General features: G+C 73.8%; 46 protein-coding genes and 1 riboswitch (1 of these 47 only partly in view). Of the genes, 20 read left to right on the top strand and 26 right to left on the bottom strand.

What is annotated here, in order from left to right:
* Both ABZ172_RS02845 and ABZ172_RS02840 read right to left on the bottom strand, forming a co-directional pair.
* Positions 1 to 169: the 5' portion of a DUF6381 family protein gene (locus tag ABZ172_RS02845; RefSeq protein WP_356879482.1), read on the bottom strand. It extends 23 nt beyond the left edge of the window; 169 of the gene's 192 nt are visible here — the first part of the coding sequence; its start codon is at positions 167 to 169; its stop codon lies off the left edge, out of view.
* A 206-nt stretch (positions 170 to 375) separates the two neighbouring features.
* Entirely contained in the window at positions 376 to 591 is a 216-nt protein-coding gene (locus ABZ172_RS02840) for a dodecin (RefSeq protein ID WP_356879480.1), read from the bottom strand.
* Positions 592 to 816: 225 nt separating this feature from the next.
* Between ABZ172_RS02840 and ABZ172_RS02835 the strand changes: the two genes are divergently transcribed.
* The 3 genes from ABZ172_RS02835 (at position 817) to ABZ172_RS02825 (ending at position 3,890) form a co-directional block, all read left to right on the top strand.
* Positions 817 to 2,070 carry an extracellular solute-binding protein gene (locus ABZ172_RS02835; RefSeq protein WP_356879478.1) on the top strand — a complete coding sequence of 418 codons (1,254 nt, stop codon included), beginning with the start codon at positions 817 to 819 and terminating at the stop codon, positions 2,068 to 2,070.
* Between the two features lie 174 nt (positions 2,071 to 2,244).
* Positions 2,245 to 3,054: a GNAT family N-acyltransferase gene (locus ABZ172_RS02830; RefSeq protein ID WP_356879476.1), complete on the top strand. Its 810-nt coding sequence runs from the start codon at positions 2,245 to 2,247 to the stop codon at positions 3,052 to 3,054.
* On the top strand, positions 3,051 to 3,890 hold the full coding sequence (locus tag ABZ172_RS02825; RefSeq protein WP_356879474.1) for a lysophospholipid acyltransferase family protein: 840 nt from the start codon (positions 3,051 to 3,053) through the stop codon (positions 3,888 to 3,890). The genes ABZ172_RS02830 and ABZ172_RS02825 overlap by 4 nt, the downstream gene beginning before the upstream one ends.
* On the opposite strand, the gene egtD is transcribed toward ABZ172_RS02825, so the two are convergent.
* The 5 genes from egtD to ABZ172_RS02800 all read right to left on the bottom strand — a co-directional run bounded on the left by egtD (position 3,833) and on the right by ABZ172_RS02800 (position 8,977).
* On the bottom strand, positions 3,833 to 4,795 hold the full coding sequence (gene egtD / locus ABZ172_RS02820) for an L-histidine N(alpha)-methyltransferase (protein ID WP_356879472.1): 963 nt from the start codon (positions 4,793 to 4,795) through the stop codon (positions 3,833 to 3,835). The genes ABZ172_RS02825 and egtD overlap by 58 nt on opposite strands.
* Positions 4,792 to 5,547, bottom strand: coding sequence for an ergothioneine biosynthesis protein EgtC (gene egtC, locus ABZ172_RS02815; protein WP_356879470.1), 756 nt, complete (start codon positions 5,545 to 5,547; stop codon positions 4,792 to 4,794). Before egtC ends, egtD begins: the two co-directional genes overlap by 4 nt.
* Complete coding sequence (gene egtB / locus ABZ172_RS02810; RefSeq protein ID WP_356879468.1) at positions 5,547 to 6,884, bottom strand: ergothioneine biosynthesis protein EgtB; 1,338 nt, start codon at positions 6,882 to 6,884, stop codon at positions 5,547 to 5,549. Before egtB ends, egtC begins: the two co-directional genes overlap by 1 nt.
* A complete protein-coding gene (gene egtA, locus ABZ172_RS02805) occupies positions 6,881 to 8,179 on the bottom strand; it encodes an ergothioneine biosynthesis glutamate--cysteine ligase EgtA (RefSeq protein WP_356879466.1) in 1,299 nt (432 codons plus the stop codon). Before egtA ends, egtB begins: the two co-directional genes overlap by 4 nt.
* Positions 8,180 to 8,512: 333 nt before the next feature.
* A complete protein-coding gene (locus ABZ172_RS02800) occupies positions 8,513 to 8,977 on the bottom strand; it encodes a type II toxin-antitoxin system PemK/MazF family toxin (protein WP_356879464.1) in 465 nt (154 codons plus the stop codon).
* Between the two features lie 428 nt (positions 8,978 to 9,405).
* On the opposite strand from ABZ172_RS02800, the gene ABZ172_RS02795 reads away from it, so the two are divergent.
* Both ABZ172_RS02795 and ABZ172_RS02790 read left to right on the top strand, forming a co-directional pair.
* A complete protein-coding gene (locus tag ABZ172_RS02795) occupies positions 9,406 to 10,431 on the top strand; it encodes a LacI family DNA-binding transcriptional regulator (protein WP_356879462.1) in 1,026 nt (341 codons plus the stop codon).
* 60 nt (positions 10,432 to 10,491) lie between these two features.
* Positions 10,492 to 10,851, top strand: a complete 360-nt coding sequence (locus tag ABZ172_RS02790) for a hypothetical protein (protein ID WP_356879460.1) — start codon at positions 10,492 to 10,494, stop codon at positions 10,849 to 10,851.
* A 164-nt stretch (positions 10,852 to 11,015) separates the two neighbouring features.
* On the opposite strand, the gene trxA is transcribed toward ABZ172_RS02790, so the two are convergent.
* The gene (trxA, locus tag ABZ172_RS02785; RefSeq protein WP_356879458.1) at positions 11,016 to 11,405 is read right to left on the bottom strand and encodes a thioredoxin; all 390 of its coding nucleotides are present in this window, start codon (positions 11,403 to 11,405) and stop codon (positions 11,016 to 11,018) included.
* Between the two features lie 115 nt (positions 11,406 to 11,520).
* Here trxA and ABZ172_RS02780 point away from each other — a divergent pair, with 115 nt between their 5' ends.
* Entirely contained in the window at positions 11,521 to 12,966 is a 1,446-nt protein-coding gene (locus tag ABZ172_RS02780; protein ID WP_356879456.1) for an NAD(P)/FAD-dependent oxidoreductase, read from the top strand.
* 296 nt (positions 12,967 to 13,262) lie between these two features.
* Here the strand turns inward: ABZ172_RS02780 and ABZ172_RS02775 are convergent, their stop codons facing one another.
* The gene (locus tag ABZ172_RS02775; protein ID WP_356879454.1) at positions 13,263 to 14,441 is read right to left on the bottom strand and encodes a cytochrome P450; all 1,179 of its coding nucleotides are present in this window, start codon (positions 14,439 to 14,441) and stop codon (positions 13,263 to 13,265) included.
* 181 nt (positions 14,442 to 14,622) lie between these two features.
* On the bottom strand, positions 14,623 to 15,411 hold the full coding sequence (locus tag ABZ172_RS02770) for a class I SAM-dependent methyltransferase (RefSeq protein WP_356879452.1): 789 nt from the start codon (positions 15,409 to 15,411) through the stop codon (positions 14,623 to 14,625).
* A gap of 191 nt (positions 15,412 to 15,602) precedes the next feature.
* Positions 15,603 to 15,723, top strand: a riboswitch (cobalamin riboswitch).
* A 138-nt stretch (positions 15,724 to 15,861) separates the two neighbouring features.
* Between ABZ172_RS02770 and ABZ172_RS02765 the strand changes: the two genes are divergently transcribed.
* From ABZ172_RS02765 to ABZ172_RS02755, 3 genes are read left to right on the top strand one after another with little or no spacing between them, the layout of a single operon-like run.
* A complete protein-coding gene (locus ABZ172_RS02765; protein ID WP_356879450.1) occupies positions 15,862 to 17,391 on the top strand; it encodes an ABC transporter substrate-binding protein in 1,530 nt (509 codons plus the stop codon).
* Positions 17,392 to 17,405: 14 nt separating this feature from the next.
* A complete protein-coding gene (locus ABZ172_RS02760) occupies positions 17,406 to 18,437 on the top strand; it encodes an ABC transporter permease (protein WP_356879448.1) in 1,032 nt (343 codons plus the stop codon).
* Positions 18,434 to 20,842 carry an ATP-binding cassette domain-containing protein gene (locus tag ABZ172_RS02755; protein WP_356879446.1) on the top strand — a complete coding sequence of 803 codons (2,409 nt, stop codon included), beginning with the start codon at positions 18,434 to 18,436 and terminating at the stop codon, positions 20,840 to 20,842. Before ABZ172_RS02760 ends, ABZ172_RS02755 begins: the two co-directional genes overlap by 4 nt.
* A gap of 66 nt (positions 20,843 to 20,908) precedes the next feature.
* Here the strand turns inward: ABZ172_RS02755 and ABZ172_RS02750 are convergent, their stop codons facing one another.
* The 3 genes from ABZ172_RS02750 to ABZ172_RS02740 form a co-directional block, all read right to left on the bottom strand.
* Positions 20,909 to 21,355: a hypothetical protein gene (locus ABZ172_RS02750; protein ID WP_356879444.1), complete on the bottom strand. Its 447-nt coding sequence runs from the start codon at positions 21,353 to 21,355 to the stop codon at positions 20,909 to 20,911.
* Between the two features lie 235 nt (positions 21,356 to 21,590).
* Complete coding sequence (locus tag ABZ172_RS02745) at positions 21,591 to 23,009, bottom strand: endo-1,4-beta-xylanase (protein ID WP_356879442.1); 1,419 nt, start codon at positions 23,007 to 23,009, stop codon at positions 21,591 to 21,593.
* A 380-nt stretch (positions 23,010 to 23,389) separates the two neighbouring features.
* Positions 23,390 to 24,298, bottom strand: a complete 909-nt coding sequence (locus ABZ172_RS02740; protein WP_356879440.1) for a LysR family transcriptional regulator — start codon at positions 24,296 to 24,298, stop codon at positions 23,390 to 23,392.
* A gap of 138 nt (positions 24,299 to 24,436) precedes the next feature.
* Between ABZ172_RS02740 and ABZ172_RS02735 the strand changes: the two genes are divergently transcribed.
* The 3 genes from ABZ172_RS02735 (at position 24,437) to ABZ172_RS02725 (ending at position 27,307) form a co-directional block, all read left to right on the top strand.
* The gene (locus ABZ172_RS02735) at positions 24,437 to 25,255 is read left to right on the top strand and encodes an inositol monophosphatase family protein (RefSeq protein WP_356879438.1); all 819 of its coding nucleotides are present in this window, start codon (positions 24,437 to 24,439) and stop codon (positions 25,253 to 25,255) included.
* 41 nt (positions 25,256 to 25,296) lie between these two features.
* Positions 25,297 to 25,893, top strand: a complete 597-nt coding sequence (locus tag ABZ172_RS02730; protein ID WP_356879436.1) for an NAD(P)-binding domain-containing protein — start codon at positions 25,297 to 25,299, stop codon at positions 25,891 to 25,893.
* 214 nt (positions 25,894 to 26,107) lie between these two features.
* Positions 26,108 to 27,307 carry a PP2C family protein-serine/threonine phosphatase gene (locus tag ABZ172_RS02725; protein ID WP_356879434.1) on the top strand — a complete coding sequence of 400 codons (1,200 nt, stop codon included), beginning with the start codon at positions 26,108 to 26,110 and terminating at the stop codon, positions 27,305 to 27,307.
* A gap of 89 nt (positions 27,308 to 27,396) precedes the next feature.
* On the opposite strand, the gene ABZ172_RS02720 is transcribed toward ABZ172_RS02725, so the two are convergent.
* The 4 genes from ABZ172_RS02720 to ABZ172_RS02705 form a co-directional block, all read right to left on the bottom strand.
* Positions 27,397 to 28,749 carry a hypothetical protein gene (locus tag ABZ172_RS02720; RefSeq protein ID WP_356879432.1) on the bottom strand — a complete coding sequence of 451 codons (1,353 nt, stop codon included), beginning with the start codon at positions 28,747 to 28,749 and terminating at the stop codon, positions 27,397 to 27,399.
* Positions 28,750 to 28,929: 180 nt separating this feature from the next.
* Positions 28,930 to 30,945 carry a GxGYxYP domain-containing protein gene (locus ABZ172_RS02715; RefSeq protein ID WP_356879430.1) on the bottom strand — a complete coding sequence of 672 codons (2,016 nt, stop codon included), beginning with the start codon at positions 30,943 to 30,945 and terminating at the stop codon, positions 28,930 to 28,932.
* Positions 30,946 to 31,058: 113 nt separating this feature from the next.
* A complete protein-coding gene (manD, locus tag ABZ172_RS02710) occupies positions 31,059 to 32,273 on the bottom strand; it encodes a D-mannonate dehydratase ManD (RefSeq protein WP_356879428.1) in 1,215 nt (404 codons plus the stop codon).
* 64 nt (positions 32,274 to 32,337) lie between these two features.
* On the bottom strand, positions 32,338 to 33,300 hold the full coding sequence (locus ABZ172_RS02705; RefSeq protein ID WP_356879426.1) for a helix-turn-helix transcriptional regulator: 963 nt from the start codon (positions 33,298 to 33,300) through the stop codon (positions 32,338 to 32,340).
* Between the two features lie 167 nt (positions 33,301 to 33,467).
* On the opposite strand from ABZ172_RS02705, the gene ABZ172_RS02700 reads away from it, so the two are divergent.
* Entirely contained in the window at positions 33,468 to 34,508 is a 1,041-nt protein-coding gene (locus ABZ172_RS02700; protein ID WP_356879424.1) for an NAD(P)-dependent alcohol dehydrogenase, read from the top strand.
* A gap of 466 nt (positions 34,509 to 34,974) precedes the next feature.
* Positions 34,975 to 38,916 carry a glycoside hydrolase family 2 TIM barrel-domain containing protein gene (locus ABZ172_RS02695; protein ID WP_356879422.1) on the top strand — a complete coding sequence of 1,314 codons (3,942 nt, stop codon included), beginning with the start codon at positions 34,975 to 34,977 and terminating at the stop codon, positions 38,914 to 38,916.
* 43 nt (positions 38,917 to 38,959) lie between these two features.
* Here the strand turns inward: ABZ172_RS02695 and ABZ172_RS02690 are convergent, their stop codons facing one another.
* Entirely contained in the window at positions 38,960 to 39,781 is an 822-nt protein-coding gene (locus ABZ172_RS02690) for a response regulator (RefSeq protein WP_356879420.1), read from the bottom strand.
* Between the two features lie 105 nt (positions 39,782 to 39,886).
* Between ABZ172_RS02690 and ABZ172_RS02685 the strand changes: the two genes are divergently transcribed.
* On the top strand, positions 39,887 to 41,479 hold the full coding sequence (locus tag ABZ172_RS02685) for an ATP-binding protein (protein WP_356879418.1): 1,593 nt from the start codon (positions 39,887 to 39,889) through the stop codon (positions 41,477 to 41,479).
* Between the two features lie 31 nt (positions 41,480 to 41,510).
* On the opposite strand, the gene ABZ172_RS02680 is transcribed toward ABZ172_RS02685, so the two are convergent.
* Complete coding sequence (locus ABZ172_RS02680; RefSeq protein ID WP_356879416.1) at positions 41,511 to 42,236, bottom strand: hypothetical protein; 726 nt, start codon at positions 42,234 to 42,236, stop codon at positions 41,511 to 41,513.
* A 605-nt stretch (positions 42,237 to 42,841) separates the two neighbouring features.
* Here ABZ172_RS02680 and ABZ172_RS02675 point away from each other — a divergent pair.
* Positions 42,842 to 44,122, top strand: coding sequence for a lectin (locus ABZ172_RS02675; protein WP_356879414.1), 1,281 nt, complete (start codon positions 42,842 to 42,844; stop codon positions 44,120 to 44,122).
* Between the two features lie 54 nt (positions 44,123 to 44,176).
* On the opposite strand, the gene ABZ172_RS02670 is transcribed toward ABZ172_RS02675, so the two are convergent.
* From ABZ172_RS02670 to ABZ172_RS02655, 4 genes are all read right to left on the bottom strand, one after another.
* Positions 44,177 to 44,815 carry a DNA starvation/stationary phase protection protein gene (locus tag ABZ172_RS02670; RefSeq protein WP_356879412.1) on the bottom strand — a complete coding sequence of 213 codons (639 nt, stop codon included), beginning with the start codon at positions 44,813 to 44,815 and terminating at the stop codon, positions 44,177 to 44,179.
* 131 nt (positions 44,816 to 44,946) lie between these two features.
* Positions 44,947 to 45,837 (bottom strand): SDR family oxidoreductase, encoded by an 891-nt coding sequence (locus ABZ172_RS02665; protein WP_356879410.1) that lies wholly within the window; start codon positions 45,835 to 45,837, stop codon positions 44,947 to 44,949.
* A gap of 198 nt (positions 45,838 to 46,035) precedes the next feature.
* Positions 46,036 to 47,388, bottom strand: a complete 1,353-nt coding sequence (locus ABZ172_RS02660) for an aromatic acid/H+ symport family MFS transporter (protein WP_356879408.1) — start codon at positions 47,386 to 47,388, stop codon at positions 46,036 to 46,038.
* Positions 47,389 to 47,583: 195 nt separating this feature from the next.
* Entirely contained in the window at positions 47,584 to 48,756 is a 1,173-nt protein-coding gene (locus ABZ172_RS02655) for a 4-hydroxybenzoate 3-monooxygenase (protein ID WP_356879406.1), read from the bottom strand.
* 457 nt (positions 48,757 to 49,213) lie between these two features.
* On the opposite strand from ABZ172_RS02655, the gene ABZ172_RS02650 reads away from it, so the two are divergent.
* Positions 49,214 to 50,506, top strand: a complete 1,293-nt coding sequence (locus tag ABZ172_RS02650; RefSeq protein WP_356879404.1) for a YeeE/YedE family protein — start codon at positions 49,214 to 49,216, stop codon at positions 50,504 to 50,506.
* An 87-nt stretch (positions 50,507 to 50,593) separates the two neighbouring features.
* Here ABZ172_RS02650 and ABZ172_RS02645 read toward each other — a convergent pair whose 3' ends face one another.
* The 3 genes from ABZ172_RS02645 to ABZ172_RS02635 form a co-directional block, all read right to left on the bottom strand.
* The gene (locus tag ABZ172_RS02645; RefSeq protein WP_356879402.1) at positions 50,594 to 51,766 is read right to left on the bottom strand and encodes an oxygenase MpaB family protein; all 1,173 of its coding nucleotides are present in this window, start codon (positions 51,764 to 51,766) and stop codon (positions 50,594 to 50,596) included.
* 143 nt (positions 51,767 to 51,909) lie between these two features.
* A complete protein-coding gene (locus ABZ172_RS02640; RefSeq protein ID WP_356879400.1) occupies positions 51,910 to 52,965 on the bottom strand; it encodes a polyprenyl synthetase family protein in 1,056 nt (351 codons plus the stop codon).
* Complete coding sequence (locus tag ABZ172_RS02635; RefSeq protein ID WP_356879398.1) at positions 52,955 to 53,233, bottom strand: polyprenyl synthetase; 279 nt, start codon at positions 53,231 to 53,233, stop codon at positions 52,955 to 52,957. Before ABZ172_RS02635 ends, ABZ172_RS02640 begins: the two co-directional genes overlap by 11 nt.
* 254 nt (positions 53,234 to 53,487) lie before the next feature.
* Here ABZ172_RS02635 and ABZ172_RS02630 point away from each other — a divergent pair, with 254 nt between their 5' ends.
* The 3 genes from ABZ172_RS02630 (at position 53,488) to ABZ172_RS02620 (ending at position 56,718) form a co-directional block, all read left to right on the top strand.
* Complete coding sequence (locus ABZ172_RS02630; RefSeq protein WP_356879396.1) at positions 53,488 to 54,213, top strand: response regulator transcription factor; 726 nt, start codon at positions 53,488 to 53,490, stop codon at positions 54,211 to 54,213.
* Between the two features lie 16 nt (positions 54,214 to 54,229).
* Positions 54,230 to 56,230 (top strand): HAMP domain-containing sensor histidine kinase, encoded by a 2,001-nt coding sequence (locus tag ABZ172_RS02625; protein ID WP_356879811.1) that lies wholly within the window; start codon positions 54,230 to 54,232, stop codon positions 56,228 to 56,230.
* Positions 56,231 to 56,331: 101 nt separating this feature from the next.
* On the top strand, positions 56,332 to 56,718 hold the full coding sequence (locus ABZ172_RS02620) for a hypothetical protein (protein ID WP_356879394.1): 387 nt from the start codon (positions 56,332 to 56,334) through the stop codon (positions 56,716 to 56,718).
* Positions 56,719 to 56,835: the final 117 nt, after the last annotated feature.

Raw genomic sequence — 56,835 nt, 5'->3', positions numbered from 1 at the left:
GGTCCGTCAGGGAGCTCTCCTGCTCGCTCTGCTCCCGCAGCCGGCGGGCCTTGTCCTGGAGCCGCTGACGCTGCTCCGGATCGGCGGCGCGCTCCGCCGCCTCGTTCAGTTCCTGGGCCTTGGCACGCAGCTGGCGGACCCGGCCGCCGGACTCACCTGCATCGCTCATGATCACTCCTGCGTCTGTGGGGGAGCGGACCCCCTCAGCGAAGCAGCGCGGCGGCCCGCCTGCATCTCGGACGGCCACGCTCCGCGACGGGCACCCGGCACGGCACCGCGCCGCCGGGCCCCGCCGCCGGGACCGGCCCGCGGCGCGGGCGCGACCGGCTTTCCGGGAGGGGCCGGCGCGGCCCCCGAGGAGACAGCCGAACGCCGTCAGGCCGTCTCGTCCAGGCGGAAGCCGACCTTGAGCCCCACCTGGTAGTGGGCGACCCGGCCGTCCTCGATGTGGCCGCGGATCTGGGTCATCTCGAACCAGTCGAGGTGGTGCAGCGTCTCGGCGGCCCGGGCGACGCCGTTCCGGATGGCCGCGTCGAGGCCCTCCTCGGAGGTGCCGACGATCTCGGTGACCCGATAGGTGTGATTCGACATGGAAGGTCCCCTTTCGTGCTTCCACGGTGCCCCACTCCGGGGCCGCGCGCGAGGTGCCGGCCCGCCGGTGCGGTGCCGGGCCGGTGATCCGGGACGCCGCGAGGTCTTGACCCGCCGATTGGTACATACCAAACTTCCCGTCCATACGCCCGTGCGAGCGCCGCCCGCAGTCCCCCCACCCGGGTCCTGTCGTTCCGTCGTGCCGTTCCGCAGAAGGTGGCCCTCGTGAAGATCCGCATACTGGCCGGAGCCGTCGCGCTCGTCTCCTCCCTCGCACTGAGCGGCTGCGGCCTCCTCCCGGGCGCGGACGCCGACCGCAGCACGGTCACGGTCTGGCTGATGAAGGGCAGCGCGTCCCAGGGCTTCCTCGACCGGTTCACGGCGTCCTACGAGGCCGAGCACCCCACCGTCCGGCTGGAGTTCGTCCTCCAGGAGTGGGGCGGCATCGGCCCCAAGGTGCTGAAGGCGCTCGACAGCGACGACGCGCCCGCCGTCATCGAGGTCGGGAACACCCAGGTCGCCCAGTACGCGGAGAGCGGCGGACTGCGCGACCTCACCCTGGAGTCGCTGCGCGACCTCGGGGGAGAGGACTGGCTCCCCGGGCTCGCCGAACCGGGCAGGATCAACGGCGCGCAGTACGGGATCCCCTGGTACGCGGCCAACCGTGTCGTGATCTACCACAAGGACCTCTTCGCGCAGGCCGGGATCACCGAGATCCCCACGACGCGTGACGCCTGGTTGGACACCACGGAGCGCCTCGACACCGCCGGCCGGCAGGGCATCTACCTCGCCGGGCAGAACTGGTACGTGCTCGCCGGGTTCATCTGGGACGAGGGCGGCGAACTGGCCGAAGACCGGGGAGGCGACTGGCGCGGCGCGCTCCACTCGCCCGCCGCGCTGCGCGGCATGGACTTCTACCGGACGCTCCAGGGCCTCGGCGACGGCCCCAAGGACGCCGACGAGCAGACGCCTCCGGAGACCGACGTCTTCGCCGGAGGTTCGGTCGCCCAGATCATCTCCGTACCCGGCAGTGCCGCTCTCATCGAACAGCAGAACCCCGAACTCCGCGGAAAACTGGGTTACTTCCCCATCCCCGGCAAGAGCGCCCGGAAGCCCGGTGCGGTCTTCACCGGAGGGTCCGACCTCATCGTGCCGGAGGGCGCGGAACGGCGGAGCGAGGGCGTCGAGATCGTCAAGGCGCTCGCGGGGACGAAGTGGCAGACGGAGCTCGCCCGCGCCATGAGCTACGTGCCGAACAAACCCGCACTCGCGGGGGTCGTCGAGGGGCAGGAAGGGACCTCCGCGATGGCGGCGGGCGCCACCCAGGGCCGCGCGACCCCCGGTTCCCCCTCCTGGCCGGCCGTCGAGGCGGACAACCCGATCAAGCCGTACATGACCGCGGTGCTGGAGGGCGGCGATCCCGCGGAGGAGGCGAAGAAGGCCTCCGACCGCATCAGCGCGAAGCTCGGCACCGGCTGACACCGGACGGGGCGGGCCGCGCACCCCGCGAGCCGGGGATTCAGCCGTCGCACACCCCCTCGCTCCACAGCGGTCACGTCGAATCCAGCCGGTCGCGGAAGAAGTAGGGGGACCGGGCCGTCGCCCTACCACGGCAGCCCGGCAGCCGCCGCCGATCCGTCCCCGGAGACCGCCATGACCGTGCTGCCCCTCGCCTCCCCCGCCCCCGTTCCCGCCGGTGTCCCCGCACCACGGCAGACCGCCGCCCCCTCCCGCTACCGGGTCGCCCTGGCCACCTGCCAGGACGACGTACGCGCCGCGCAGCGGCTGCGCCACCTGGTCTTCGCCGGGGAGCTCGGCGCCCGGCTCGACAGCACCGAACCCGGCCTTGACGCCGACGCGTTCGACGCCCACTGCGATCACCTGCTGGTCCGCGAGAGCGCCACCGGCGAGGTCGTCGCGACCTACCGGCTGCTGCCGCCCGCGGGGGCCGCGCGCGCGGGCGGCCTCTACGCGGAGAGCGAGTTCGACCTCGCACGGCTCGCCCCGATCCGGGACGACCTCGTCGAGGTGGGGAGGTCCTGCGTCCACCCGGCCCACCGGGACGGCGCCGTCATCGCCCTGATCTGGGCCGGACTCGCCCGCTACATGGAGCGCACCGGCCACACCTGGCTGGCCGGCTGCTGCTCCGTCCCCCTCGCCGACGGCGGGGCGCTGGCCGCCAGGAGCTGGGACACCGTACGGGCCCACCACCTGGCACCCGAGGAGTACTGGGTCACCCCCCACCGCCTCTGGGACACCACCGGCCACCCCGGCGGCGGCGCGGGCGGACGCGCCGGGCTGCCGCCGCTGCTGCGCGGCTACCTGCGCCTGGGCGCCTGGGTCTGCGGAGCCCCCGCCCACGACCCCGACTTCGGCGTGGCGGACCTCTACGTCCTGCTCTCCATGCGCCGCACCGACCCGCGCTACCTGCGCCACTTCCTCTCGCTGGCCCCGCTGCGATGAGCGCCTGGCTGCCCGTCGCCCCCTGCACCCCGCGCGCCTGCGCGCGCCACGAGGGGGCCAGGCGCGCCCCGCTGCCCGCACTGGCCCTGCTGCTCGCCGGCTGCGCGCTCACCCTCCTCGGGGTGCTGTCCGTGCCCGCGGTGCTGCTGCTGGCCCCCGCCCGGAGGGACCGGCTGATCCGCCGGTGGGCCCGTGCGGTGGTCCGCGCCTTCGGCGTACGCCTGCGGGTCACCGGGGAGCCGGTGGACCCGGCACGGCCGCGGACCGGTGAGCTCGTCGTGGCCGACCACGTGTCCTGGCTGGACATCCCCCTCGTGGCCGCCGTGCTGCCCGCCCGGATGGTCGCCAAGAGCGAGATACGGCGCTGGCCGCTGCTCGGACCGTTCGCCGCGCTCGGCGGCACGCTCTTCATCGACCGGGACCGGCTGCGCGCACTGCCGGCCGCGGTGCGGAGCCTCGCCGCGGCACTGGAGTCCGGATCACGGGTCGCGGTGTTCCCGCAGGGCAGCACCTGGTGCGGGCGCGGGGCGGGCGGCCGGTTCCGGCCCGCCGCCTTCCAGGCCGCGGTCGACGCCGGGGCCGCCGTCCGGCCGGTCCGCATCAGCTACCGGACGGCCGGGACCGGCACGGCGGGCGCCGTGGCGTTCGTCGGCGACGACCCGCTCGCCGCCTCGCTGTGGCGGGTGGTGACCGCCGCCGGACTCGTCGCCGAGGTGCGGATCCTGCCGCCGGTGCCCGCCGGCCCCGGGTCCGGCCGGCGGGCACTGGCGCGGGCGGCTCAGTCGGCCGTCGCCCACGACAGCGCGAACCTGCCCGCCGCGTCCGTCCACCACTGATCCAGCCGCAGGCCCGCGGCGGCCAGTTCCTCCCGCACCCCCGGCTCGCGGAACTTCGCCGAGACCTCGGTGCGGAGCTCCTCGCCCTCCTCGAACTGCACCACGAGGTCCAGCTCCCGGATCTTGACCGTCAGTGCCCGCCGGGCCCGCAGCCGCATCTCCATCCACTCGCTGTCCGGGTCCCACACGGCCACATGCGCGAAGTCGTCGGGCGGGAAGTCCGCCCCCAGCTCGCGGTTCACCACCGCGAGCACGTTCTTGTTGAACGCGGCCGTGACCCCGGCCGCGTCGTCGTAGGCCGCGACGAGGGTCGCCTCGTCCTTGACCAGGTCCGTGCCGAGCAGCAGCCCGTCCCCGGGCGCGAGCCGCGCCCGCACGGACCGCAGGAACGCGGCACGCTCCGCCGGGAGCAGATTGCCCAGCGTCCCGCCGAGGAAGGCCACCAGCCGGGGGCCCGGCGTCTCCGGCAGCTCCAGGGCCTGGGTGAAGTCGGCGACGAGCGCGTGCACGGAGAGCCCCGGACGCTCCGCGAGCAGGGCCTCGGCGGCGCCCGCGAGGGCGCTCTCACTGACGTCCACCGGTACGTACGTGTGCAGCTCCGGCAGGGCGTCGAGCAGGTGCCTGGTCTTCTCCGAGGAACCCGAGCCCAGCTCGATCAGGGTCCGGGCGCCGGACGCCGCCGCGATCTCACCGGCACGGTCGATCAGGATCTCCCGTTCGGCACGCGTCGGGTAGTACTCGTCCAGCCGGGTGATCTCCTCGAAGAGGTCGCTGCCGCGCGCGTCGTAGAACCACTTCGGCGGCAGCGTCTTCGGCCGCCGCGTCAGACCGTTCAGGACGTCGGCGCGCAGCGCCCCGTCCGTCGCGTCCGCAGGCAGGGTGCGGGTCAGCAGGAAGGGACTCACGCGGTGGGCTCCTTGAGCGGGGTCAGCAGGACATCCGTACGCGTCGCGGCCAGCAGCGTGCGGTCCGGGACCTCGCGCCAGCTCGGATCGTCGTCGTACGGCTCGGAGGCCACCACCGTGCGGCGGCCGGGGTCGTGGAGATACCAGAGGGAGTCGCCCCAGGCCGTCGCCACGACGGTGGCACCGTCCGTGAGCAGCAGGTTGAGGCGGGAGCCCGGGGCGGCGGCGGCGACGTCGAGGACCGTGCCGGCGGCCGCCCGCGCTATGTCCTCACCCGCCGCCGCGCGGTGCAGCAGCAGTGCCCAGAGCAGGGCCGAGTCGCTCCGTGCCGCCAGGGTGAGGAGCCTCTCGGGCGGCAGCGCCGCGGCCGGTGCCGCCAGCGAGCCGGGCCAGCCCTCGACCGCGCCGTTGTGGCTGAACAGCAGACGCCCCTCGGCGAACGGGGCGGCGGCGGCCTCCCCGTCCGCCCCGGCGAAGGTCGCGTCCCGGACGGCGGCCAGCAGCGCCGTGCTGCGCACCACGCGGGACAGGTCGGCGAAGGTCTCGTCGCCCCACACCGGCCCGGCCCTGCGGTAGCGGCCGGGGACGGGATCCCCCTCCGCGTACCAGCCGACGCCGAACCCGTCGGCGTTGACCGTGCCGTTCCGCTGGCGCCGGGGCTCCCAGGACTGGCGCACCAGCCCGTGCGAGGGCGAGACCAGCAGCTCGCCCAGGGGCACGGACGGACCGAGGTAGGCCAGATGGCGGCACATCAGGCGTCCCTCGCCGTACGGAAACCGGAGAAGATCTGGCGGCGGACCGGAAGGTCCCAGTTCCGGAACGTGCCGCGGCAGGCGACGGCGTCCACGGCGAAGGACCCGCCGCGCAGCACCTTGTGCCCGGGGCCGAAGAACACCTCCGAGTACTCCCGGTACGGGAACGCCACGAAGCCGGGATAGGGCAGGAAGTCGCTCGACGTCCATTCCCACACGTCGCCGATCAACTGCCCCGCGCCGGCCGGCGACCGTCCCTCCGGGTACGCCCCCGCGGCGGCGGGCCGCAGGTGGCGCTGGCCCAGATTGGCGTGTGCGGGCGTCGGGTCCGCGTCGCCCCACGGATAGCGCAGGGAGCGCCCCGAGCCGGGGTCGTGACGGGCCGCCTTCTCCCACTCCGGCTCGGTCGGCAGACGCCGGCCCGCCCAGCGGGCGTACGCGTCCGCCTCGTACCAGCTGACGTGGAGCACCGGTTCGTCGGCCCGCACCGGCTCGGTCACCCCGAACCGCCGCCGCAGCCACTGGCCGGCGTCCCGGTGCCAGAACCGGGGTGCCGTCAGGTCGTCCTCCCGGACCATCGCCCAGCCCTCGGCAGCCCACCAGCGGGGGTCGGCGTAGCCGCCGTCCTCGATGAAGTCCCGGTAGGCGCCGCAGGTGACCGGAGCGGTGTCGATGTGGAAGGCCGCGACCTCGCGCCGGTGCGCGGGCCGCTCGTTGTCCAGTGCCCAGGGCTCCGTGGAGGTGCCCATGGTGAAGGGGCCCCCGGGGACGAGCACCTCGGCGGGGAGCGTGCCGCCGGCGGGCCCGGGCGGCTCCGGGGCCCCGAGCACCGCCTCGCCCGCGCGGAGCTGATGGGTGATCAGCATCGTCTCGTCGTGCTGCTGCTCGTGCTGGGCGACCATCCCGAAGGCGAAGCCCGCACGCTCCAGCGGGCGCCCCCCACCGTGCAGGGGAGCGCCGCCGAGGACGTCCAGGGCCCGCCCGCGCACGTCGGCGGCGTACGTCCGCGCCTCGGCGGGCGCCAGCAGGGGCAGCGAGGGCCGGCTGGCCCGGGAGTGCTCGAAGGCGTCGTACAGCCCGTCGATCTCCGGGCGCATCGCCTCACGGCCGCCGACCGCCCGCAGCAGCCACAGCTCCTCCTGGTTGCCGATGTGCGCCAGGTCCCAGACCAGGGGCGACATCAGAGGGGAGTGCTGTGCGGTGAGCTCGTGGTCGTCGACGCAGTCGGTCAGCAGCGCGGTGCGCGCGCGGGCGGTCAGGAGCGCGGCCAGGGCGCGCTCGCGCAGAGCCTCCGCGTCGGCTTCCTCGCCGGTGTGCGGAGCGGGAGTGTCAGTCATCGGACCAAGCCCTTTCCATGGAACCCCGGTGCCGGGTCGGGAAGATCGTCCGCCGGACACCGGCCCCGGGCGACATAGCGCTCGTGGAAGGCGGCGACCGTCCCGATGACGTGCTCGCTCGCCCCGATCCGGGGCAGCGCCTCCAGGGCGGCCGTGAAGCAGGCCGCTGCCGCCGCCGCCAGCTCCGGGTCGCGCAGCCCGTCACGGGCGGCGGCGGTCCAGAGCGGGTTGCGCGGTGCGGGAGCCGGGCCCGCGGTCTCGGCCAGCGGCTTCACGGCGCGGTACACGCTCTCCGCCGCCTCCGGGTCGTCGAACATCGCGGTGGTGACCGCCAGGGGCACCAGCCAGCCGTCCGGGCCCGACTGGGCGTCGATCATGCGCAGTTCCAGGTGGCCGCGGGGGCGCACCGGCGGGAACAGGGTCGTGAGGTGGTAGTCGAGGTCGGCCCTGACCGGGGGGCGCGGCCCGCCGCCGCGGATCCAGTCCCGGAAGGTGAGCGCCTCCGGCACGTGCCACGGGCCGTCGGCCGTGCGGACGCACATCACGGGGGTGTCGAGCACATGGGACGCCCACGCGTCCCGGGGCGCGAGCCGGCCCTGCGGCGCGAGGGTCCTGGCCGGGTCGAGATCGGCCCACAGCGACTGCCGTGTCGACCGCCAGCCGGTGCGCCGTCCCTGCCGGAACGGCGAATTGGCGAACGCGGCGACCAGCACCGCGCCCAGCAGGTGCCCGAGCTGCCAGCGCCGTCCGTAGCCCAGCGGGCCCGGCTCCTCCTCACCGGCGTCCAGACAGACCTGGACGGACGCGGAGGTGCACATCATGGCGCGGCCCGCGGAGCCGGACCGGTCGAGGGCCGCCTCCATGGCGTCGTAGCGCGGCTCCTGCAGCACACGCCGGGGAGGATTCCACGGGTCCACGCCGAGCCCGGCCAGGGCCAGCCCGGACCGGCCGAGGGTGTCGCGCACCGCGACCAGATCGGCGGCGGTCGCGTCCACGCAGGCCATCAGGGAGTCCTTGGGCCGGGAACTCAGCTCCAGCTGGCCGCCCGGCTCGAAGGTCAGCGCGGCGTCGAGCGGGGTCGCGCGCACCGCGTCCGCCGCGTCGCGCAGAAGGTCGTGCGGAACGGCGACCTCCGGGTGCTCACGGTCGTGCAGGAGCCATTCCAGCTCCACGCCGACCGTCCGGGGCGGTCCCGTCTTGAAACATATGCCGCGGAGCAGATCCTCCGCCTCCTGCACGCCGAGCGGTGCCGCGTCGACGGGCGGGCCGTGCTGACCGAGTGTGTCCGGGCGCATGCCGGGCCTCCTCCAGGGGTGTGCCTGCCTCCCACCCAAACCCTTACCGGGAGTTCGCACAAGGGTGCCCCCGGGCGACGTGAAACCGTTCGCGTCCATGCCGCCGGGCCCTTCAGCATGCCCCGTATGCACCACACCACGGGGGCGCGCCCACCGGCGCACGGCGGGTCCCGTGGTGCGGCCGCGCGCGCCCTCTGTGCGGCGCGGGCGGGGAGGCCGCCGCCGCGGCCGTGCCCGCCCGCCGTGCGCCGGGTGCACCTCCCCGGCCCGCCGGACCGCGCTCCGGGCGCTCTCCCGCCGCCCGTTCCACGGCTCCGACGGGACTTCCGGCGGTCAGCTCCAGCCGTAGCGCTCCCGCAGCCGCTCGACGACCAGGTCGTACCGGTCCCGGTCCAGCGCACACGCCTCGCGCCGCATCCCGTCCTCGTGCACCCGCAGCACCCGGTCCAGATCCACCCAGGACGGGCGGCCGGAGCTGTCCCACGGGCCGGCGCCCAGGGCCACCCACTCGTGGTCCCCGTCGTGCTGCCTGCTGGACAGCTGCACGGCGAGAAGCGTGCCCCCGTCCTCCCGTGCCACCACCAGGACCGGCCGGTCCTTGCCCCGCCCGTCGTTCTCCTCGTACGGCACCCAGGTCCAGACGATCTCGCCGGGATCCGGGTCACCGTCGCGGTCGGGCGCGTACGAGGTGCGGACGGCGCCCACCTCGTGCGGTGCGGCCTCCTCGGTGGCCGCCGGACCGCTGCGGCCGGGGAAGTCGGTCGTGCTGTCGCTGCTGTGGTTGTGCTGGAGCGTCATCGCAACACCGTAGAACCTGCGCGGCCCGGACCGTGGAGCGGGTCGCCGGAACGCACCGCCGCCCCGCGCATGTGACGCTCCGTCCGATGTCCGGCCTCCGGCCCGCACGGCCGGCCGGTACCCGGCAGCTCCGGCCGACCGCCCCGCCGGCCCCGGTTCCTGGTGCGGCGTCAGCGCGCCCGCCGGCCCTCCCCGGAGCCGCCGCGGACCCCGGCGGGCGGGATCCAGGACGCGCGGTCCCACGCGTCCCGCCCACCGGCCCGGGCACGCCGACGCGGTCCCGGCGGAGCCGCACCGCCCCGGGCGTGTCGCCCGGCTCCCGCGCCGCCTCCGGCAGCCCGTGGTCCACCCGCCGCGACGGCACCGGGGCGGGTACGGTGCCCCGGCACACCCGGCGCACGCACGGGTCTGGAAGACTGCCGGACGCCATGAGCCATTTACCCGATCAGCCCGCCATCTCCGTCCCGACCAGCGCAGACGTGGCGCGGCTCGCAGGAGTGTCCCGGGCCACCGTGTCCTACGTACTGAACAACAACGAGACGGTCCGGATCAGCGATCCCACCCGCCGCCGAGTCAGGGAAGCCGCCGCGGAACTCGGCTACGTCCCGCACGCGGCGGCCCGCAGTCTGCGGGCCGGGCATTCCAGGACGGTGCTGCTGCCCGACGCCCAGGCCCCGGCCGGCCCCCCGTACCAGCGCTTCCTGGCCGAGCTGGAGTCCGGTCTGCGCCGCCTCGACTACACCGTGGTCCGGTACGGCGGCGCCGGCCGGGACGCGGACGAGGCGGCCAGGGCCTGGGCGGAGCTCCGCCCCGTCGCCGTCGTGTCACCCGGCGGCCTCACCCTCACGCCGTACGGCATCGGCGTCCTGACCCGCTCCGGAGCCAAGGCGGTGATCACCCTCGGCCCCCAGCCGGTGGACGGCGCACACGCCCTGGTGGTGGACCAGCGGGAGGTCGGCGCCCGCGCGGTGCGGCACCTGCTCGCGCGGGGCCGGCGCAGCATCGGGGTGGTCGTCCCGGAGGAGTCCGTGCACGCCCCGTGCGCCCGGTCCCGCCTGGCCGGAGCCGTGCGGGCGGTGGAGGATTCGGGCACGGACGCCGGTGTCAGGCCACTGCCCCTGCGGTACGAGGAAGGACCGGCCGAGGAACTCGCCTCCCGGTGGCGCTCGCTCGGCCTGGACGCCGTGTTCGCCTACAACGACGAGTACGCGATGCTGCTGATGCGGGCCCTCCAGGACGCGGGTGTCGGCATACCCGGGGACACGGCCGTGATGGGCGCCGACGACCTGATGCTCGGCAGGCTCCTCCGGCCCCGCCTCAGCACCGTCGCCATGGACCTGACGTTCGAACAGTCGCCGGCCGAGCTGATCGACCGGCTGGTGCGGAACCCCGGTGGCGCACCGGAGCGCCACCGCCTCCTGAGACCCACCGTGGTGGCCCGAGAATCCAGCTGACCGGTACCGCCCCGGTGCCACGACGTGCGGGGCCGCGCCCGGATGTCTAGCGTCGTCGGCATGAGCCATCCGCAGAGCTACGAGATCCTGCTGCTCCCGGAACCGGAGGAGCCCGACGACGGACCGCCCGACCCCGGCACCGCCCTCCGCTCCGCCGTCGTGGCGGCCACCGGGGCGACCGGGTCGTCGGGATACCCGCGCTACGAGGGCGGAGGCATGGAGGCCGACATCGACCCCGCCACGCACACCGTGGAGGCACTCCTCGTGGACGGCTCCGAGATCGACTACGGGCTCACGGTCCGCCTCGCGGAACGCGTCCGCGGGACGGGCGGAGCCGAGGAGCCCGAGGACGGCGACGGACCGCCGGAGCGGCCGGAAGGGGGCGGCGCCACCGTCGCCGGCGGGCCCGGGAGCCGCTGAGCATTCGGGGCCCCGCCGCTGTACGAGTCCCGGCCCCGTGCCAGGACGGCACCGTCCCGGCGCCGCACGCGGGCCCTGGCCTCCTGTGGCGCGGTGCCCCGGCATGACGAAGGCCCGGCCGATCCGGCCGGGCCCTCCTCACGTCTGCCGCGCTCGTGCAGGGACTACTGCGGCTCCTGCGGCGCCTGCTGGGCCTGCTTCTGCTCCTCGACGGACTTGCGCACCTCGTCCATGTCCAGGTTGCGCGCCTGGCCGATGACGTCCTCCAGCGCCGACTCCGGGAGCGCGCCGGGCTGGGAGAACACCGCCACGTTGTCACGGACGATCATCAGCGTGGGGATCGACCGGATCTCGAAGGCCGCCGCCAGCTCCTGCTGCGCCTCCGTGTCGACCTTGGCGAAGACCAGGTCCGGGTGCCGCTCCGACGCCGAGTCGTAGACCGGGGCGAACTGCCGGCACGGACCGCACCAGGAAGCCCAGAAGTCGATCAGCAGGAATTCGTTGTCGCTCACGACCTGATCGAAGTTTTCCTTGGTGAGCTCTACGGTGCTCATACTCTCTTACCTCTTCCTGGGACCGGTCGGACCTGTCCGGGACAACGGTGACGTCTCTTGCGGTATTCCGCCTGCCCATGTGGCCGCCGCGCACACCCCCGAGGACACTGTTGCCATGACAGATGCTGAGGGTGTGCGGAACAGTGAGTACGACGTCGTGGTCATCGGGGCCGGCCCGGTGGGGGAGAACGTCGCGGACCGTGCCAGGGCCGCCGGGCTCAGTACGGCGGTGATCGAGTCCGAACTCATCGGCGGCGAGTGCTCGTACTGGGCGTGCATGCCCAGCAAGGCGCTGCTGCGCCCGGTCGTGGCACGGGCCGACGCGCGCCGCGTCCCCGGGCTGAGCGGCGCGGTGCAGGGGCCGCTCGACGCCGACGCCGTGTTCGCCCACCGGGACTACGAGACCTCCCACTGGAAGGACGACGGCCAGGTCGGCTGGCTGGAGAGCATCGGCGCGGACATCTACCGCGGGCAGGGGCGGCTGACCGGGGTGCGGCAGGTGTCCGTGACGGGCCCCGACGGCACGCGGCACCGGCTCACGGCGCGGCACGCCGTCGCCGTCTGCACCGGCAGCCGTGCCGTGGTCCCGGACCTCCCCGGCATCGCGGACGTCCGGCCCTGGACCAGCCGGGAGGCGACCAGCGCCAAGGAGGTCCCCGGCCGGCTCGTCGTCGTCGGCGGGGGAGTGGTGGGCGTGGAGATGGCCACCGTGTGGCAGGGGCTCGGCTCCGAGGTGACGATGCTGATCCGGGGCGGGCGGCTCCTGCCCAAGATGGAACCCTTCGCCGGTGAGCTCGTCGCCGAGGCACTGACCGAGGCCGGCGCGCGCATCCTGACCGGGGTCTCGGCGACCGCGGTCAGCAGGGCCGGTCACGACGGGCCGGTCACCGTCGAACTGGACAACGGGGAACGGCTGGAGACCGACGAGATCCTCTTCGCCACCGGCCGGGCCCCGCGCACCGACGACCTCGGCCTCGACACGGTCGGGCACGAACCCGGGTCCTGGCTCGGCGTCGACGACAGCTGCCGCGTCGAGGGCAGCGACTGGCTGTACGCCGTCGGCGACGTCAACCACCGCGCCCTCCTGACCCATCAGGGCAAGTACCAGGCCCGCATCGCGGGAGCCGCGATCGCGGCCCGCGCCCAGGAGACCCCGCTGCTGGAGACGGACCCGTGGGGCGCGCACGCGGCGACCGCCGACCACGCGGCCGTCCCCCAGGTCGTCTTCACCGACCCCGAGGCGGCCTCGGTCGGCCTCACCCTGGCCGAGGCGGAAGCGGCGGGCCACCGGGTCCGCGCCGTCGACCACGACCTGGCCGCGGTAGCCGGTTCCGGACTGTACGCCCAGGGCTACCGGGGCCGCGCCAGGATGGTCGTCGACCTCGACCGCGAGATCCTGCTCGGCGTCACCTTCGTGGGGCCCGGCATCGGGGAACTGCTCCACTCGGCCACGATCGCCGTCGCCGGGGAGGTCCCCCTCGAACGCCTCTGGCACGCGGTCCCGGCCTACCCGACGATCAGTGAGATCTGGCTGAGGCTGCTGGAGGCCTACCGCGGCTGAGCACCGACGGCGAAGGGCCGGGACCGTCCCCTGGGCCCCCGGCGGCCGGCCGGTCCGGGGCCGCCGGGATCGGGCCGGCCGGTCCGGTCCCGCGCTGCGGGGAGCGGCGCGGTCACCGGGGCCGAGCGGACCGGTGGCCGGCGCGGCGGCGGGCGCGCGCCCGGTGTCCGTCACCCCGGGCAGCCCCGGCGTGGTCGCCACCCGGCGGGGACGGAGGCGGCGGTCACCGGTCCGCCGGGTGAGCGCCGCCCCCGACCGGCCCACGGGCTCCGGTCGACCGCTCGACCGGACGGCCCTCATACGAGGACGGGAAGCGCCGCGAGTCCGCGGACGAGCCGGGTGTGCCGCCGCTCCAGCCCCTCGGGCGGTGCCGCGAGGCGGATCCCGGGGAACCGGGTCAGGACCGCTCGCAGGGCGATCTCCGCCTCGGCCCGGGCGAGAGGAGCGCCCACACAGCGGTGGATGCCGTGGCCGAAGCTGAGATGAGCGGCGGCGTCCCGGTCCAGGTCGAGCACGTCAGGAGAGGGGAACCGCTCCGGATCGCGGTTGGCGGCTCCCAGCGCGACCAGCACGGGGACGCCGGCCGGGATCTCGGTGGCACCGAGTGTGACGGCCTCCGTGGTGAACCGGAAGGTGGCCGTGCTGACGGGGGAGTCGAAGCGCAGCAACTCGTCCAGCGCGGCGGGGACCTCGTCCGCGTTCCTCCGGAGGCGGTCCAGCTGTGCCGGCTGCCGGAGCAGCGCCAGGAGGGCGTTACCGAGGAGGCCGGTGGTGGTCTCGTGCCCGGCCACGAACAGCAGCACCGCGAAAGAGACGAGTTCTTCCTCGCTCAGACGATCGTCTCCGTCCCGGGCCGCGACGAGCCGGTCGAGCAGAGAGTGACCGGGGGACAGGCGCTTGGCGGCGATGAGACGCGTCATGTGGCCGGCCAGCGCATGCGAGGCCGCGTCGGCGAGGCCGGGCCTCCCCGACGCGAACAACTCGCCGGACCAGCGCCGGACATCGGAGCGGTGGTCCTCCGGCACTCCGAGCAGCTCACAGATCACGAGGACCGGCAGGGGAACCGCGAGGGCGTCCATGAAGTCCAACCGCTCACCGACGGGCCACCGGTCCAGCAGCTCCCCGGTGACCCGGGCGATGAAGGGACGGAGCTCCGTGACGGCTCCGGTCGTGAACGCCGCGGTCACCAGCCTGCGCAGCCGAGTGTGCCGGGGCGGATCGGCGGCCAGCATGGTGTGCGCCACCGCGGGATGCAGCCGACGCGGTGACTCCTTGCCGCTGAAGAACACCCCGGTGTCCTTCGAGAGCCCGGGGTGGGCGAGGGCTTCCCGGGCTTCCGCGTAGCCGGTGACCAGGTAGCCGGTACGCCCACCGGAGCCTGTGGCCACGGACTGCACCGGACAGGCGGACCGCATGGCCGCGTACGTCGGATACGGGTCCTGGAGGAAGCGGGGATCCTGCGTCGGGTCGGTCATGCTCCCAGGCTCCGGTCCGTCCGTGTCGGGCGTCGTCTCCGACACGCCCGACACGGACGACGCAGGCACGAGTGACCGGGAGAGGCCGCTCCGTGGCCGACTGCAAGCCCTCCGCAGGGCCGTCTCCGGCCTCGGCGGGGCGGCCCGTCCTCGTCGCTCCCTCCCTGTGCGGGACGGCTGTTCAGCGCAGCGCCGCCACCAGCGCGTCGCCCGCCGAGCACCAGATCTGCCGTGCCTCGGTGAAGCCCTGTTCCCGCAGAGTGGTGAGGTGCCAGTCGGTGGCCGTGGGGCGGTCGCGCTCCACCGGCGAGGGCCGGCGCTCGCGCGGGTCGCCCAGCAGGGCGAAGCGGCGCGACGCATGCGCGGCGAGAGTGGGGTCGTCGGCCACCCGGCTCCACCAGTCGGCCCAGTCGAGGGCGCCCTCGCTCCGCTGCCGTTCCTGCCGCCGGGTCAGCAGGGTGCCCAGAGCGGCGTTGAGGCGTGGCGCCGACGCGTCGTCCATGTGGTCCGCGTTGAGGAACACGCCGCCGTCCCGCAGGAGTCCGGCGAGAGTGCCGTAGAGGCGGCGCAGGGGTTCGGTGTCCAGCCAGTGCAGGGCGGTGGCGGTCACCACGGCGTCGAACGACCCGTGGGGGAGGCGTGCGGTCCAGTCGGGGTCGGTGAGATCGGCCTCGGCGAAGGCGACGCGCTCGTCACCGGCGAAGTGCCCGCGGGCGATGGCCAGCAGAGCCGGGTCGATGTCGACGCACACGGTGCGCGCTCCCGGGAGTGCGCGCAACACCCGGTCGGAGATGCTGCCGGTGCCGCAGGCGAGGTCGAGAACGAGCGGGGTGCGGCCCGCGACCGCCTCGACGGCGTCGGTCATGACGCGGAACCGCTCCTCCCGGTCCGGCATGTACCACTCCTGCTGTCGATCCCAACTCGTCTGCCAGTGCTGCCAGTCGGTCGTGCCCGAGGCGCTGGTGGTCATGGGGGAGGGGTTCCTTTCGCCGAATCCGGACGGGGCTGGTTCGCGGGTCTCCTTCGGACGATCGCCCAGAACCATGGGCTACGCATCGAACAAGTAGGTGCAAGGTATGCGCAAGAGGGCCGAGTGTGCAGTTGGCCACCCGGGCGGCACCGCCGTCGGGCATAATGCGCGGCGTACACAGGAGCGACGGGAACCAGGAAGCCGGTGCGAGTCCGGCGCGGTCCCGCCACTGTGACCGGGGAGCGAACCCCACACGCCACGGCCGTCCGGCCGGAAGGCGGGGTGAGTGCCGATCCGGCAGCCAGGAGACTGGCCCGTCGCTCTCACCGACCGTCCGGGGCGTGGACTCCCCAGGAGGAGGCTCGTCATGTACGTCGCGGACCGGCGTACGGCCGGCGCGCCGACCGGCCCTGGGCCACGTCCGGCGACCAGGGGAAGGTCCCGCACACCATGACATCCTCCTTCGCGCGCCGCCGTCTGCTCACCGCGGCGGGCGGCCTCGGCGCCGGCGCCGTCCTCGCGGGCTGCTCCTCCGGCGGCGGTGACGGACCGTCGGACACCCGCCGGCTGCGGGCCGCCTTCAGCGCGGGCGGATCGCAGGAGACCCTCGACCCGCACCGGGCCCCGCTCTTCGTCGACCAGGCCCGTGCCAAGGCGCTGTACGACAGCGTGCTGACGTACACGGATGACATGTCCGTGCAGGCCCGGCTCGCCGAGAGCTGGGAGAGCGACCGGTCCGGCAGCCGGTGGACCGTGCGGCTCCGCTCCGACGCCCGCTTCCACGACGGCGGTCGGGTCACCGCGGCGGACGTCCTGTGGAACTACCGCCGCATCGCCGACCCCGCCACCGGCGCCGCCGCCCAGCAGCTCTTCTCCGGCGTCGACTTCGGGGCGAGCGCGGCGAAGGGACGCGACCTCACCCTGGTCCTCCGGGAACCCGACTTCGAGTTCCCCGCGGCCCTCGGAGCCCCCGGCACCGAGATAGTCCCGAAGGGCACCGAGGACTTCGGCGCCCCCGTCGGCTCCGGCCCCTTCCGGTACCGCTCGTTCGAGCCGGGCGGCAACGCCCTGTTCAGCGCCTGGGCCGACCACTGGGACGGCGGCCCGCGGATCGAGGAACTGGAGTTCGTGCCCGTCAACGACGAACGGGCCCGGCTCAACGCCCTGTTGTCCGGCCAGGTGCACTACGCCCACGATCTCACCGCGGCCTCCGCGAGCCGGGTGGCCGGCCGTGACGGGCTCGCCGTGCTGCGCAGCAGGCTCAGCACGATGCAGGCGATCCTGCTGCGGCTGTCCCGCGCCCCGTTCGACGACGCCCGGCTTGTGCAGGCGTTCACGCTCGGGCTCGACCGGGACCGCCTCGTCGAGGTCGCTCTCTCCGGACACGGCACCCCGGGCAGCGACCTCTTCGGGATGGGGCTGCGCGCCTACCCCGACGGCCTGCCCGCCCGGGAACGCGATGTCGACCGGGCCCGGTCCCTGGTCGAGGCGGCGGGGGCGGGCGGGCTCGCCGTCGCGCTGGAGACCAGCGACGCCGACCCCACCTGGAGCAACGCCTCCACCCTCATCGCCGACCAGCTGAACGACATCGGCCTGAAGGTCGCCCCGCACGTGCGTTCGGCCGCCACCTACTTCGGTGAGGTGAAGACCAAGGGCGTCGCCCTCCACAGCCGCACAGCCACCTTGCCCATCGTCACCCACCTGCGGTCCCGGCTGCGTGGCGGAGCCGCCAACAACCTCACGGGATACGAGGACGCCGCCTTCGACCGCCTGCTCGCCCAGGCCACCGCCACCCGTGACGAGAAGACACGCCTCGAACTCCTGGACCGCGCCCAGCGCCGCGCCCGGGACCGCGACGGCCAGCTCGTATGGGCCTTCAGCGACTGGAACATCGGCCACCGCGACACCGTCACCGGCCTCCGGGCCGCTCCGCCCAACTCCTGCGACTGGGCCCGGTTCGACCGGGTCCGGCTGAGCTGACGGGCCCCTCGCAGGTGACTCCGCACGAAGACCGGTGGCGAGGGAAGCCGGTCGTCGACCCGCCCTCGCGGCCCGCGCCGACGCGGCGGCTCCCGGGGACCGCCCGGTACGCGCTGATCAGGATCGCGACGGCACTGCTCCAGACGGCCTTCGTCCTGGTCGCGGTGTTCACGCTGACCTCACTGCTGCCGGGGGACAGCGTGGACGCCGTCCTCGGGGAGCAGGGGACCCCCGAACAGCAGCGCCTGGCCCGTGCCGACCTCGGGCTGGACGAACCCGTCGGGACCCGCTTCGTGCACTGGGTCACCGACGTGGGCCGGGCGGACCTGGGGACGTCCTCGGTCACCGGCCTGCCCGTCACCGACGAGATCGCCGGCCGGTTCGCCGCGACCGCGGTCCTGGCGGGCGCGGCGCTGGCGATCCTCGTCCCCCTCGCGCTCGCGCTGGGCGTCCTGACGGGGCTGCGGGAGGGCTCCGTCGGCGACCGCGTGCTCAACGCCTCGGCCCTCGCGCTGCACGCCGTACCGGAGTTCGTCCTCGGCCTGCTGCTGACCGCCTGGCTCAGTGTGGGCCTCGGACTGCTCCCCGCCACCTCCGCAGGGCTGCGCGGCGCCGAGATCCTCACCGACCCCGCCGCCCTCGTCCTGCCGGTGGGGGTGCTCATCGCGCGTCAACTGTGCGATCTCGCGCGGCAGATACGCATCGGCGTGGCCGCGCAGGTGGCGGGCCCGGCCGTCCGGCACCTGCGTCTGCTCGGCCTCCCCGAGCGCACCGTCGTCCTGCGACACGTCCTGCCCGGCTGTCTCGCTCCCGCCGTGCAGCAACTGGCGCGCTGCGTCGACGGACTTCTCGGCGGCACCGTCATCGTCGAATCGCTGTTCGCCGTCGGCGGCCTCGGCACTGGATTCGTCGAGTCCGTGCAGGACCGCGACATTCCGGCCGTCCAGGGGTACGCCCTGCTCTTCGCCGTGACCGCGCTGACCGTCAGTCTTCTCGCCGACCTGGCCGTGGCCCGGCTGACACCCCAGCGGGAGGGACGCGCGTGACCCACCCCTCGTCCGGCACCGGCAGCCGCTCCCGCCTCTTCGACGGCATCCGCCGGAGCGTTCCCGTCCTGCTGCTCGGACTGCCTGTGGCACTCGCCCTCGGCGGGCCGTACGTCGCCGGCTCCACCCGGCCCGACTCCGCCGCGCTGCTGCCCCCCGGCGGAGAACACCTCCTGGGCACCGACGTCCTGGGCCGTGACGTCCTCGCACTCGTGCTCAGCGGCGGACGGTCCGTGCTGATCATGACCTCGGCCGCACTCCTGACCGCCGGTGTGCTCGGGCTGCTGCTCGGCCTGTTCGCCGCCGGCAGCCGCCGCGCCGCCGACGAGACGGTCATGCGGGGCCTGGACGTGCTGCTCGCCTTCCCCGCGCTGCTGCTGGTGATGACGCTGGCCGCGTCCGGGCACCAGGACGCCACCACCCTGGTGCTCGCCGCCGCCGCCGTGCAGATCCCGCCCGTCACCCGGTTGGTGCGCACCACGGCCCTGGCACCCGGATGCCGCACGGCGGTGGAGGCGATGCGGATGCAGGGCGCGCCGTGGCACCGCATCCAGGGCCGCTACGTGCTGCGGCGGGTGACTGAACCGCTCGTCACCGACGCGGGGAACCGGGGCGCCACGATTCTCGCCCTGCTCGCCTCGGCCAACTTCCTCGGCCTCGGCCTGCCCACCGACGCCCCCGACTGGGCCGTCCTCATCGAGCGCAACGCCGACGCGCTTCTCCTCCAGCCCTCCGCGGTCCTGGCCCCGGCCCTGCTGCTCACCTCCCTCGCCGTCGGCGGCAACCTCGTCGCGGACCGCCTGCTGGGCAGAGCCCGCCGTACCACGGCCCCGCCCGGCGAGCCGCCGGCCGTACCGCCGCGCGGGCCCGTCGGCCCGGAGTGCGAGCCGTTCAGCCGGAGCACCCCGCCCACGCTGCTGACCTGTCGCGGACTCACGGCCCGGACCCCGGCCGGCGACACCCTCCTGGACGGGGTCGACCTGGACCTGCGACCGGGGCGCGTCCTCGCCGTCGTGGGCCCGTCGGGAAGCGGCAAGACCACACTCGGCCTGGCCGCCCTCGCCCTCGGCGGGCCCGGCGTCGTCCTCACCGGCACGGTCCTCCTGGAGGGCGCCGACCTCCTCGCCCTGCCGCCACGTGCCCTGCGGGCCGCCCGGGCCGGGACCGCCGCCCACCTGCCTCAGGACCCCGCCTCCGTGCTCGATCCGGCCCGACGCGTCGGCGCGGTCCTGCGGGAACTCGCGGCGCTGAACCACCGACGTGCCGTGCCGGCCGGTCGTACCGGGCGAGGCCACCGCCGGGCCGCTCTCGCGCAGGACGTCCGGTGGGCGCTGCGCGCGGCCGGGCTCCCCGAGGACGGACCGCTCCCGCGCCGCCACCCCCACCGCCTCTCCGGCGGGCAGCAGCAGCGCATGGCCCTGGCCACCGCGCTCGTCACCCGCCCCCGCCTGCTCGTGCTCGACGAACCCACCAGTGGCCTCGACGAGGAGACCACCGCCGTCCTCACCCGCCGCCTGCGGGACCTGGTCCGCGGTGGGACGGCCCTGCTGCTCATCACCCACGACGCACGCCTGGCCGCCGGACTCGCCGACGAGACGGTCGTACTGGAACGTGGCCGCGTCGTCCGCCGCGAGACGCCCGGACCGCTCCCGGCCCCCGACACCGCGGAGCCCCCGCCCGTACCGCCCCCGTCGTGCCGGGCCGACGGCGTCCCGGGCGCGGTGCGGACAGAGGGGCTGACCGTCGCCGGAGAGGATCCGGGCCGTCCCAGGCTGGCCGCCACCGGCCTCACCTTCGTGCCCGGCAGCCGCACCCTCGTCACCGGAACGTCGGGCGCGGGCAAGACCACCCTGGCCCGCGCCCTCGCCGGCCTCGGCCCGGCCGTCTCCGGCCGGATCGAGCACGACGGCAGAGTGCTGCCGCCGGCCGTGGAGCGCCGGGACCGCCGTGCGTTGCGCGCCGTCCAGTACGTGCACCAGGACGCGCGGGCCTCGTTCGACGAGTACCGCCCGGTCATGGGTCAGCTCACCCTGACCGCCCGGTTGTTGCGCGGCCTGTCGCCCGACCGGGCGCTCAGGGAAGCGGCCGGGCTCGTCGGCCGGCTGGGTCTGGACCCGGACGACCTGGCCCGCCGCCCCCCGGCACTCTCGGGAGGCCAGCTGCAGCGTGCCGCGCTCGCCCGTGCGCTGATGGCGCGTCCTGCTCTGCTGGTCTGCGACGAGCCGACGTCGGCCCTCGACCCGGCCGCCGCCGGTGCGACGGTCCGTCTCCTGGTGGAGCAGGGCGAACGGCACGGGACGGCCGTCCTCGTCGTCACCCATGACATCGCGCTCTTCGCCCCGGTGGCCCACCGGCGGCTCCGGGTGACCGACGGACGGGTCGAGGAGTGCGGAACGCCCCGCTGAGCGGGTGCGGACCTCGCGGAGCACGGGGCCGCTCCGAACACCACCCCAGCTGCCTCGGTTCCGGGGTCAGTACGGAGACCGGAGGACCCGGTCCGGTTCCCGTGCGGCCTGCTCGACGAACTCGACGAAGGAGATGTTGTCGATGAACCGCTGCAGGTGCACCTCCTGGACCGCTGCGGGCTCCAGCCGGAACGTGTCCTCACCCGGCACCCGGTCCTCGGTGTCGAGGTCGACCGCCAGCAGGGCGAAATACGGGTGGCGGAGGGCGGTGGAGTCGACGAGGAAGACGGTCCGGTCCGCTGCGCGCGCCGCCGCCCGCACCTCCTCCACCGTCGCACCGGACCAGTCCGGATCGTCGACGATGCGCACCACGGCCTCGTGCTCGTCGTCCTCGCCCCACGGCTGCCGCAGCTCCTTCACCACGGCCCGCCAGATGGGTTCGTCCCCGTAGCCGGTCCGTATCACCAGGGCGGCGTCCAGTTCGAGGTCGCCGACGATCGGTCGTTCCTTCACCCCTGTCCTCCTTTCCGATCGAGGTGAGCAGCAGGGCACCGTCCGGCCGCCCCCACGCGTGACAGTGCCGCGCGGGTGCTCCGACAACGTCCGGGCGGGCGGCTGAGATCCCGAGACGTGCGTCGTCGCCTGTTCTCCGGTTGTGCCCGTGCCCCAGGATCCGTCGGACCTCGCCCCTGCCCGGGTGGCGGCGTTTCCGGATCACCTCGCCGCTGACGTGCGGCGTGTTGTCCTCTCAGGCACGGGCCCAGCGTTGGTTGCTGCCGTTCGAGCAGGAGTAGAGCTGGATCGGAGTGCCGTTGGAGGTACCGGCTGCGGCGGCGTCGAGGCAGAGGCCGGACTGGACCCCGACGATGGATCCGTCGGAGTTGAGGCGCCATTTCTGGTTGTCACCGCCCCAGCAGCTGTAGGTCTGTACTTTGGCGCCGTTGCCGGTGCCGGCGGCGTCCAGGCATGTGTCGCCGAAGATCCTGAGTTCGCCCGTGCCGGTGTAGGTCCACTGCTGGTTGGTGCCGTTGTGGCAGTCCCACAGCTGGATCTGGGCGCCGTCGGCGCTGCCGGTGCCGGGCACGTCGAGGCAGCGGCCCGAACCGACGCCCCTGACCGGTCCGGAATCCGAAGGGGGCGTGGTCGAGCCCCCGTTGAGTGCGTTGAGGACGGCGGTGTAGGCGGCCTTCTTGCTGCCGTCGCCGTTGAAGAGCAGCGGTGTGTCCTGCGCTCGCCAGGAGTCGGTGTCGCGCACACCCCAGACGGTGATGCCGAGGCAGCGCGGGACGGCCAGACAGTCGTTGGTCACCTGGCCGTAGGTGGTGGCCGGGGCGCCCTGGACGTCGAGCTCGGTGATGGCCACGTCGACGCCGAGTGCGGCGAAACTCTGGAGCGTGGTGCGGAAGTTGCTGTTGTAGGGGCTTCCGCTGTTGAAGTGGGACTGGAATCCGACACAGTCGATCGGTACGCCGCGCTGCTTGAAGTCGCGGACCATGGAGTACATGGCCTGGGTCTTCGCCCAGGTCCAGTTCTCTACGTTGTAGTCGTTGTAGCAGAGCTTGGCCGCCGGATCGGCGGCGCGTGCGGTGCGGAACGCGACCTCGATCCAGTCATTGCCGGTGCGCTGCAGGTTGGAGTCCCGTCGGGCTCCCGAGCCCCCGTCGGCGAAGGCCTCGTTCACGACGTCCCACTGGGCGATCTTCCCCTTGTAGTGGCCCATGACGCCGTTGATGTGATCGGTCATCGCCTGGCGCAGCGCGCTGCCGCTGAGGTTCTGCATCCAGCCGGGCTGCTGGGAGTGCCAGGCCAGGGTGTGGCCGCGCACCTGCTTGCCGTTCTGCACGGCCCAGTTGTGGACGCGGTCGGCGGCGCTGAAGTTGAACTGGCCGCGTTGCGGTTCGGTGGCGTCGATCTTCATTTCGTTCTCGGCCGTCACCGAGTCGAACTCACGGCTCGCGACCGTCGTGTAGGTGGAGTCGCCCAGCTTTCCGGAGGCGATGGCGGCGCCGAAGTAGCGGCCGCTCTGTGCCGCTGCTGCTCCGAGCGTGTTCTCGGCGGCGTGTGCGGCCGGTGCGGCGCCGATACCGACGGCGCCGACGACCATCGCCAGCAGGAGGGTGCGGATCCGTTGGCGGACATCGGGTCTCCCATGGGTGTGCGAGCGCATGGCTGTGCCTCCAGAGCAGAGATCGCGGACGTACGGGGATGAAGTCGCCTTGCCGTGCGAGGGCGGAGAGCGGGGCGCACCAGGTCCACGGCTCGGCCCGCCTCCCGCGGCACGGAGAACCAGGAGAGGCCGGTGCCGGTCCCAGGTGCGGAACGGAGTGGTGCAGGGCGGTGTACGAGTGCGGAGCTGCGGTGCGTGGAGCAGGCGCGCAGTGCGGAACTCTCCGCGCCGATGGGGTTCGGCATGCCGAGCGGTGAGCGGTCCCTCAGACAGAAAGGATCGATGCTTGACGATGCATCGTCAATATTTTCTGCGCGAAAATTTCTGTCGCGTTTCCGAAACTTTCGAAGCCGGGTCGATCCGCTGATCGACTGCGCCGGTTACGACGACGCCCCGCACCGGGTCAGCGCGCTCCGGGCCAGCCCGCGCAGCCAGGCATGTGCGTGGTCGGTGTCGTACCGCTGGTGCCACGACAGGTGGACCGGTGCCGAGGGCAGTTCCAGCGGGAGGGGGAGGACGGCCAGGCCGTGGTCGGCGTCCGCCGGCCGTGTGGTGACCTCGGGGACGCAGATCAGGAGGTCGGAGCCGCGCGCGAACTCCAGCGCGGCCGCCTCCGTGGGTACGGTCGCCACCACGCGGCGGGTGAGGCCGAGCCGGGCGAGGGCCTCGTCGACGGCGTTGCCGAGGTTCCCGCGCCGCGAGACGGTGACGTGCTCGGCGGCGGCGTACTGCTCTGCGGAGACGGTCCCGAGGCGGGTGAGGGGGTGCCCCTTCCGCAGGGCGATGACGAGGCGGGTCCCGCCCACGCTCTCGGTGCGGATGTCCGATGCGCCCGGCGGGCCGGCGTTCGCCTCCAGGTCCACTTCGCCGCGCCGCAGCTCGGGTGTGTCACTGCTCGATTCCGCGAGGAAGCGCAGTCGCACGCCCGGTGCCTCCGCGCGCACGGCCGAGAGCAGCGCGGGTCCGCTCAGGGCGACCAGGGAGTCGTGCCAGCGGAGGGTGAAGGTGCGCTCCAGTGTCGCCAGATCGAGTGCACGGCTCGGTGCCAGCACCCCCTGGACCTGGTGCAGCAGCTCGTGGACCTGTTCCCGGACGGCGACCGCGTACGGCGTCGGGGTCATCGTGCGGCCGGTGCGCACCAGGATCTGATCCCCGGTCGAGCGCCGGATCCGCCCCAGACTGCGGCTCATCGCCGGAGCGGTGACATGCAGGCGCGCGGCGGCCCCGTTCACGCTGCCCTCCTCCAGCAGGGCGTCGAACGCGGAGAGCAGATTCAGATCCAATTGCATGAGAGTAATCCTAGCCGTGCTTCACATGCATTTGATGTTAATCCAGGGCCTGGATACCTTCGGGACGAGCGCGCAGGACGGGACGCACCGCTCGTCCCGGACCGCCTCGAACACCCCTCCTCGCACCGGAGCACCGCCATGTCCGAAACACCACAGACCACCGAGCCCGCCCTCTCCGACGCCGAGCTGCTCAGCCGGACCGCGACCGCCGTGCGCGCAGCCGGTGCGGCGCTGCGTGAGCGCTTCGGCGAGGTGGTCCGCCACCGGACCCGCGACGAACTGATGCGCGCGCTCGCCGCCAACGACGACACCGTCCTCGACCTCCTGCGCCCCCGCCTCACGAGCCTGCGCCCGGGCGTCGGCTGGGTGGAGGACGAGCTGGACGGCGGGGCGCTGCCGCCCGGCGAATGGTGGGTGGTGGATCCGGCGGAGGGCAACGTCAACCACCTGCACGCCCTGCCGGAGTGGGCCGTGACCGCCACCCTCGTGCGGGAGAACCAGCCGGTGCTCACCGTGGTCCACCTGCCGTTGACCGGCGAGACCTGCACCGCGCTCAGCGGCGCGGGCGCCCACCTCGACGGCCGGCCGCTGTGCGTCTCCCGGACCACGGACCTCGGCCTGAGCATCGTCGCCACCAGTCAGGCCCGGCCGGACGAGCACGAGGACGTCGTGCGGCGGATCGGCTCCTCGATCACCGCGATGCTCCTCGACGCGCTCGTCGTCCGCACCTCCGTGCCCGCGACCCTGCACCTGCTGAACGTGGCCGCCGGCCGGATCGACGCCTTCTGGCAGTTCGCCGGCGCCCGCGCGGACCTGCTGCCCGGGGCGCTGCTCGTCACCGAGGCCGGCGGCCGGATCTCCGACGCCGGGGGCGGCCCCTGGACCCCGCGGAGCGGGAGCCTCGTGGCCGCCGCACCCGGCGTCCACGCCGCGGTCGTCGCCACGCTCTCACGCTGACCGCCCGTACCACCCCGCACACACGGAAGGACCACCCCGTCATGACCACGATCGCAGTGCTCGGAAACGGCCGCGTCGGCGGCAGCCTGGCCGCAGCCCTCACCCGCGCGGGACACGAGGTGACGGTGGCCGGCCGCGCGCCGGGCGCCGCCGCCGACGCCGCCCGGACCGCCCGGATCGTCATCAACGCCACCCCGGGAGCGGGTTCGCTGGACCGGCTCGCCGCCCTGCGCGGGGAGCTGCGGGACACGATCCTCGTCGACGTCTCCAACGCCACCGTCGACGGCCCCGACGGACTGCCCGCCGATCTGATCCACCCCGGTTCGAGCCTTGCCGAACAACTCCAGGAGGCGCTTCCCGAAACCCGTGTCGTCAAGACCCTCAACACCATGCTCCACCCGGTGATGACCGCCCCGGCCCTGCTGACCCGGGCACCCGACGCCTTCCTCTCCGGCGACGACGCGCAGGCCAAGCAGACGGTCAGGGAACTGCTGCTCGACCTCGGCTGGCACACGGAGTGGATCACCGACCTCGGCGGGATCCGCACCGCCCGCGCCACCGAGGCCGCGGTGCTGTTCGTGCCGCACGTGATCCGGTCCAGCGGCTTCGCCCCTTTCGCGCTCTCGATAGCCCGCTGATCCGTCGGGGAGACGCCGTGAGCGGCGCAGGCCCCGGAGGCCGTGCCACCGCCGGGTCCGGGCCCGGTCCACGCCCGTGCGGACCGGGCCCGCCCGCACCCGTTTTCCGGAGGATGCCCGGAGGCGGGCGGTACCCCACCGTGTGACTAATTCCTCGGTGAGGCGCATACCGACGCGTCGCAGGGAAGGAGCAACCCAACTAGGGGAGGTTGCTATGCGGGATCGGATCGGGCTCGCCGAAGTTCTGGCGGCTGCCGAAGAAGCGGCACCGGTGGACTCGCTCGACGTGGTCGCACGGAATCTCCGCGACCGCTTCGGCGCGAACGACGTGTCGTTCCTGTTCGTCGACACCGTCGGGCGGGGACTGGTACGGGTCAACGACACGGCCCGGACGTCACAGAGGCACCGCACGGAGCAGGTCACCCTGGCCGGCAGCGGCCTCTACGACAAGGTCCTGCGCTCCCAGGTACCGGTGCACGCGGGACAGGGGGAGAAGGGGCACCGGGTGCTCGCGCCGGTCACCAACCGCGGGGACGCCATCGGCGTGCTGGAGCTGTTCCTCCCCACCGTCACCGAGGAGGTGCTGGAGCAGGTCGAGGAGGTCGCGCACGCGCTGGCCTACATCATCGTCACCGACCGGCGCTTCACCGACCTCTACCACTCGGGCAACCGCACCACCCCGGTCAGCCTCGCGGCGGAGATCCAGCGCCAGCTGCTCCCCTCCGCCCCCTCCTGCGAGGCCCCGCAGTTCGCCCTGGCCGGCGCGCTGGTCCCGGCCTCGGACATCGCCGGGGACTCGTACGACTTCAGCCTCGACAACGACGCGCTGCACATGTCCGTCACCGACGCCATGGGGCACGACGTCGAGGCCTCCCTCATCGCGACTCTGGTGGTCAACGCCTCCCGTCGCGCGCGCCGGGGCGGAGCGGACCTCGGCGAGCAGGCCCGTCAGACGCACCAGGCCCTGCTGGAGCACGGACGGAAGACCTTCGCCACCGGCCAGCTGGTGCGCATCGCCCTGGACGGGAGCAGCGCCCAGCTGGTGAACGCCGGCCACCCCTGGCCGCTCCGGCTGCGCGACGGCGTGGTCCAGGAGATCCCCCTGGAGGTCAACCTGCCCTTCGGCGTCCCCCGGCAGGACGACCACCGGGTGCAGGACATCGACCTGCGCCCCGGCGACCGCCTGCTGTTCCACACCGACGGCATGCAGGAACGCGAGGCCGGCGCGGTCGACCTGCGCGGCCTCCTCCACGACAGCGCCGCCGAGCACCCGCGCGAGGTCGTGCGCACGCTGGTCACCGCCGTCACCGAGGCGTTCCAGGGCGAAGCGCCCCGGGACGACGCCACGGTGCTGTGCCTGGACTGGTACGGCCCCCGGGACACGTACCGTCGGCCGGGCGGCGCCGTCGCGTGACCCCTGCCGGGTACCCCACGACCGGTCCGGGGCTCCCCGGGCGTTCGGCCGTCCGGGGAGCCGGAGCTCGGGGCGGCCCCGCCGGGCGGTCAGCTCCCGCCGGGCGTGTCGTGCAGGAACTCCAGACGCTGCTGCGCCACCCTCAGATGCCGGTGATCGAGTGAGGGAAGCGCCCGCAGCAGGCTGATCAGCTCGGGGCCGCACTCCCGCGCCCTGGCCGCGTCCTTCAACTGGGTCCAGCAGTAGTGGGCGCTGCGGGCCGCCGCGAGGACTTCCGGGGCGTCCGGCGACTGGTGCACGAGCCTGGTCCGCCCGGCGCCGACCCAGAGCTGCGTGGCGAGCAGGAAGTTCCCGGACATCTTGGCGAGGTCGGCCCGGATCTCCACCCACTCCGTGGCCTTCGGCGAGTCGAACCCCTCGGTCTGGAGGATGTACTGCTCCCACATCTGCGCCATCTGGGCGGCCTCGGTGTGCCGGCCCGACTGTGCGAGTGCGTGGATGTGCGGGCGGGGGTCCCGCGCCCCGAAGGCCGGCTGCTCGGGCAGGGGCGCGGGCACCGAAGCGGCGACGGCCGGCGCGGCGACCGCGGTGCCCGCCCGGACCGCGGGGCCGGCCGCCGGGGCAGCGGCGGTGGGCGCCCCCACCACGGCGCCGGACGCAGGACGCCCACCCGCCCCGCCGCCGGACGGGGGAGCGGCCGGCCGCGGAACCGACGCCACCGCGGGACCCCGGGTGTCGGGCGCCGGGCTCGGGACGCCGTACCCCGGCGCCGTGATCTCGCGGACCCCCGGGAGGATCAACGCCCCCGGGGGCAGGGCGGCGGCGGCCACGGTCAGGGCGTGCAGCCGGGAGTTGGCCGGCCGCTCCGGAGCCCGGCGCAGCTGATCGATCCAGTGCCGGGTGTACGTGCTCACCCCCTCGTCCCCCGCGAAGCCGGGCGGGGTGACGACGCCGTACACCTCCGCGGCCGTCGAAGCGGGCAGCGTGCCGTACTCCTGGAGGAGGGGCCAGGTGGCCTTGTCCGCCGCGAGGTCGAAGACCACGGTGGTGAAACCCTGGGGGCGGGTCCGCAGTTCCGTGCCCAGCCACTCCCAGGGGAGCGCGGTGTAACGCGCCGTGGACGTAGTGGTCCTGGAGAGGGCGAGGTAGAGCTGCTGTCCCCGGCGGTCGGTGGTGAGGCGCCCGGAGAGGTAGACGAGGAGCGGGCCCGGCGTGGCGGCGGCCGTGCGCAGCCGTACCTGCAGGGCGTTCTGGTCGTGGATGCCGTCGAGATAGGTGGTGTCGCTCGGCACACCGCTGTCCAGCAGGGCGGACACGGGGACCATGGACAGCGCCGCGAGGTTCTTCGACGGGAGCACCTGGACCGTGCGGCGACGGGTCGCGCTGTCTCCCGCGATCAGGAGTACGTGTCCCCGTTGCTGGTGCTCCCCGTTGATCTGCATGGACAGCACGGTACCCATAGAGCGGCCTGCCGCTTCGGGCGCTCCGCCGGGCCGAGGGCTGAGGGACGGTCAAATGTCCGTATCGAGACGCTTTTCCGTCGTCCCTGCGCCCCGGGGGCCCGGCACTCCGGTGCCCTCGTCCGGTGCGGTCGGAAGCGGTCCGGGCCGACGCGACCGGGGTCAGGAGGGCCGGTGCTTCTCCGCCAGGGCCATCAGGTCGAAGAAGGTGTCGCCCCGCACCACCTCGAAGGGATCTCCGAGCAGGCCGGCAAGCTCCGCGATGTCACCGGGCGTCCAGCTCCAGGCGTTGACCGCGCCGGCGACGAACAGCGGAGCGGAGCCGTCCCAGCCCTCGATGTGCCGCAGCAGACCGTCCCGGTACGCCGCGGCCTTCCCCGGCGGGAAGAAGTTGCCGATCACCGGCAGCCCCGCCGGGCTCGCCCGCAGGTCGCCGGTCTCCCAGGACTGGATGACGCCGCGGACCGGGGTGTTCCTCCGGTAGGACCGGGCCACGCGCTCGTCGAAGGGGATCCACCCGTCGCCCGCCGCGGTGCGGGGGTTGTAGGCGTAGACGAGGTCCATGCCGGTCCTGCGCAGCAGGCGCCCGGTCAGCTCGGTGTAGGCGTCCAGGGCGTCCTCGGGCCAGGAGCCGGGGTAGGTGTAGCCGGCGCCGGAGGGACCCGCGATCAGCAGGTCGTTGTCGGTGGCGGTGCTCCGGTAGTACGCCAGCAGCGCCGGACCGATGTCCGCGAGCAGCGGGCTGACGGTCCAGTTGACGGGGACGAGCCCCCTCTTCGGATCGTCCCAGAGGTGGCGCATGCGGCGCTGGCAGTACTGGACGTTGTCGCCCTCGCCGACGGTCAGGGTCAGATAGACGCGGTTGCGGAGCGTCGTCCTCGGCCTCGGCGGGACCGTGCCGGAGAGCTCCGCAGGGACGCCCGCGTGCACGGTGCCGTTCATGTAGAAGTCCGCCGGCACCACCTCGACACCGTGCCGGGAGGCCCGGTCGACGCCGCCCCACTCTCCCGCCACGTCGTCGGAGAACCAGCCGGCGTAGGGAGTGGTCGGCTCGACCCGGGAGAAGACCTCGTCGAGGAGTTCTCCGGTGTCACCGGACGGGGGCAGCCAGAGCACCATGGCCCGGCTCGCGACGGTGTAGTCGCGGAAGTAGGGGAACGGCTCGACCCTGGTGGGCGCGGTGGTGGTGACGGATACGAGGAACTGGTTCCACAGGTCGACCTCGACCGAGAGCCGCCGTGTGCCGGCCTCCGGTGCGAAGCGGTAGACGAAGTACCCCGCGCCGTCGCAGAACCGGTTGCCCTCCGCCCCGAGGGAGGAACCGGAGCCGTCGAAGAGGTACGGCGCCTCGCCGGGCGTGCCGGGGGCGAAGGAGGCGAGCACCCGGCCGTCGTCGGTCCTCACCTCGACCGACCCGACCGACGAACCCCAGCCGTCGTCGCCGAGCGCGTCCTCGAAGCGCAGGTAGACACCGTCCCCACCGGCGAGTTCCGGGCTCAGGTCGAAGGTGCGCAGCCGCCGGTTCGACGCGTCGCGGATGCGCCGGGTCTCCCGGGTGATCTCGCGCCACCGCACGTCCTCGGTCCGCACGGTCCGGGTGGGCGGGAGTCCCGCCAGCAGGGTCGGGGTGCAGCGTGGGAACAGGTGGTCCAGCTGCCAGCGGTAGGTGGCGAGCACGTCGTCCCGGTCGAACCGGCCCCGCAGATCGGCGACGGTGTCCAGCCGGTGCGCGCGTGCCTGCTCCGCCGTCGCGACGACGGCGTCCTCCAGTCCGGCGAGCGTGGTCGCCACGTTCACCGAGTCCGGGACGGCGGGGTCGTGCAGGACCGCGCCCCGGATCTCGCCGCGGTGGCGGGCGACGAGGTCGAGTGCGTTGCCGTGGCGCGTGACCGCGGCGCCGGTCCCGGGCAGCCACTTGAGATCGACCTCACCGGCGTCGAAGTTGAAGTAGAGCCGTGGACGGCGCCGGTTGACCACCCCCTGAAGCGTGGTCAGCAGCAGCTGGTCGGCCCCGTCCAGCCGGCTGACGTCGGCCACGTCCAGGTGCGTGGGCCGGCCGAACGACGGCAGCAGCCGCGCCGCGGGGGCCGCCCCGGCCCCGTCCGGCAGGGAGATTCCCAGCCCGCCGGCCGCGAGGGCCGCTCCGCCTGCGTGCAGAAGGGTTCTCCGGGACACCATCGGCGATCACTGCTCCTTGGGAGAGGCGTCGTGACATCGTTGTCGAACCATCGGAGAACGTAACGGCAGGAGCGGCGTGTTGTCCATGGTGCGGGCAGCAGACCCCGGGCCGGTCACCAGTCGTGGACCGACCCGTCCTGCAGCCGGTTGACCGGAAGGTAGGCCGCCGCGTAGGGGTGCGCGGCCGCCAGCGCCTCGTCGAAGTCCACCCCGATGCCCGGTGCCTCGCCCGGGTGCAGCCAGCCGTCCTCGAAGGTGTACGCGTGCGGGAACACCTCCTCGGTGAGCGGGGTGTGACCCGAGTACTCCTGGATCCCGAAGTTGTGCACGGCCAGGTCCAGATGGACCGCGGCCGCCATCCCCACCGGGGAGATGTCCTCCGGCCCGTGGATCGCGCTCTTGATCTGGTACTGCGCGGCGAAGTCGATCAGCTTGCGCAGGGGGGTGACGCCGCCGAAGTGGGTCACGGCCGAGCGCACGTAGTCGATCAGCTGCTCGGTGATCAGGCCCTGGTAGTCGTGGACCGTGTTGAAGACCTCGCCGACGGCCAGCGGTGTCGTGGTGTGGCGGCGTACCGTGCGCAGGGCCTCCTGGTTCTCCGCCGGGGTGCAGTCCTCCAGCCAGAACAGCCGGTACGGCTCCAGGTCCTTGCCGAGCCGGGCCGCCTGGAGGGGGGTGAGCCGGTGGTGGACGTCGTGCAGCAGGGGGAGTCCGGGGCCGAACTCGGCGCGCACCGCCTCCACCACCGCGGGCATGTGGCGGAGGTAGGCGTCGGTGTCCCAGTCCTCCACCAGCGGCCTGACCTGCTGGTGCAGCACGGGGGAGCCGTCCGCGGCGGTGTCCGACACGCCGTACACCGCCTTCAGGCCCGGGATGCCGGACTGGACGCGGACGGCGGGATAGCCCTCGGCGAGACGGGCCCGGACCGAGTCGAGGAGTTCGGGGACGTCACGTCCCTGGGCGTGGCCGTACGTCCCCACCCGGTCCCGGCTCGCGCCGCCGAGGAGCTGGTAGAGCGGCAGGCCCGCCGCCTTCGCCTTGATGTCCCACAGCGCGACGTCCACCGCCGCGATCGCCGCCATCGTCACCGGTCCGCGCCGCCAGTAGGCGCCCCGGTACAAGGACTGCCAGGTGTCCTCGATCCGGTGCGGATCCAGCCCGACGAGGAGGGGCACCACATGGTCCCGCAGATAGCTCACCACCGACAGTTCCCGGCCGTTGAGCGTGGCGTCACCGAGCCCGGTGAGCCCCTCGTCGGTCGTCAGCCTGAGGGTGACGAAGTTGCGGCCGGGGCTGGTGACGAAGACCTGCGCGTCGACGATTCTCATGGGCCCATTCTTCCGGACCCGGTGACCGGCCTCCGGCGCGGACGGACCCCGGTGCCGAAGCGGCTCAGCGCCGACCGGTGGCGGAGGTGCCCGCCCGGGTGGCGTCCGTGCCCCAGCTCGCGAGCAGCTGCAGTGCCTCCGCGGACGCCGAGCCGGGCTCCGCGTGATAGGCGACCACCGACTGCTCCGCGTCGTCGGGCAGCGTGAACGTCTCGAACGCGAGCGAGAGCTCACCCACCAGCGGGTGCTGCACACGCTTGACGCCGTGGGTCTTCTCCTTGACGTCGTGCCTGGCCCACAGCCTCCGGAACTCCTCGCTCTTCACGGACAGCTCGCCGACCAGAGCGGAGAGACGCGGGTCGTCGGGGTGGCAGCCGGCGTCCATCCGCAGATAGCTGACGATGTCCGAGGCCTTCTGGTCCCACTCGACGAACAGCTCCCGGTACTCCGGATCGAGGAACACCAGCCGCGCCCAGTTGCGTTCCGGCGGCGGGAGCCGGGACCAGTCGCCGAAGACCGCGGCGGCCATGCGGTTCCAGGCCAGGATCTCCGAGCGCCGCCCGACGACGTACGCCGGGACGCCGTCCATCGTGTCCAGCAGCCGTCCGAGGGCCCCGCGCACCCGCTGCTGCCGGGCCGACGGCTTCTTCCGGTGCCGTTTCGGCTTCGCGAGGTGCATGAGGTGGGCCTGCTCCGCGTGCGTCAGCCGCAGTGCGGACGCGATCGCGCCCAGCACCTCCCCGGAGACGTTCTGGCCGTTGCCCTGTTCGAGGCGGGTGTAGTAGGCCACGGACACGCCCGCCAGCTGGGCCAGCTCCTCGCGGCGCAGCCCCGGCACCCTGCGGTGCCGCCCGAAGTCGGGCAGGCCCACGTCCTCCGGCTTCAGCCGGGCGCGGCGGCTGCGCAGGAACTCGCTCAGCTCGGCCCGCCGGTCCAGGCCCGGCCCGGCACTCCCACCGGGAGTCCGGCCACCGGTGGGACCGTGCTCACCGCCGGGCTGCCGTTCGGTCACAGGCTGCTCCTCCATGGGTCCAGTATCCACGGTCGTACGCACGTCATCCTGACCCCGTCAGTAGTAGGACCACTGGTCGTAGGCAGGACGGTGGCCTGGGCGGGAGCCGCGAACCGGGGCACGCTGGAAGACGCCCGGCGGGAAGCCGCCGGGCGCAGGACCACTCCCTAGGAGAATTCCGCATGACCACTGTCGCCGCGTACGCCGCCCCTTCGGCGAAGGCTCCGCTGGAGCGCACCACCATCGAGCGTCGGGCGGTCGGCGAGTTCGACGTCCTGATCGACATCAAGTTCGCCGGGATCTGCCACTCCGACATCCACCAGGCCCGCGACGGCTGGGGCGAGGGCCTGTTCCCGATGGTCCCCGGCCACGAGATCGCCGGTGTCGTCACCGAGACCGGCCCCGGCGTCACCAAGTTCGCCGTGGGCGACCGCGTGGGGGTCGGCTGCATGGTCGACTCCTGCCGTGAGTGCGACAACTGCAGGGCCGGCCTGGAGCAGTACTGCGCCGAGGGCAACACCGGCACGTACAACGCCCTGGACCGCCAGGGCGAGCGCACCTACGGCGGCTACTCCACGCACATTGTCGTGGACGAGAAGTACACGCTCCGCATCCCGGACGGCCTGTCCCTGGACGAGGCCGCGCCGTTGCTCTGCGCGGGCATCACCACGTACTCGCCGCTGAAGCACTGGAACGCCGGCCCCGGCAAGAAGGTCGCCGTCGTCGGCATGGGCGGCCTCGGGCACATGGCCGTCAAGATCGCGCACGCTCTGGGCGCCGAGGTGACCGTGCTGTCGCAGTCGCTGCGCAAGCAGGAGGACGGCCTGAAGCTCGGTGCCGACCACTACTACGCCACCAGCGACCCGGAGACCTTCGAGTCCCTGCGCGGCTCGTTCGACATCGTCCTGTCCACGGTGTCCGCGCCGCTGGACTTCGGTTCCTACCTGTCCCTGCTCAAGACGGACGGTGCGCTGGTCAACGTCGGCGCCCCGGAGGAGCCCATCTCCGTCAACCTCTTCTCCCTGATCGGCGGACGCAAGTCCCTCTCGGGTTCCGGCATCGGCGGCATCCAGGAGACCCAGGACATGCTCGACTTCTGCGCCGAGCACGGATTCGGTGCCGAGATCGAACTGATCGGCGCCTCCGAGATCAACGAGGCGTACGAGCGTGTGCTGAACAGCGACGTCCGCTACCGCTTCGTGATCGACACCGCGACCATCTGAGGGTTCCGCCCCGAGGTCGCTCCACGGCGCACCTGACAGGCCGGCTCGGCACGACCGAGCCGGCCTTCCCGCGTGCACCCGCCCGTCCCGAAGTCCCGCCCGGCCGGTTCCCGGTGCCGCCGGTGGCCGGTCGGCCGGCCGGGGACCGGGGAACACCCGCTGTGCACGACCGTTGACACCCCGCATCAGGCGTCACTACCGTCTCGGCAGGATTTCGGACGCATGACGAGATCTCGAACGTGACGAAGAGGCAACTTCCCCACGAGGAGCCGCATCGACATGAGGTCCAGGAGCGCCACACCGGCCGACGGCGGACACGACCGGGCCGGCGAGCACGGCCACCGGAGCAGGTCCGGGCCCTGAGTCCCGCACGGCACCACGACGGCACCGCACGGAACACGACACGCCCACGCGCCGTGCGCCACACCGGCGCACGCGGCACGGCCATCCCGAGGGGTCCTCCGCCATGCAGCACTCGTCCTCCCCGCACCAGCCCGCCCAGCAGCCCCGCAGCGTCAGCCGCCGCAGGATCCTGGAGGGCGGCGCAGCCGGCTTCGGCGCGCTCGCCCTCGCCGCGCTCCCGGCCGCGACGTCCCCCGCGGCAGCCGCACAGCCCGGCCCCGCCGCCACCGGCGGTGCCCCGCCGGCCAACGGCTTTCCGGAGTGGAACAACAACATCGCGCTCTTCGACATCGGTTCGGAGCCGCCCCACACCACGCTCATGCCGTACGCGGACGTGCGCCAGGCCCTGGCCTGCGACCGGACGCGTTCCCCGTGGCGGCTCGACCTCGACGGGACGTGGAAGTTCGCCTACGCCGACCGGCCGGACGACCGGGACGCCGACTTCTTCCGCACCGACCTCGACGACCGCTCCTGGGACACCCTCCCGGTGCCGTCCTGCTGGCAGCTGCACGGCTACGACTTCCCGATCTACACCAACATCACCTATCCCTGGGCCGGGGCCAACGGCCTGGGCGAGGAGGCGCAGCCGCCCTTCGCGCCGACCCGCTACAACCCGGTGGGCCAGTACCGCCGCACGTTCACCGTCCCCCGCAGTTGGGACGGGCGGCGGGTCTTCCTGCACTTCGAGGGCGTGAAGTCCGCCCACTACGTGTGGATCAACGGCGAGCCGGTGGGCTACCGCGAGGACTCCTACACCTCCGCCGAGTACGACATCACCCCGCACCTGCGCCGGGGCCGCAACCAGATCGCCGTGGAGGTCTACCGCTTCTCCGACGGCGACTGGATGGAGGACCAGGACATGATCAGACTGAGCGGGATCTTCCGCTCGGTCCACCTCTTCTCCACCCCCACCGTCCACCTGCGGGACTTCAAGCTCGACACCCCGCTCGGCGACGACTGGACGACCGCCGAGCTCTCCGTCACCGCCTCCGTGCGTGCCTACGGCAGCGCGGGCGGGACGGGGGCGTACACCGTCGAGACCCAGCTTTACGACGCGGGGGGACACCCCGTCTGGTCCCGGCCGCTGCGGCAGCCCGTCGACCTCGGCCCGGCCGCGGCCGGGAGCGACGTGACCGTACGGGCCTCCCGGGCCGTCCCGAAACCCGAGCTGTGGTCCGCCGAGCACCCGAACCTCTACACCGCCGTCCTGCGGCTGCGCGACCCGGCGGGCCGGGTGACCGAGACGCTGTCGCACCGGGTGGGCCTCCGCGAGTTCGCGCTCCGGGACGGGCTGATGCGCGTCAACGGCAGGCCCGTCTCGCTGCGGGGCACGAACCGGCACGAGATGCACCCCGACAGGGGCATGTCGCTGACCCGCGCGGACATGACCGAGGACATCAGGCTGATCAAGCGGCTGAACATGAACACCGTCCGCACCTCCCACTACCCGAACAACCCGCTGTGGCTGGAGCTCGCGGACGAGTACGGCCTGTACCTGGTGGACGAGACCAACCTGGAGACGCACGGCATCCGCGAGGAGTACCCGGGGAACCACGCCGACTGGACCGAGGCGTGCGTGGCCCGCGCCAGGAACATGGTCCACCGCGACAAGAACCACGCCTCCGCCGTCATCTGGTCGCTCGGCAACGAGGCCGGCACCGGCTCGGCCTTCGTCGCCATGCACGACTGGATCCGCTCCTACGACCCCACCCGCGTCATCCAGTACGAGGGCGACGACCGGCCCGGCATCAGCGACATCCGCTCGGAGATGTACACCCGCCCCGCCCAGGTCGAGGAGCGGGCCCGGGACACCGCCGACACCCGGCCCTTCGTCCTGATCGAGTACTCCCACGCGATGGGCAACTCCAGCGGCAACTTCAAGAAGTACTGGGACGTCATCCGTGCGCACGACGTCCTGCAGGGCGGCTGGATCTGGGACTTCGCCGACCAGGCACTCACCTGGCCCACACCGACCCGCAAGCTGTTCACGGAGACCGGACCCGGCGCGGTGACCGGGGAGCTTCTCGCGCCCAGCGGCACCTTCGACCGGGACCGCGGAGTCTCCGGAGGCACGGCCTTCGCCGCCGACGCCGGCCTCGACCTCACCGGCTCACTGACGCTGGAGGCCTGGATCACCCAGCGGACAACCGGACGCCACCAGCCCATCCTCGCCAAGGGCGACACCCAGTACGCGCTGAAGCAGACCGACGGCGACCTGGAGTTCTTCGTCCACTCCGGCGGCCGGTGGATCACCGCGAGCTGGGAGCTGCCGCCGGACTGGACCGGCACCGAGCACCACATCGCGGGCGTCTTCGACGAGGCGGCGTCCACCCTCACCCTGTACGTCGACGGCAGGGTGAGGGCCACCAGGGCCGACGCCCGGCGGCCCGACAGCAACGACGCGCCGGTCACCCTCGCCACCGACGCGGAGCACTCCACCCGGGAGTTCAGCGGCACCGTCCGGCGGGCCCGCGTGCACGCCCGGGCCCTGACCGCGGCCGAGCTCGCCTCCGAGGACCGCGGCCCGGACGACGCGGACGTGCGGCTCTGGTTCGACGCCGCGACCGTCGGCCTCGAGGAGGTCCGTCCCTCCGCGCCGACGTTCCTCGCCTACGGCGGCGACTTCGGGGACCAGCCGAACGACGGCTGCTTCAGCGCCGACGGCATCGTCACCGCGGACCGCGCGCACACCGGCAAGGCCGCGGAGATCAAGCGGATCCTCCAGGCGGTCGGCGTGACGGCGGCCGGCCGGAGCGCCTCCCGCCGCTTCACCGTCACCAACGAGTACCTGTTCACCCACCTCCGCGAACTCGACGGCGGCTGGACCCTCCTCGCCGACGGCAAGGCGGTGCAGCGCGGGCGGCTGACACGCGCCCAGCTCGACATCGCGCCGCTGTCCGCGAAGGACATCACCCTCCCCTTCACCCTGCCCGGACACCCCGCCCCGGGGACCGAGTACGCCGTCCAGCTGTCCTTCACCACCAGGCAGGCCACGGCCTGGGCGGAGGCCGGATTCGAGGTGGCCCGGCACCACCTGCCCCTCGACGCGGGCAGCCCGGCCGTGACGCCCCGGCCCCTGGACTCCGTGCCGGCGCTCCGCCACCGCGAGGACGAGGGGTCCGTCACGGTGACCGGCGACGGCTTCTCCGTCACGGTCGACAGGACCAGCGGCCTCATCACCTCCTACGCGGCGGGCGGCCGGCGGCTGATCACCTCGGGGCCCGCCCCCAACTACTGGCGGGCCCCCACCGACAACGACATCGGCAACGGCCAGCCCGCCCGGAACGCCACCTGGCGCCACGCGGGCGACGCCCGGAGGGTGACGGGGTTCGAGGTGCGCTCCCTGCGGGACCGGGCGGTCGAGATCGCCGTCAGCGGCACCCTGCCCACCACGACGGAGTCGGCGTACACCACCACGTACACCGTCTTCGGCAACGGGGAGATCAAGGTCGACCACACCCTGCACCCGGGTGACTCCGGCCTGCCCTACATCCCCGAGGTCGGTTCGCTGCTCCTCCTGCCCGGCCGTCTGGACCGCCTGCACTACTACGGCCGGGGCCCGGAGGAGAACCACTGGGACCGCAACGACGGCACCGACGTGGGGCTGTACTCCGCCACCGTCGCCGAGCACTGGACCCCCTACGTCCGCCCGCAGGAGAACGGCAACCGGACCGACGTGCGCTGGGTCGCGCTGACGGACCGCACCGGCCGGGGACTGCTCGTGGCGGGCGAGCCGCTGATCGAGTTCAACGCCTCGCACTTCACGCCGGAGGACCTGTCGGCGGGCGCCCGCCACGACTACCAGCTGACGCCGCGCGAGGACGTCGTACTGCGACTGAACCACCGGCAGATGGGCGTCGGCGGGGACGACAGCTGGGGTGCGCACACCCACGACGAGTACAAGCTCTTCGCGGACCGGGACTACTCCTACACCTACCGGCTGCGCCCGCTGGACGACCCCGGCGACGCCACGGAGGCGACGCGGCGGCCCACGGCGACGGAGTAGCCGCCCGGGGCCGGCCGGGGCGGGGCGCGGGCCCGCCCCGCCGTCAGGCCTCGCCGCCGCCCGGGTGGTGCGGGAGCGTCGTGGCGGTGTCCAGGAAGAAGGAGTCGATGCTCTGCACGGTCTGCATGAAGTCGTCGAGGTTGACGGGCTTCGTGACGTAGGCGTTGGCGTGCTGCCGGTAGGCGTCCTCGACGTCGTCCGGCGCCGCGGACGTGGTCAGCACGACGATCGGGATGCTCGACAGGGAGGCGTCGTTCTTCAGCACGTTCAGCAGCTCGCGGCCGTTCATGCGGGGCATGTTGAGATCGAGGACGATCAGGTCGGGCCGTTCGGTGTGCGGGTCGCGGAGGTGTTCCAGCGCCGCGACCCCGTCGTCGGCCCGGTGGATCCCCCGCGCCATCCCGTGCTCGGTCAGGGCTTCCTCGATCAGCATGGCGTCGGCCATGTCGTCCTCGACGAGCAGGACGGTGTACGTGCGGGGGGCGAGGCCGTTCATGAGCGAGCTCCGGGTCTGATCGTGGGGTAGCGGTCGTGATGCGGGGCGTGCGGTGAAGACGAGACCGGGCCAGCGCTTGCGGGCACCCTGGCGGCTGACCCCCCAGGCCCTGCCCAGCTGGGGGTAGCCCGCACCCTCCCGGGCGGCGGTCCGGGCGGCCAGGGCCGCGCACTCCTCGACGGCCCGGCTCAGGTGGGCGAGGGCGTGCAGCGACGCCAGGGCGTCGCTGCGGAGGTCCTCCGGAGCCGGCCGGCCGCCGTCCGGCCCGGCCGAGGCGAGGGCGAGCTTCCGGGCGGCCTCGGCGACCGCCTGCCGAGCGCGCTCGGCCATGTCCTCCCGCTCGGAGCCCGCCCTGATCTCTTCCGCCATGGGTGCACCGTAGACGCCGGGGGACCCCCTCGACAACCATGGTTGTCCTCAGAGGTAAGGTGACGCCGCCCCGGCACGCGGCCGGGCCAGGGAGGGGGACCCGGCGTGGAGACCGACAGCGTCCGGCGGACCCCGGCGACAGCGCCGTCCGGGCCGGCCGGGGACGGCTGGACCACCCGGGGCTGGCTGGGTGCCGGCTCCGCGGCGGTGCTGGTGCTCCTGCTCGCCCTGACCGGCTGCGGGGTCTGGGTCCTGGCCCACGCCACCGACGTCAACAGGCGGCTGACCGACCGGTGGTCGCCCGCCCTCATCGCCTCCGTGCGCATGGAGAGCGCCCTCGTCAACCAGGAGACCGGGATCCGCGGGTACGCCGTGACGGGGAAGCCCGCGTTCCTCCAGCCGTACCGGGACGGCGTCGCCCAGGAGCGTGCCGCGGCGGCCGAACTGGCGCGGCTGACCGAGGGCGACGTACGGGCGACGGCGGATCTGGCCCGGGTGCGCGAGGACTCCGAGCGCTGGCAGGCCACCACCGCCCGCCCCGTCGGCGAGGCGTCCGACCCCACGGCCTCCGCCCAGCAGCGCACCGAGTCGGGCAAGCCCGCCTTCGACCGGCTGCGGGCCTCGCTGACCGAGCAGCAGCACCGCATCGAGGCCGAGCGGGACCGGGCCCTCGGCGACCTGGAGGCGGCCCGCACCCTGCGCAACACGGTGTTCACCGCCATCGCCTGCGTCGTCCTCGCCCTCATCGGGCTCGCCTTCGCCGGCCTGCGCAGGGGCGTCCAGGGGCCACTGGACCGGCTGCGCACCGATGTCCGGGAGATCGCGGACGGCCGGTTCGGGCACACCATCGCCGCTTCCGGCCCCGCCGATCTGCGGGCACTGGCCAGGGACGTGGACGGGATGCGGCGCCGGCTCGCCGGGGAGCTGGAGTTCAGCGACCGCGCCCGGGCCCGGCTCGACGAACAGGCCACCGAGCTGCGCCGCTCCAACGAGGAGCTGGAACAGTTCGCCTACGTGGCCTCCCACGACCTCCAGGAGCCCTTGCGCAAGGTCGCGAGCTTCTGCCAGCTGCTCGAACGCCGCTACGCGGAACAGCTCGACGACCGGGCGAAGCAGTACATCTCGTTCGCGGTCGACGGCGCCAACCGGATGCAGACCCTCATCGGCGACCTCCTCGACTTCTCCCGCGTCGGCCGTCTGCACGCCGAGGACGCCGACGTCAGCCTGGAAGCGGTCCTGCGCCGTACCACCGGCTCCCTCGGTCTGATCATCGAGGAGAGCGGCGCCGTGCTCACCCACGACCCGCTCCCGGTGGTCCACGGCGATCCGACCCAGCTCGGCGTGCTGCTGCAGAACCTGATCTCCAACGCCGTGAAGTTCCGCACCCCCGGCGTGGTGCCCCGGATCCATATCGCCGTCCTGGAACCGGAGGACGCCGAGGGCGGCGGCCTGCGGCGGTTCGCCGTGAGCGACAACGGCATCGGGATCGGCCCGGGGTACGCCGAGAAGATCTTCGTGATCTTCCAGCGCCTGCACACCCGTGAGACCTATCCGGGCAACGGCATCGGGCTCGCCCTCTGCAAGAAGATCGTGGAGTACCACGGCGGCACCATCGGCCTCGACACCGCTCACACCCCCGGCACCCGCTTCGTCTTCAGCCTTCCCCGTGCCCGTTCCGAGGAGCCCGCCTCCGGCTGACGGCCCGACGGCCCCCCGCGCTCTCCGCCGCTCAGGCGGGGGACGAGGGCGTCCGGCCCGGCGGGTCCTCCGCCGCGTCCCAGGCGCTCACCAGGCCGTCCAGCCACGCCGGGGGAAGCTCCGCGTGTTCCCACTCCGCCCGGATCGCCGCCGGGGCGGCGACCAGGCGTTCGAGCACGGCGATGCTCGTGGGGGAGTGGAGGAGGGAGTAGCGGCCGTGCACGGCGGTGCGGCTCTGCGGCCCGAACCGCGCGTACAGCCGGGCCAGCCGGTCCCGGCGGGAGCCGGTGAACTGCTCCAGCTGTCCGGCGTACCCCACCCGGCCCACGACGTTCATGGTGCCGAGCACCGCGGTCAGGACCTCGTCCGACACCTCGGGGTCGAGCGAGGACAGGTCGCTGAACGCGAGATAGAGCGGCAGCACGGCGACCTTCGCCCGCTCCACGTCCACCCTCCCGACGGGGTGGCGGTCGCGTGCGACGGCTCCGGGAGATCCGGGCAGCGCCGGGCCCAGGGCGCGGTCCAGCGCACGCTGGGCGACGCGGCCCAGTGCGTCGCGCACGGCCAGGCCGCCGTCGTGCCAGCCGCTGCCGTACGCCTCGCCGCTCCTGGCGGGGGCGCCCTGCGGCTCCCCGATCTCCCCGTGCGCGTCCGCGAGCGCCCCGGCCTCCACGAGGGCCACGAGCTCCTCGGCCTCCTCCCGGAACATGCCCGCCCGCACCAGGAGTTCGAGGACGGTCCTCTTCGCGTTCGCCACACTGCTGGAGTCCAGCGGATGCCGGCCCGTTTCGGCGGTGTTGATCGTGGCCCCCTCGTCTGCCCCGGTCCGGTGCTCCAGCGGGACGCGGAGCCGCTGCCGCGGCTTCCGGGTGCCGGCTGACGCCGTGCACCGGCGGCGGTGTGCCGCCGGTCCCTCAAGTCTCCACGACGCGACCGGTCATCGCCGCACCCCGGGCCGATCCGCACCCCCGGTCGCACCCGGGTGGTCCGTGCGCCGGGCCGGGGCGGTCCCGGGGTGCGAGGTGCGGAACCGGCCAACCGCGTGACGTCCCGGCCGGTGCCCGCGGGCGCCTTCCGGGCGGACCCGCCCGAGGTGCGGCGGCCCGCCGCTCCTCCCGGCCTGCCGCGCTTTTCGGCCGTCGGCCGGAACGCCGGGAGGAGCCTGGATCTCCGGTCCAGACCAAGTCCTTGACACGTTCGGTGCTCCTTCCTTAAATCACGTAGTGAACGAAGCCTCCGGCTCCCTTTCCGCCCTCCCCGTCCGCCCGGTTCGCGGCGTGCGGGGAGTGCTCGGCGCGGTCCGCCCCACCCACTCGGATCTGACATGCCCATGTCGATCCCTCACTCCCCGAAGGGAGCGGCATGAGATCCTCCCGCCTGCCCCGGCGCCTGGTCCTGTCCCTCGTCATGGTGCTCGGCCTCGCGACCCTGTCCACCGGGCCGGCGCTGAGCGCGCCCACCCCCGCGACCAGCTCCGCCGAACGGTCCGCCGGCACGGCGGCGGCCGCCGCCGTCACGTTCTCCGACGAGTTCGACGGAGCCGCCGGCTCCGCCGTCAACGGCGCGAAGTGGCAGATCGAGACCGGCGACAACGTCAACAACCACGAGCGGCAGTACTACACCGCGGGCAATCGCAACGCCGTGCTCGACGGCCAGGGCAACCTCGTCATCACCGCGCGCAAGGAGAACCCGGGCAACTATCAGTGCTGGTACGGGCGGTGCGAGTACACCTCGGCCCGGCTGAACACCTCCGGCAAGTTCAGCACCACGTACGGCCGGGTCGAGGCCAGGATGAAGATCCCGCGCGGACAGGGCATCTGGCCCGCCTTCTGGATGCTGGGCACCGACATCGGCAGCGTCGGCTGGCCCAACAGCGGTGAGATCGACATCATGGAGAACGTCGGCTTCGAGCCGGGCACCGTCCACGGCACCCTGCACGGCCCTGGCTACTCCGGCAGCGGCGGCATCGGCGCGGGGTACAGCCTGCCGGGCGGCCAGGCGTTCGCCGACGCGTTCCACACGTTCGCGGTCGACTGGAGCCCGAACTCCATCACCTGGTCCGTCGACGGCACCGTCTACCAGCGCCGCACCCCCGCCGACCTCGGCGGGCGGCAGTGGGTCTTCGACAAGCCCTTCTTCGTCATCCTGAACCTCGCCGTCGGCGGCTACTGGCCGGGCGACCCCGACGGCAGCACGGTCTTCCCGCAGCAGCTCCTCGTCGACTACGTCCGCGTCACCGGCGACAGCGGCCAGCCGGGCGGCGGCGGCCCCATCACGGGGCTGGCGGGCAAGTGCGTGGACGTGGCCGCGGGCGCGGTGGCGAACGGCACGCCGGTACAGCTGTACGACTGCAACGGCACGACCGCGCAGCGGTGGACGGTGGGCGGCGACGGCACGATCCGGGCGCTGGGCAAGTGCCTGGACGTGGCGTCCGGCGGCACGGCGGACGGGACGAAGGTCCAGCTGTGGGACTGCAACGGATCGGCGGCGCAGCAGTGGGCCACACCGGCCGCCCGCGACATCGTCAACCCGCAGGCCGACAAGTGCCTGGACGTGACCGGAGGCAACAGTGCGAACAGCACCAGGCTGCAGATCTGGACGTGCACCGGTGCCGCCGCCCAGAAGTGGACCGTGACCCGGTGATCCAGGGGCCCGCGGTCCGGCCCGGCCCGCACCGGGTGCGGGCCGGCCGCGGGCTCACTTGCCGCGCTTGGTGACTCCGGTCTTCTTGGCCGTCCGCCGGGGGCTGGCCGTCTGCTTCGCCGGGATCGACCGTGACGTCCCGGCTGCGGCGGCGGCCTGCTTCTCGCTGCGCGCGTCCGTCGTGGCGAGCGCCCCGGCGCTGTTCTCCAGGTGGGCCCGGACGAACCACTGGAACTGCTCCAGGGCGCGGAGGTGTTCGATGAGCAGGTCCTCGGTGACCGGGTCCACGGCGGCCGCCTTCGCGGCCGCCTTGCGGTGGTCCCCGATGATGCCCGTGTACACGAGGTCCAGCGCCCCGAGGTGGGCGATCGCGTCGGCCCGCCCCACGCTGTAGTCGTCCCAGGTCCGCTCGGTGACCAGCACGCCCGCGGTGCCCTGCGGCACACCGCCCAGGGCCGAGATGCGTTCGGCCGTGGCGTCCGCCATGTCCCGGACCGCCAGCGTCTGCGGGTCCAGCATCTCGTGGACGGCGATGAAGTGCGGCCCCGTCACGTTCCAGTGGATGTGCTTGAGCGTGAGCGCCAGGTCGTTCAGGGCGTGCAGACGCATGCCCAACAGGTCGATCAGCCGCCCGCCGTCCTTGGTGCTGAGACCGGGGACGGTGTAGCGGGGAGTGGAGGACCGGGGCGGCATGGGAGCTCCTGCGGCAGGGGACGGTCGGTGCGACACATCTCCCCCCGCGTCCCCCGGGGTCACGCGTGTCCACGGCCGACATCACCTGACCGGCGGATCGGCGACGGCGGAGGGGCCGGGCGGCAGCCCGTCTACCGCTGCGCGCGGCCCGCACCGTCCAGGTCCGCGAGACCGCCGGCTCCCAGCAGGCCCGTGCCCTCGAACGGCGTCTCCCGCTGGAGCCGGGGGATCTCCCGCTTCGAGAGCGCGGTGACCACCGGCGGCATCGCGGCGCGCACCGCCTGGGTGGCACGGAGCCAGGCCGGTGCGTACACCGCCGCGCTGCGCCGCTCCACCGCGTCCACCAGCCGTCCCGCCACGGTCCCCACCGGGTAGACCTTGCGTGCCGGCCGGGGCATGTGCGCCCGCAGTTCCCGCAGCACGGGGTGCTCGTCCGCGTCCCGGATCATGTCCGTGTCGGTCCAGTTCAGGTAGGCGATGCCCACCCCGACGTGTTCGTGGGCGTACTCGGCGCGCAGCGAGTGGGCGAACGACTCGACGCCCGCCTTGGAGGCGCAGTAGGCGCTCATCAGGGGGGCCGCCCCGATGGAGGCCAGCGAGGCGACCTGCAGGTAGTACCCGCGTGTCTCCCGCAGCTGGGGGAGGAAGGCGCGTGCGCTGATGGCACTGCCGATCAGGTTGACCTCGACGACGCGCCGCCAGGTCACCGGGTCGGACTCGGCGAACGGGCCGCCCTCGGCCAGTCCCGCGTTCGCCACCACGACCGACGCGGGCCCCATCCGGGCGCGGACCTCGCCGGCCACCCGGCTCATGCCGGCGTCGTCGGTCACGTCGACCTCCCAGCACCGGGCGGCTCCGGGGATCTCGTCCCGGACCCGGGCGAGAGTCGCCTCCTCCCGGCCGAGCAGGGCCACGTCCGCGCCGCGCCGGGCCAGCTCACGCGCCACCGCCGCACCGACGCCTCGCGCGGCACCGGTCACGACGGCGACACGGCCTTGCAGGGGACGAACTGAGTCGGACACGTGGGCCTCCTCGACGGACACGGCCGCAGCGGTCCGCGCGTCACCGGGTCCGCGAGCCGCCCGCACCGCCGAAGCCGGTACGCGGGCCGCGGCCGGGGGAGGCGCGACTACGACAGGTCCCATCTTGGTGCACACGGGTGCGAACGGCGCGTCCGGCGACGCGGCGCCCCGACACCGGGCCGCGCAGAGGGAGAGGTCTCAGTCCGTCGCGGGGGTGAGACCGGGGGCCTTGTCGCGGCGTCCGCCCAGGGCCGCCGGGACGAGGGAGATCGCCGCGGCGCCCAGCACGGCGGTCACGGCGAACGTGGTGAAGCCGAGCCCCGCGTCGCCGCCCGCGAGCACCGCCCCGCCCAGGGCCGGGCCGACGACCGCGCCCGTGCGGCCGATGCCCGTGACCCAGCCCAGCCCGGTGGCGCGTTCGCGGGGTGCGTACACGCGTGACGTGGCGGCGTACACCATCACCTGGGCGCTGAACAGCCAGACGCCGGTGACGAAGACGACCGTGTACGCCGCTTCCAGCGGGAGCGGCGCCCGGAGCAGGAAGACGCCGACCGCGGTCAGGAGGAACCAGAGGGCGGAGACCCGCACCGGGCCGAACCTGTCGGCCGCGCGGCCCGCGATCAGCATCCCCACGATCCCGCCCGCGTTGATCACCATCAGGAAGGTGACCGAGGAGGAGAGGGAGTAGCCGGTGGCGCGCATCAGTTCGGGCAGCCAGGTGGAGACGCCGTAGACCAGGAGGAGGCCCGCGAAGGACGCGGTCCACAGCAGCGGGGTCGCCCAGCGGGTGCCGGGGGAGAACAGCGCGCCGATCGCCGCCGCACGGCCCCGCGCGCCGGCCCGGGGGGCCTCCCGGGTCCCCGGGCGCTCCAGCCGGTAGCGGTCGGCCACCGCGTACGCCCGCTCCAGGCGGCCCCGTGCGAAGAGCACCCCCGGGGACTCCGGGAGCCGGGCCAGCACCAGCGGCACCGCGACCAGGGCGGGCAGTGCACCCGCCCAGAACACCCAGCGCCAGCCGTGTCCGGGGGCCACGGCGAGCCCGATGCCGGTGGCCGCCATGCCGCCCGCGTGGTACGAGGTCATCATGAGGCCGGTGGCCAGGGCGGCCCTGCGCGGCGGGGCGAACTCGGCGACCAGCGCGAGCCCGATCGGCATCAGTCCGCCCAGGCCGAGCCCGGACAGGAAGCGGCCGGCCCCGAACACGGTGGCGCCGGGCGCGACGGCGCACAGCGCCGACCCGGCCGAGAACAGCAGCACACTCCCCACCACCAGTGGCTTCCGGCCCAGCCAGTCGGTGACGGTGCCCGCGGCCAGGGCGCCCACCAGCATGCCGAAGGTGGTCCAGCTGCCGATGGTGCCGGCCAGTGCGGGGGTGAGGCCGAGTGCCTCGTCGGCCAGGAGGTGCGGCATGGTCGCGCCGTAGATGGTGACGTCCATGCCGTCGAAGAACACGACGAGCCAGCACAGCGCGATGACCGGAGCGACGACCCGGAAGGAGCGGTCGGGCGGGGGCGGGGGAGAGGCGGCCACGAGGCACTCGCTTTCTGCCACGGGGGCGTGGCGGGTGGACCGCCCGGAGCGCGGGCGGTGCCACGGTCGGGAGTGTTGTTCGCCAGGTGAAATCACGTCCACTGCGGAGCCGTGCGAGTTTCCCGTCGGCCTCCGTCCGTGTCAATGGGGCCTGCACATAAGCTCTTTGACGCACCGTCATAAAACTGCGGAGTGCGGTGAGGGCCCGGCCCGCGGTCACGGCAGCGGCAGGCCCGTGTAGTTCACGGCGAGCTCGGCCGCGGCGTGCGGCGAGTCGGCGATGCGGTCGAGCTGCGCGATCTGGAGCCGCGTGTCGAAGGGACTCCCGGCGGGATCGGTGTGCAGCATCGTGGTCATGGCGTACGAGAAGTGCTCGGCACGCCAGACGCGGCGCAGGCACGTGTCGGAATAGGCGTCCAGCAGATCGGACGCACCGGTCGTCCGGTGCCGGATCAGAGCGCGCCCGAGCACGACGACGTCGGCCACGGCCAGATTGAGGCCCTTCGCCCCGGTGGGCGGCACGATGTGCGCGGCGTCCCCGGCGAGGAACACGCGGCCGTACCGCATCGGCTCGGTGACCGAACTGCGCATCGGCAGAACACTCCTGGAGGTGATCGGGCCGCGCGCCAGCTCCCAGCCGTCCCGTGCGAACCGGGCGTCGAGCTCGTCCCAGATCCGCTCGTCGGGCCAGTCCGCCGGATCCGTGCCGTGGGGCACCTGCAGGTACAGCCGGCTGACCTCGGGCGACCGCATGCTGTGCAGGGCGAAGCCGCGCCGGGAGTGGGCGTAGACCAACTCGTCGCAGGACGGCGCCACATCGGCCAGGATCCCGAGCCAGGCGTACGGGTACGCACGCGCGTAGGTGCGGCGGATCCCTTCGGGGAACGCCGCCCGGGCCACCCCGTGGAAGCCGTCGCACCCGACGACGTAGTCGCACGTCAGGGTCCTGTCCCGGCCGCCCTGGGTATAGCGGATCGTCGGCCGGCCGGTGTCCGCGCCGTCGACCGAGCGGGCCTCGGCGCCGAAGCGGAGGGCCGCGCCGTCGGCCAGGTGCAGGGCGACCAGGTCCTTGACGACCTCGGTCTGCGCGTAGACCCGGACGCGCCGGCCGTTCGCCAGGGACGGGAAGTCGACGCGGTGGGCGCGCCCCTCCCAGCGGAGTTCCACACCGTCGTGGACCAGGCCCTCCCGGTCCAGACGTCCGGCGGCCCCGACCGCGCGCAGGGCGTCGACGGTGGACTGTTCGAGGACGCCCGCCCGCTGCCGCCGTTCGACGTGGGCGCGGTCGCGGCTCTCCAGGACGACGCAGTCGACACCCGCCCGGTGGAGCGTGCGCGCCAGCAGCAGCCCGGCCGGTCCGGCCCCGATGATCCCCACGGTCGTGTGCACGGCTCGTTCTCCTTCGGTCAGGGGTGTCGCCGTCCCCGGGGACCGTCACGCGGGAGTCCTCGTCCGCGCCCGTACGGCTCACCGAGGAGGCGGGCGTCCCGGTGGGTTCCGCCGTCCGGAGCTCTCTGTTCGCAAGGTGAAACCTGCTTCACGTACCGCGCGGCGAGTCTGTGGCCCCGGCGCGGCCCTGTCAACGGCCCGTCCCCCGAGCGGCCGGGCGGCTCCCCGGCCGCGGAGGCCTTCCGGATGGCGAGACGCCCGAGCATCCGGAGCGAGACCGTCCGTATATTCGTACGCATGTCTGTACCGGCTCCGACCCTGTGCCTCGCGCTGTTCGCGCACGCGGCGTGGTGCGTCGACGACGGACTCTGAAGCGGCGGAACCCGCGTCCGCCGTGCGTCCCGCACCGCCCGCACCCCGTGAAGCCCGTTCGCCCCGCACCTTCCCGGAGCCCTTCGTGACCACCGCCCCACCCACCGGACCCGCAGCGCCCCCGCGCACCCGGCCCGCGCTGTTCCTCCCTTCCCCCACCTCGGTGCCGCGACCGGAGGCGCCGCCGCTGCCCCCGGTGCGCCGGACACCGCTCGTCGTGTCCGGGCTGCTCGCGGTGGCCCTGACCGCGTACGTATGGGCCACGCACGGGGCCCGACCGGGCGTACTGCTCCTCCTGGGACTCGGTCTGGGCGCCGCCCTCTTCCACTCCCGGTTCGGCTTCACCTCCGCCTGGCGCCAGCTCATCGCCGTGGGCAACGGCAGCGGGCTGCGGGCCCACGCCCTGCTGCTCGGCACCACGGCGACCCTGTTCGCCCTGGTCATCGGGAGCGGCACCGGGCTGTTCGGCTCCCAGCCCGCCCCCTCCGCGGGATCGATCGGGGCCGGACTGGTCGCCGGTTCCCTGCTGTTCGCCGTCGGGATGCAGCTCGGCGGCGCCTGCGCCTCGGGCACCCTCTTCGCCGTCGGCTCCGGACAGTCCTCCATCCTCCTGACCCTCGGCGGATTCATCGCGGGCGCCACCCTCGCCGCCTGGCAGTTCGACCTCTGGAAGGACCTCCCCGCCTGGGAACCGGTCGTCCTGTCCGACCACATCGGCTGGTTCGGCTCGTGGGCGGTGACCATCGCCGCGCTGCTGCTGGTCGTCGCCGTCACGCGACGCGTCCAGGCGCGCCGCAATCCGCCGCCCCTGGGCGCCGTACCCTCGGCACGCACCGCCGCGGTCCGCGCCCTCCGGGGCTCCTGGCCGCCGGCCGTCGGCGCCCTGGCGCTCGCCCTGCTGGGCGCGGGCGTGCTGGTGGTGTCCGGCGGCGCCTGGGGTGTCACGAGCGCGTTCAGCCTGTGGGGTTCGGAACTGGTGGGCGCGCTCGGCGGCCACCCGGAGAACTGGACCTGGTGGCGGAAGCCGGGCAACGCGGAGATGCTCGCCGGCCCCGTGCTGGCCGACAAGACGAGTCTCACCGACATCGGCATCATGATCGGTGCCGCGGTGGCCGCCGCCCTCGGCGGCACGTGGACGCTGCACCGGGGCATCCCCTGGCGCACCGCCGTCGCCGCGGTGCTCGGCGGCGTACTGATGGGCATCGGCGCCCGGCTGGCCGGCGGCTGCAACATCGGTGCCTACCTGGCCGGTGTCGCTTCGGGGAGCCTGAGCGGCTGGATCTGGGGCGCCGTCGCCCTGGCCGGCACCTGGATCGGCCTGAGGCTGCGACCGCTGTTCGGCCTGGGCAACCCGAAGCCCGGCGACGGCGTCTGCTGACGCACCCGGCACGGACCCGGGTCGCGCCCCGTCCGTACGGGGTCCGGCGCCGCCCGCCCGCCGTGCCCGGGCGGGCGGCGCCGGACCTCAGGAGCCTGCCCGGGGGACCGTGGCTTCCGGCGGCACCCACCGCTCGGTGCGGGGCAGCGGACCGGAGACGTCGTACTCCTTCCTGAGCTGCTCGGGGACGGCGTAGTGCATCACGCGCCCGCGGGTCAGCGAGGACAGTTCGAGGAGGGTGGTGAAGTGGCCGACCCGGTCCAGGGCCCACGCGCCGAGCGGTGAACGGTCCTCGATGGTCTCCAGCACGCCGAGCAGCCGGGGCACGGCCTTGACCAGGGTGTCCCACGAGGTGCGCGGCACGTCGAGCCAGTCGCCGCAGGTGTCGCCGACCAGATGCCGGATGAGCGCGGACACGACCGGATCGAAGAACGTGCCCGGGACGACCTCCTCGTAGAGGTCGATGAGCTGGCGCGTCAGGTGCGCGCCCTCCGGCGACGGCCCCATGTGCCGGAGCATGTAGAGGTCGAGGAACGCGCGGGCCTCGTCGAGCGTGCCGGGCACCGCGTCCTGGTCGACACCGAGCATGGCACCGACCACGCGCCAGGCGTAGAAGTAGGACCGGGCGCCCTCCTGCGACATGTGGATCCCGAGGCGGTGCAGGCTGTCGAGGACGAGCAGGGAGAAGAACATCTGCCCGCCGATCATGTCCTCCTGACAGATCGGCGTCCCGAGCGCCGCGGTGTCCCAGCGCTCCTCCCGCTCCAGGTGGTGGCGGATGGAGGCGTGCAGGAGACGCACCTTCTGCGCGGCGGGGACGAAGCGGCCACCGGCCTCGAAGGCGTCCGGCTGCATCAGGTGGACGGTGAACTGGCCCGTCTCCGCCATCCGTTTCGAGGGGTAGGCGAGCCCGTGGGTGGCCGACAGCAGCTTCGCCACATGGGGGACGAGGTAGCAGGCCGGCATGGAGGCGAAGGACAGCGCGGTCGCGATGTGCACGTTGTTGTCGATGAAGAACAGCCGGGCGTTCTCCATCTCGCCCCAGTCGACCCAGGACGGCGGGGCGGCGGTCACCTCCAGGTACTCCCGGGCGACCTCGGGCAGCCCGTCCGGCAGCGGGGCGCCCGCCGTCGAGACGTAACGCATCAGGGTGTTGAACTTCCCCACCTCCCCGCGCTCGAAGAGCGTGGCGACGGTGGCGTCGGCGAGCTCGTCACCGGCTCGGCGCAGGGCGTTCAACGACGACTCGGTGTAGCGCAAGGTGAGACTCCTCGGATCGGTTCACGGCGTCCCGGACGCGGTCGCACCGGGGACGGGAGAAGAGCGGGGGCCCGGCGGCGGACCGGGCCTTCGGGCGGCCGCACGCGCGGCGGACGCACACGCGCCGCCCGCCGGGCGTGCCGTCAGGACGCACGGACCGCCACCGAGTGCGCCAGCGCGGTCAGAGCCGCGGACGCGGGGGCGGGCAGACCGAGTGCGCCCAGCGCGGTGAGGGCCTCCTCGACCCGCGCGCTGATCATGTCCTCGACGCGGTCCGGTGCCCGGAGCCGGAGCATCAGCTCACGGACCGCGCGCACACCGTCCTCGTCCGGACCGCGCCGGCCCAGCAGGGCGGCCAGCTGCCGCCGCTCGTCGGCGTCCGCGACGCGCCAGGTCTCCGCCAGCAGCGCCGTCGGCCGCCGCCCCCGCAGGTCGTCGGCGTTCGCCTTGCCGGTGTCCTCGGTGCTTCCGAACAGCCCGAGCAGATCGTCCCGCAGCTGGAACGCCTCGCCCAGGGGAAGTCCGTACGCGGAGTAGCCGCCCCGCACCCGGTCGCCCGCCCCCGCGAGGGCGCCGCCGATCAACAGGGGCTGCTCGACGGTGTACTTGGCCGTCTTGTACCGGATCACCTTGAGCGAGTCCGCGGTGTCCGGGGGCGCCCCGGTGTGCAGGATCTCCAGGCACTCCCCGGCTATCAGCTCCCGGGCCAGCGCCGCCCACAGCGGGCGGGCCCGCGCGAGATACGCCGACGGCAGGCCGCTGGTGGCGAACAACTGCCCCGCCAGGCCCATCAGGAGATCCCCCACGAGCATCGCCAGGGACCGGCCGGCCGCAGCGGAACGCGGACGGCGGCGTACGGCACCGCGCAGGGCGACGTGCGCCGTGGGGCGGCCGTGGCGCAGCGGACTGTCGTCGATGAGGTCGTCGTGGACGACCGCGGCGGCGTGCACCAGCTCCATCGAGGCCGCGGCCCGCACCAGCGCCTCGCTGTCCGGCTGCCCGGTGGCCCGCCAGCCCCAGTAGCAGAACGCCGCCCGCAGCCTCTTCCCGTGCGCGACGGAGGACTCCAGCTGCGCGGCGACCGGGGCCAGAGCGGCATCGACGGCCGCGAACCGCTCCGCCTCCTGCGCGACGAACCGGTGCAGCACGTCGTCGACCCGCGTCCTGAACGCGGCCGGATCCCACCGGTCAGCCACCATCGGTGGCCTGCCGGGCCAGGACTTCCCGCGCCAGGACCTCCAGATGGGCCGGGGGAGCGGTGGCCCACCGGTCCAGCGCCAGGCGGCCCCGGGCCGCCAGATCGTGCTCGGCCTCCGCCGCGAGCTCCGCGGCGTCCGAGCGGCGCAGCAGCCCCCGCACCTCGCCCAGGACCGAACCCGCCGTGGTCACCGCCAGATCGGCCAGCCCCGCCACCAGAAGCACGGCCCGGCCCTCCGGCCCGCCGCGCCACCCCGTGTCCCGCGTCATCCCGTCTCCCCTCACCCGCAGTACCGGTGCGGCGCCGGTCGAGCGCCGCCCGTCCCAGGATCGAGCCGCGCCGCACCCGGTGCCGACGGAAACCACCAACGAGTGGGCCGTCGCCCGGCCGTACGGTTCGCGCCGGGCGCCCGGTCGCGCCGGGTAAACCTCCGCGCCACCACCGGAGCCGGGGCCCATAGCCGTCCGGTGGGCGCGGACCGGGCCCGGCCGTCCGTACGCGGGGCTCCCTTACGATCGTCCCCGTGTGCGCAAACGTCATAGTCGCGGAAGACGACGCCAAACAGGCCGAGCTGGTCCGCCGTTACCTCGAACGCGAAGGACACGCCGTCACGGTGGTGTCCGACGGCCTCTCCGCCCTCGAACAGGCGCGACGGGGGGATCCCGACCTGCTCGTCCTCGACGTGATGATGCCGCGGGCCGACGGGCTCGACGTGCTCCGCGTCCTGCGCGCCGAGGGCCGCGAACCCGCCGTCCTGATGCTCACCGCCCGGGCCACGGAGGACGATCTGCTGCTCGGGCTCGACCTGGGCGCCGACGACTACATGACCAAGCCCTACAGCCCCAGGGAACTCATGGCGCGGGTCCGCACCCTCCTGCGGCGCACCCGCCGGGACGCGGCACGCGACGAGGACGGCCAGGTGCTGCGGGTGGGCACCCTCACCGTCGATCCGGCCCGTCACGAGGTCGCGGTCGACGGCGTCGGGGTCGAATGCACCCCCGGGGAGTTCCGGCTCCTCTCCGCGATGGCGGCCGAACCCGAACGCGTCTTCACCCGCGAGCAGCTGCTCGCCGAACTCCACGGCTTCGACCGGTACATCAGCAGCCGCACGGTCGACGTGCACATCATGAACCTCCGCAAGAAGATCGAACGCGCCCCCCGGCGCCCGGTCAGGCTGCTCACGGTCTTCGGGGTCGGCTACAAGCTCATGGACCCGCTGAAGGGCGCCCGGCGTGCCACGGAGCGCTGAGAAGGACGGGCAGCGGATGCGGCTGCCGCTGCGCAAGAGCCTCCTCGGCCGGCTCCTGGCGGTGTCGGCCCTGGTCGCGGCCTGTTCGGTCGCCGCGACCGCATGGCTGGCCGTGCAGACCACGTCCGGTGCCATCGAGCAGGAACAGGGCCGCAACCTGGCCGCCGACACCCGGGTGCTGGACACCCTGCTCGCCTACGCGGCCCGCCACCCCACCTGGGACGGCGTGGGCACCACGGTGGACGAGCTGGCCGACGCGTCCGACCGCAGGATCACGCTGACCACACAGAACCGGCAGATACTCGCCGACTCCGCCGGTTCGGCCCCGCCGCCGGCCCTCCCGCCCCAGGCGTCGGCGGTCGTGGACGCGCTGTCCGTCGCCGACGTGTCCTCCGGCTCCGACGCGGGGTCCGGCTCGGTGACGATCGCGGCACCCGGGACCGACGGGATACAGCGCTCGGGGAACGACCGGGTCGACCCCCGGGCCGTCGGACCGTTCCGGTTGTCCGAGGCCGAACGCACCTCGCTCCGGCGCACCGCGCAGGAGGCCGTGCAGTGCCTCGGCCGGTCCGGGATAGCGTCCGACGTCGTCGAGGGGCCCAGCGGCAGGTCCCGTGTCCAGGTCGTCGGCAACGACCCCGACCGGCTGCGCGGAAGCCGGTGCCCGACCGACGCGCTGGACCGCCCCACCGGCACCGAGGCCAAGGCCCTCGCCGCGCTGAACGAACTCGTCAACGCCTGCCTGGACCGCCAGGGCCGGGACGCCGTGCAGCTCGACCTCGACCTGTCGTGGCGGGCCGGCCCGGAGGACGCCCTCGCCCCCTCGGCCGTGCCCGTGCCCGTACCCGAGACGACGCCCGTGCCCGACCGCGACGCGCCGCGGGAGACCCGGCCGCCCCGGCAGGCCGCCCCGGCGGTCCTCGACAGTGAGAACGACCGCGACATCGCCTCGTGCGTCGGCATCGCCCGCCAGGAGCAGCTCAGTTCGTACGTCGCCTCACCCGCCCTGCTCTTCATCAGCGACCCGGGCGGCGGCGCGGTCCCCGCCTTCGACCTGTCCCCGGGGAACACCGCGCGGATCACCGGGGTCGCGGCGCTCGTCCTCGCGCTCACCGTCGGCGCCTCCGTCCTCGCCGGGGTGCGGCTCGTGCGTCCCCTGCACGCCCTGACCGGAGCGGCGCAGCGCATGCGGGACGGCGAGGCCCCGTCGCAGGTCGTGGTGGCCGGCGACAACGAGATCGGCCGGCTGGCCGGCGCCTTCAACGACATGTCGGCCCACCGCGCCCGGCTGGAGGAACAGCGCAAGGCCATGGTCAGCGACGTGGCGCACGAACTGCGCACCCCGCTGAGCAACATCCGAGGATGGCTGGAGGGAGCCCAGGACGGCATCGCGGACCCGGACGCGACGTTCGTCTCCTCGCTCCTGGAGGAGGCGGTGCAGCTCCAGCACATCATCGACGACCTCCAGGACCTGTCGGCGGCCGATGCCGGGGCCCTGCGCCTGCACCCCGAGTCCGTACGGATCGAGGAACTGCTCGCCCACGTCGTGTCCGCCCACCAGGCGCAGGCCGAGGCCGTCGGCGTCACCCTCGCGGTGACCGTCCCGCACGGGCCGGGGCCGGTCCTCGCCCTGGAGGCCGACCCGGTCCGGCTGCGCCAGGCGATCGGCAACCTGGTGTCCAACGCCGTGCGCCACACACCGCCGGGAGGCCGGGTGACGCTGGGCGCCCGTGCGGCGGGGCCCGGGGGAGCGGACGACGAGGTGCTCGTGGAGGTCGCCGACACCGGCGGCGGCATCGCACCGGAGGACCTGCCGTACGTCTTCGACCGGTTCTGGCGTGCGGAGAAGTCGCGGAGCCGGCGGACCGGGGGCAGTGGCCTCGGGCTGTCGATCGTCCGCAAACTCGTCGAGGCGCACGGCGGGACGGCGGAGGCGGCCAGCACCCTGGGCAGCGGGTCGGTGTTCACCCTGCGGCTGCCGCGGTCCGGCCCTGATCCGATGGACACAGCGGTCTGACAGCTTCCTCACAACTCCCCTCCAGGCTGTGGGCATGCCCGGCGCCCGACGCGCATCCGTGCGCGGGCACCACCAACGCCGGGCTGGAATCGGAGTTCTTCATGTCCCTTCGCCCCACTCTGAGGACCGCGGTCCTCGCCGCCGCAGCCGTCAGTGCGGTACTGCTCCCGTCCACGGCGGCCCTCGCCGACGACTCGCCCGCCGCCCGGCCCGCCGAGCAGCAGCCGACCCGTCCCCCGTCGGCCACGGTCCCCGACGCCGAAGCCCCCACCCCCCGACCCGCCGAGCGCTCCGAGGAGGCGACCCCGGTCCCGGCCGAGTCCGTGCCCGCCCGAACGGTGCCGCGCGGCGGCGTCGACGCCGGGGAGCGCCCCGCCGGAGGAGCCGGCGACACCGCGCTGTACGGCTCCGCCGCCGGCGCGGCGCTCCTCGCGGGCGCCGGAGTCCTCGTGCTGCGCCGCCGGACGGCGGTACGGCACAACGGCTGACCCCGCACCGTGGGGGGGGGGGGCGCGCGGGGGGGGGGCGCCCCCCCGGCAGGCGCCCCCCCCCAAGCAGCCACCCCCCCCCCCCACCCACAACACGACACCCCCCCCCCACCCACA

Source organism: Streptomyces sp. NPDC006296, assembly GCF_040613235.1.
Taxonomy (GTDB): Bacteria; Actinomycetota; Actinomycetes; order Streptomycetales; family Streptomycetaceae; genus Streptomyces.
The sequence above is the reverse complement of the archived record's forward strand: the minus strand, read 5'-3'. Positions and strand labels throughout refer to the sequence as shown.

Excerpts from the sequence above, each read along its gene's own strand:
- ABZ172_RS02840 (WP_356879480.1), bottom strand. The coding sequence starts at position 591 with ATGTCGAATCACACCTATCGGGTCACCGAGATCGTCGGCACCTCCGAG.
- ABZ172_RS02830 (WP_356879476.1), top strand. The coding sequence starts at position 2,245 with ATGACCGTGCTGCCCCTCGCCTCCCCCGCCCCCGTTCCCGCCGGTGTC.
- ABZ172_RS02825 (WP_356879474.1), top strand. The coding sequence starts at position 3,051 with ATGAGCGCCTGGCTGCCCGTCGCCCCCTGCACCCCGCGCGCCTGCGCG.
- egtC (WP_356879470.1), bottom strand. The coding sequence starts at position 5,547 with ATGTGCCGCCATCTGGCCTACCTCGGTCCGTCCGTGCCCCTGGGCGAG.
- egtB (WP_356879468.1), bottom strand. The coding sequence starts at position 6,884 with ATGACTGACACTCCCGCTCCGCACACCGGCGAGGAAGCCGACGCGGAG.
- egtA (WP_356879466.1), bottom strand. The coding sequence starts at position 8,179 with ATGCGCCCGGACACACTCGGTCAGCACGGCCCGCCCGTCGACGCGGCA.
- ABZ172_RS02800 (WP_356879464.1), bottom strand. The coding sequence starts at position 8,977 with ATGACGCTCCAGCACAACCACAGCAGCGACAGCACGACCGACTTCCCC.
- ABZ172_RS02795 (WP_356879462.1), top strand. The coding sequence starts at position 9,406 with ATGAGCCATTTACCCGATCAGCCCGCCATCTCCGTCCCGACCAGCGCA.
- ABZ172_RS02790 (WP_356879460.1), top strand. The coding sequence starts at position 10,492 with ATGAGCCATCCGCAGAGCTACGAGATCCTGCTGCTCCCGGAACCGGAG.
- trxA (WP_356879458.1), bottom strand. The coding sequence starts at position 11,405 with ATGAGCACCGTAGAGCTCACCAAGGAAAACTTCGATCAGGTCGTGAGC.
- ABZ172_RS02780 (WP_356879456.1), top strand. The coding sequence starts at position 11,521 with ATGACAGATGCTGAGGGTGTGCGGAACAGTGAGTACGACGTCGTGGTC.
- ABZ172_RS02775 (WP_356879454.1), bottom strand. The coding sequence starts at position 14,441 with ATGACCGACCCGACGCAGGATCCCCGCTTCCTCCAGGACCCGTATCCG.
- ABZ172_RS02770 (WP_356879452.1), bottom strand. The coding sequence starts at position 15,411 with ATGACCACCAGCGCCTCGGGCACGACCGACTGGCAGCACTGGCAGACG.
- ABZ172_RS02765 (WP_356879450.1), top strand. The coding sequence starts at position 15,862 with ATGACATCCTCCTTCGCGCGCCGCCGTCTGCTCACCGCGGCGGGCGGC.
- ABZ172_RS02745 (WP_356879442.1), bottom strand. The coding sequence starts at position 23,009 with ATGCGCTCGCACACCCATGGGAGACCCGATGTCCGCCAACGGATCCGC.
- ABZ172_RS02740 (WP_356879440.1), bottom strand. The coding sequence starts at position 24,298 with ATGCAATTGGATCTGAATCTGCTCTCCGCGTTCGACGCCCTGCTGGAG.
- ABZ172_RS02735 (WP_356879438.1), top strand. The coding sequence starts at position 24,437 with ATGTCCGAAACACCACAGACCACCGAGCCCGCCCTCTCCGACGCCGAG.
- ABZ172_RS02730 (WP_356879436.1), top strand. The coding sequence starts at position 25,297 with ATGACCACGATCGCAGTGCTCGGAAACGGCCGCGTCGGCGGCAGCCTG.
- ABZ172_RS02725 (WP_356879434.1), top strand. The coding sequence starts at position 26,108 with ATGCGGGATCGGATCGGGCTCGCCGAAGTTCTGGCGGCTGCCGAAGAA.
- ABZ172_RS02720 (WP_356879432.1), bottom strand. The coding sequence starts at position 28,749 with ATGCAGATCAACGGGGAGCACCAGCAACGGGGACACGTACTCCTGATC.
- ABZ172_RS02715 (WP_356879430.1), bottom strand. The coding sequence starts at position 30,945 with ATGGTGTCCCGGAGAACCCTTCTGCACGCAGGCGGAGCGGCCCTCGCG.
- manD (WP_356879428.1), bottom strand. The coding sequence starts at position 32,273 with ATGAGAATCGTCGACGCGCAGGTCTTCGTCACCAGCCCCGGCCGCAAC.
- ABZ172_RS02705 (WP_356879426.1), bottom strand. The coding sequence starts at position 33,300 with ATGGAGGAGCAGCCTGTGACCGAACGGCAGCCCGGCGGTGAGCACGGT.
- ABZ172_RS02700 (WP_356879424.1), top strand. The coding sequence starts at position 33,468 with ATGACCACTGTCGCCGCGTACGCCGCCCCTTCGGCGAAGGCTCCGCTG.
- ABZ172_RS02695 (WP_356879422.1), top strand. The coding sequence starts at position 34,975 with ATGCAGCACTCGTCCTCCCCGCACCAGCCCGCCCAGCAGCCCCGCAGC.
- ABZ172_RS02690 (WP_356879420.1), bottom strand. The coding sequence starts at position 39,781 with ATGGCGGAAGAGATCAGGGCGGGCTCCGAGCGGGAGGACATGGCCGAG.
- ABZ172_RS02675 (WP_356879414.1), top strand. The coding sequence starts at position 42,842 with ATGAGATCCTCCCGCCTGCCCCGGCGCCTGGTCCTGTCCCTCGTCATG.
- ABZ172_RS02670 (WP_356879412.1), bottom strand. The coding sequence starts at position 44,815 with ATGCCGCCCCGGTCCTCCACTCCCCGCTACACCGTCCCCGGTCTCAGC.
- ABZ172_RS02640 (WP_356879400.1), bottom strand. The coding sequence starts at position 52,965 with ATGGTGGCTGACCGGTGGGATCCGGCCGCGTTCAGGACGCGGGTCGAC.
- ABZ172_RS02635 (WP_356879398.1), bottom strand. The coding sequence starts at position 53,233 with ATGACGCGGGACACGGGGTGGCGCGGCGGGCCGGAGGGCCGGGCCGTG.
- ABZ172_RS02625 (WP_356879811.1), top strand. The coding sequence starts at position 54,230 with ATGCGGCTGCCGCTGCGCAAGAGCCTCCTCGGCCGGCTCCTGGCGGTG.
- ABZ172_RS02620 (WP_356879394.1), top strand. The coding sequence starts at position 56,332 with ATGTCCCTTCGCCCCACTCTGAGGACCGCGGTCCTCGCCGCCGCAGCC.